55 protein-coding genes, 1 tRNA gene and 1 pseudogene (2 of these 57 only partly in view) are annotated in these 55,992 nt (G+C 61.5%); 28 read left to right on the top strand and 29 right to left on the bottom strand.

Annotated features, from left to right (window positions below; translation table 11 throughout):
• Positions 1-1,253, top strand: the 3' portion of a protein-coding gene (locus CO666_RS06695; protein WP_097611291.1) for an electron transfer flavoprotein-ubiquinone oxidoreductase. The gene continues 412 nt to the left of window position 1, outside the view; 1,253 of the gene's 1,665 nt are visible here — the last part of the coding sequence; the start codon falls outside the window, past its left edge; it ends in the stop codon at positions 1,251-1,253.
• A gap of 135 nt (positions 1,254-1,388) precedes the next feature.
• A complete protein-coding gene (locus CO666_RS06690; RefSeq protein ID WP_097611290.1) occupies positions 1,389-2,003 on the top strand; it encodes a L,D-transpeptidase in 615 nt (204 codons plus the stop codon).
• Positions 2,004-2,080: 77 nt separating this feature from the next.
• Here the strand turns inward: CO666_RS06690 and CO666_RS06685 are convergent, their stop codons facing one another.
• Complete coding sequence (locus tag CO666_RS06685) at positions 2,081-2,986, bottom strand: DMT family transporter (protein ID WP_097611289.1); 906 nt, start codon at positions 2,984-2,986, stop codon at positions 2,081-2,083.
• Between the two features lie 95 nt (positions 2,987-3,081).
• Here CO666_RS06685 and CO666_RS06680 point away from each other — a divergent pair, with 95 nt between their 5' ends.
• Positions 3,082-3,603: an Lrp/AsnC family transcriptional regulator gene (locus tag CO666_RS06680; protein WP_179869622.1), complete on the top strand. Its 522-nt coding sequence runs from the start codon at positions 3,082-3,084 to the stop codon at positions 3,601-3,603.
• Positions 3,604-3,836: 233 nt separating this feature from the next.
• On the opposite strand, the gene mgtE is transcribed toward CO666_RS06680, so the two are convergent.
• A complete protein-coding gene (gene mgtE / locus CO666_RS06675) occupies positions 3,837-5,210 on the bottom strand; it encodes a magnesium transporter (RefSeq protein ID WP_097611288.1) in 1,374 nt (457 codons plus the stop codon).
• A gap of 261 nt (positions 5,211-5,471) precedes the next feature.
• Positions 5,472-6,698, bottom strand: a complete 1,227-nt coding sequence (locus tag CO666_RS06670) for an MFS transporter (RefSeq protein WP_097611287.1) — start codon at positions 6,696-6,698, stop codon at positions 5,472-5,474.
• 303 nt (positions 6,699-7,001) lie between these two features.
• Between CO666_RS06670 and CO666_RS06665 the strand changes: the two genes are divergently transcribed.
• Positions 7,002-7,946, top strand: a complete 945-nt coding sequence (locus CO666_RS06665) for a diacylglycerol/lipid kinase family protein (RefSeq protein ID WP_097611286.1) — start codon at positions 7,002-7,004, stop codon at positions 7,944-7,946.
• A 19-nt stretch (positions 7,947-7,965) separates the two neighbouring features.
• Here the strand turns inward: CO666_RS06665 and CO666_RS06660 are convergent, their stop codons facing one another.
• Positions 7,966-9,318 (bottom strand): glutamine synthetase family protein, encoded by a 1,353-nt coding sequence (locus CO666_RS06660; protein ID WP_097611285.1) that lies wholly within the window; start codon positions 9,316-9,318, stop codon positions 7,966-7,968.
• An 83-nt stretch (positions 9,319-9,401) separates the two neighbouring features.
• On the opposite strand from CO666_RS06660, the gene CO666_RS06655 reads away from it, so the two are divergent.
• Positions 9,402-10,772, top strand: coding sequence for an aspartate aminotransferase family protein (locus CO666_RS06655; RefSeq protein WP_097611284.1), 1,371 nt, complete (start codon positions 9,402-9,404; stop codon positions 10,770-10,772).
• Between the two features lie 12 nt (positions 10,773-10,784).
• Here CO666_RS06655 and CO666_RS06650 read toward each other — a convergent pair whose 3' ends face one another.
• The 6 genes from CO666_RS06650 to CO666_RS06625 form a co-directional block, all read right to left on the bottom strand.
• Positions 10,785-11,066, bottom strand: a complete 282-nt coding sequence (locus CO666_RS06650; protein WP_280951782.1) for a type II toxin-antitoxin system RelE/ParE family toxin — start codon at positions 11,064-11,066, stop codon at positions 10,785-10,787.
• 25 nt (positions 11,067-11,091) lie between these two features.
• A complete protein-coding gene (locus CO666_RS06645; protein WP_097611282.1) occupies positions 11,092-11,343 on the bottom strand; it encodes a type II toxin-antitoxin system ParD family antitoxin in 252 nt (83 codons plus the stop codon).
• A gap of 91 nt (positions 11,344-11,434) precedes the next feature.
• Positions 11,435-12,922, bottom strand: a complete 1,488-nt coding sequence (locus CO666_RS06640) for an ArnT family glycosyltransferase (protein WP_097611281.1) — start codon at positions 12,920-12,922, stop codon at positions 11,435-11,437.
• The gene (locus CO666_RS06635; RefSeq protein ID WP_097611414.1) at positions 12,923-14,422 is read right to left on the bottom strand and encodes a glycosyltransferase family 39 protein; all 1,500 of its coding nucleotides are present in this window, start codon (positions 14,420-14,422) and stop codon (positions 12,923-12,925) included.
• Positions 14,423-14,434: 12 nt separating this feature from the next.
• The gene (locus tag CO666_RS06630; protein WP_097611280.1) at positions 14,435-15,451 is read right to left on the bottom strand and encodes a glycosyltransferase family 2 protein; all 1,017 of its coding nucleotides are present in this window, start codon (positions 15,449-15,451) and stop codon (positions 14,435-14,437) included.
• A 137-nt stretch (positions 15,452-15,588) separates the two neighbouring features.
• Complete coding sequence (locus CO666_RS06625) at positions 15,589-17,082, bottom strand: ArnT family glycosyltransferase (protein WP_097611279.1); 1,494 nt, start codon at positions 17,080-17,082, stop codon at positions 15,589-15,591.
• A 185-nt stretch (positions 17,083-17,267) separates the two neighbouring features.
• On the opposite strand from CO666_RS06625, the gene CO666_RS06620 reads away from it, so the two are divergent.
• Positions 17,268-18,230, top strand: coding sequence for a lysylphosphatidylglycerol synthase domain-containing protein (locus tag CO666_RS06620; RefSeq protein WP_097611278.1), 963 nt, complete (start codon positions 17,268-17,270; stop codon positions 18,228-18,230).
• Here CO666_RS06620 and CO666_RS06615 read toward each other — a convergent pair.
• Genes CO666_RS06615 through CO666_RS06600 form a run of 4 tightly spaced genes read right to left on the bottom strand, consistent with a single transcriptional unit; the run spans position 18,198 to position 20,552 of the window.
• On the bottom strand, positions 18,198-19,439 hold the full coding sequence (locus CO666_RS06615; RefSeq protein ID WP_097611277.1) for an RNA polymerase sigma factor: 1,242 nt from the start codon (positions 19,437-19,439) through the stop codon (positions 18,198-18,200). The genes CO666_RS06620 and CO666_RS06615 overlap by 33 nt on opposite strands.
• Positions 19,440-19,448: 9 nt before the next feature.
• Positions 19,449-19,808: a YciI family protein gene (locus tag CO666_RS06610; RefSeq protein ID WP_097611276.1), complete on the bottom strand. Its 360-nt coding sequence runs from the start codon at positions 19,806-19,808 to the stop codon at positions 19,449-19,451.
• Positions 19,809-19,810: 2 nt separating this feature from the next.
• A complete protein-coding gene (locus tag CO666_RS06605; protein ID WP_097611275.1) occupies positions 19,811-20,170 on the bottom strand; it encodes a YciI family protein in 360 nt (119 codons plus the stop codon).
• A 25-nt stretch (positions 20,171-20,195) separates the two neighbouring features.
• Positions 20,196-20,552 carry a YciI family protein gene (locus CO666_RS06600; protein WP_097611274.1) on the bottom strand — a complete coding sequence of 119 codons (357 nt, stop codon included), beginning with the start codon at positions 20,550-20,552 and terminating at the stop codon, positions 20,196-20,198.
• Positions 20,553-20,720: 168 nt separating this feature from the next.
• Between CO666_RS06600 and CO666_RS06595 the strand changes: the two genes are divergently transcribed.
• Positions 20,721-20,936, top strand: a complete 216-nt coding sequence (locus CO666_RS06595) for a hypothetical protein (RefSeq protein ID WP_245436747.1) — start codon at positions 20,721-20,723, stop codon at positions 20,934-20,936.
• Positions 20,937-20,945: 9 nt separating this feature from the next.
• Here CO666_RS06595 and CO666_RS06590 read toward each other — a convergent pair whose 3' ends face one another.
• The 3 genes from CO666_RS06590 to CO666_RS06580 all read right to left on the bottom strand — a co-directional run bounded on the left by CO666_RS06590 (position 20,946) and on the right by CO666_RS06580 (position 23,323).
• The gene (locus tag CO666_RS06590) at positions 20,946-22,448 is read right to left on the bottom strand and encodes an AMP nucleosidase (RefSeq protein WP_097611272.1); all 1,503 of its coding nucleotides are present in this window, start codon (positions 22,446-22,448) and stop codon (positions 20,946-20,948) included.
• A gap of 85 nt (positions 22,449-22,533) precedes the next feature.
• Positions 22,534-22,713: a hypothetical protein gene (locus CO666_RS06585; protein ID WP_097611271.1), complete on the bottom strand. Its 180-nt coding sequence runs from the start codon at positions 22,711-22,713 to the stop codon at positions 22,534-22,536.
• A 271-nt stretch (positions 22,714-22,984) separates the two neighbouring features.
• Positions 22,985-23,323, bottom strand: a complete 339-nt coding sequence (locus tag CO666_RS06580) for a DUF2147 domain-containing protein (protein ID WP_097611413.1) — start codon at positions 23,321-23,323, stop codon at positions 22,985-22,987.
• A gap of 441 nt (positions 23,324-23,764) precedes the next feature.
• On the opposite strand from CO666_RS06580, the gene CO666_RS06575 reads away from it, so the two are divergent.
• Entirely contained in the window at positions 23,765-24,031 is a 267-nt protein-coding gene (locus tag CO666_RS06575) for a sel1 repeat family protein (protein ID WP_085736700.1), read from the top strand.
• 190 nt (positions 24,032-24,221) lie between these two features.
• On the opposite strand, the gene CO666_RS06570 is transcribed toward CO666_RS06575, so the two are convergent.
• From CO666_RS06570 to CO666_RS35005, 3 genes and pseudogenes are all read right to left on the bottom strand, one after another.
• Positions 24,222-25,334 (bottom strand): pyridoxal phosphate-dependent aminotransferase, encoded by a 1,113-nt coding sequence (locus CO666_RS06570; RefSeq protein ID WP_097611270.1) that lies wholly within the window; start codon positions 25,332-25,334, stop codon positions 24,222-24,224.
• 163 nt (positions 25,335-25,497) lie between these two features.
• Positions 25,498-25,899, bottom strand: a complete 402-nt coding sequence (locus tag CO666_RS06565; RefSeq protein ID WP_097611269.1) for a pilus assembly protein PilZ — start codon at positions 25,897-25,899, stop codon at positions 25,498-25,500.
• 231 nt (positions 25,900-26,130) lie between these two features.
• Positions 26,131-26,378 (bottom strand): annotated as a pseudogene (locus CO666_RS35005) (DUF2177 family protein); the annotation flags it as partial.
• A 114-nt stretch (positions 26,379-26,492) separates the two neighbouring features.
• On the opposite strand from CO666_RS35005, the gene CO666_RS06550 reads away from it, so the two are divergent.
• Positions 26,493-26,939 (top strand): baeRF12 domain-containing protein, encoded by a 447-nt coding sequence (locus tag CO666_RS06550; RefSeq protein WP_097611267.1) that lies wholly within the window; start codon positions 26,493-26,495, stop codon positions 26,937-26,939.
• Between the two features lie 93 nt (positions 26,940-27,032).
• On the opposite strand, the gene CO666_RS06545 is transcribed toward CO666_RS06550, so the two are convergent.
• Positions 27,033-27,365: a hypothetical protein gene (locus CO666_RS06545; protein ID WP_097611266.1), complete on the bottom strand. Its 333-nt coding sequence runs from the start codon at positions 27,363-27,365 to the stop codon at positions 27,033-27,035.
• A 356-nt stretch (positions 27,366-27,721) separates the two neighbouring features.
• On the opposite strand from CO666_RS06545, the gene CO666_RS06540 reads away from it, so the two are divergent.
• The gene (locus CO666_RS06540; RefSeq protein ID WP_097611265.1) at positions 27,722-28,162 is read left to right on the top strand and encodes a glyoxalase superfamily protein; all 441 of its coding nucleotides are present in this window, start codon (positions 27,722-27,724) and stop codon (positions 28,160-28,162) included.
• 82 nt (positions 28,163-28,244) lie between these two features.
• On the top strand, positions 28,245-29,612 hold the full coding sequence (locus tag CO666_RS06535) for an MATE family efflux transporter (protein WP_097611264.1): 1,368 nt from the start codon (positions 28,245-28,247) through the stop codon (positions 29,610-29,612).
• Positions 29,613-29,818: 206 nt separating this feature from the next.
• Here the strand turns inward: CO666_RS06535 and iolB are convergent, their stop codons facing one another.
• The 5 genes from iolB to CO666_RS06510 form a co-directional block, all read right to left on the bottom strand.
• On the bottom strand, positions 29,819-30,616 hold the full coding sequence (gene iolB, locus CO666_RS06530; RefSeq protein WP_097611263.1) for a 5-deoxy-glucuronate isomerase: 798 nt from the start codon (positions 30,614-30,616) through the stop codon (positions 29,819-29,821).
• 209 nt (positions 30,617-30,825) lie between these two features.
• A complete protein-coding gene (gene iolE, locus CO666_RS06525; RefSeq protein ID WP_085736712.1) occupies positions 30,826-31,743 on the bottom strand; it encodes a myo-inosose-2 dehydratase in 918 nt (305 codons plus the stop codon).
• A gap of 66 nt (positions 31,744-31,809) precedes the next feature.
• Positions 31,810-33,660, bottom strand: coding sequence for a 3D-(3,5/4)-trihydroxycyclohexane-1,2-dione acylhydrolase (decyclizing) (gene iolD, locus CO666_RS06520; protein ID WP_097611262.1), 1,851 nt, complete (start codon positions 33,658-33,660; stop codon positions 31,810-31,812).
• 201 nt (positions 33,661-33,861) lie between these two features.
• A complete protein-coding gene (locus CO666_RS06515; RefSeq protein ID WP_097611261.1) occupies positions 33,862-35,796 on the bottom strand; it encodes a bifunctional 5-dehydro-2-deoxygluconokinase/5-dehydro-2-deoxyphosphogluconate aldolase in 1,935 nt (644 codons plus the stop codon).
• Positions 35,797-35,888: 92 nt separating this feature from the next.
• Positions 35,889-36,764, bottom strand: coding sequence for a MurR/RpiR family transcriptional regulator (locus tag CO666_RS06510; protein ID WP_097611260.1), 876 nt, complete (start codon positions 36,762-36,764; stop codon positions 35,889-35,891).
• Between the two features lie 207 nt (positions 36,765-36,971).
• On the opposite strand from CO666_RS06510, the gene CO666_RS06505 reads away from it, so the two are divergent.
• The 4 genes from CO666_RS06505 (at position 36,972) to CO666_RS06490 (ending at position 41,341) form a co-directional block, all read left to right on the top strand.
• Positions 36,972-38,087, top strand: a complete 1,116-nt coding sequence (locus tag CO666_RS06505; protein WP_097611259.1) for a Gfo/Idh/MocA family protein — start codon at positions 36,972-36,974, stop codon at positions 38,085-38,087.
• Positions 38,088-38,173: 86 nt separating this feature from the next.
• Positions 38,174-39,391 carry an NAD(P)/FAD-dependent oxidoreductase gene (locus CO666_RS06500; protein WP_097611258.1) on the top strand — a complete coding sequence of 406 codons (1,218 nt, stop codon included), beginning with the start codon at positions 38,174-38,176 and terminating at the stop codon, positions 39,389-39,391.
• Between the two features lie 257 nt (positions 39,392-39,648).
• Positions 39,649-39,739: transfer RNA gene (locus tag CO666_RS06495), tRNA-Ser, on the top strand.
• Between the two features lie 594 nt (positions 39,740-40,333).
• Positions 40,334-41,341: a porin gene (locus tag CO666_RS06490; protein WP_097611257.1), complete on the top strand. Its 1,008-nt coding sequence runs from the start codon at positions 40,334-40,336 to the stop codon at positions 41,339-41,341.
• A 120-nt stretch (positions 41,342-41,461) separates the two neighbouring features.
• On the opposite strand, the gene CO666_RS06485 is transcribed toward CO666_RS06490, so the two are convergent.
• Together CO666_RS06485 and CO666_RS06480 are read right to left on the bottom strand one after the other, a co-directional pair.
• Positions 41,462-42,358, bottom strand: a complete 897-nt coding sequence (locus CO666_RS06485; RefSeq protein ID WP_097611256.1) for an alpha/beta fold hydrolase — start codon at positions 42,356-42,358, stop codon at positions 41,462-41,464.
• 65 nt (positions 42,359-42,423) lie between these two features.
• Positions 42,424-44,499 carry a lytic transglycosylase domain-containing protein gene (locus CO666_RS06480; protein ID WP_097611255.1) on the bottom strand — a complete coding sequence of 692 codons (2,076 nt, stop codon included), beginning with the start codon at positions 44,497-44,499 and terminating at the stop codon, positions 42,424-42,426.
• A 212-nt stretch (positions 44,500-44,711) separates the two neighbouring features.
• Between CO666_RS06480 and dapA the strand changes: the two genes are divergently transcribed.
• Together dapA and smpB are read left to right on the top strand one after the other, a co-directional pair.
• Complete coding sequence (gene dapA / locus CO666_RS06475; protein WP_097611254.1) at positions 44,712-45,596, top strand: 4-hydroxy-tetrahydrodipicolinate synthase; 885 nt, start codon at positions 44,712-44,714, stop codon at positions 45,594-45,596.
• A 98-nt stretch (positions 45,597-45,694) separates the two neighbouring features.
• Positions 45,695-46,174: an SsrA-binding protein SmpB gene (gene smpB, locus CO666_RS06470; protein ID WP_085736719.1), complete on the top strand. Its 480-nt coding sequence runs from the start codon at positions 45,695-45,697 to the stop codon at positions 46,172-46,174.
• Between the two features lie 80 nt (positions 46,175-46,254).
• Here smpB and CO666_RS06465 read toward each other — a convergent pair whose 3' ends face one another.
• Positions 46,255-46,836: a LabA-like NYN domain-containing protein gene (locus CO666_RS06465; protein WP_010065637.1), complete on the bottom strand. Its 582-nt coding sequence runs from the start codon at positions 46,834-46,836 to the stop codon at positions 46,255-46,257.
• A gap of 296 nt (positions 46,837-47,132) precedes the next feature.
• Here CO666_RS06465 and rpoZ point away from each other — a divergent pair, with 296 nt between their 5' ends.
• The 11 genes from rpoZ to recO form a co-directional block, all read left to right on the top strand.
• Positions 47,133-47,537: a DNA-directed RNA polymerase subunit omega gene (gene rpoZ / locus CO666_RS06460; RefSeq protein WP_003574261.1), complete on the top strand. Its 405-nt coding sequence runs from the start codon at positions 47,133-47,135 to the stop codon at positions 47,535-47,537.
• A 193-nt stretch (positions 47,538-47,730) separates the two neighbouring features.
• Positions 47,731-49,965 carry a RelA/SpoT family protein gene (locus CO666_RS06455; RefSeq protein ID WP_097611253.1) on the top strand — a complete coding sequence of 745 codons (2,235 nt, stop codon included), beginning with the start codon at positions 47,731-47,733 and terminating at the stop codon, positions 49,963-49,965.
• 194 nt (positions 49,966-50,159) lie between these two features.
• Positions 50,160-50,309 (top strand): DUF3563 family protein, encoded by a 150-nt coding sequence (locus CO666_RS06450; RefSeq protein WP_003578264.1) that lies wholly within the window; start codon positions 50,160-50,162, stop codon positions 50,307-50,309.
• A 162-nt stretch (positions 50,310-50,471) separates the two neighbouring features.
• Complete coding sequence (locus tag CO666_RS06445; protein ID WP_097611252.1) at positions 50,472-51,062, top strand: DUF2062 domain-containing protein; 591 nt, start codon at positions 50,472-50,474, stop codon at positions 51,060-51,062.
• Between the two features lie 38 nt (positions 51,063-51,100).
• Positions 51,101-51,505, top strand: a complete 405-nt coding sequence (gene acpS / locus CO666_RS06440) for a holo-ACP synthase (RefSeq protein ID WP_003574253.1) — start codon at positions 51,101-51,103, stop codon at positions 51,503-51,505.
• A gap of 155 nt (positions 51,506-51,660) precedes the next feature.
• The gene (lepB, locus tag CO666_RS06435; RefSeq protein WP_085736722.1) at positions 51,661-52,404 is read left to right on the top strand and encodes a signal peptidase I; all 744 of its coding nucleotides are present in this window, start codon (positions 51,661-51,663) and stop codon (positions 52,402-52,404) included.
• Complete coding sequence (gene rnc / locus CO666_RS06430; RefSeq protein ID WP_003578269.1) at positions 52,401-53,120, top strand: ribonuclease III; 720 nt, start codon at positions 52,401-52,403, stop codon at positions 53,118-53,120. The genes lepB and rnc overlap by 4 nt, the downstream gene beginning before the upstream one ends.
• A gap of 7 nt (positions 53,121-53,127) precedes the next feature.
• Entirely contained in the window at positions 53,128-54,069 is a 942-nt protein-coding gene (gene era, locus CO666_RS06425; RefSeq protein ID WP_097611251.1) for a GTPase Era, read from the top strand.
• 149 nt (positions 54,070-54,218) lie between these two features.
• Positions 54,219-54,971, top strand: a complete 753-nt coding sequence (locus tag CO666_RS06420) for a Crp/Fnr family transcriptional regulator (RefSeq protein WP_097611250.1) — start codon at positions 54,219-54,221, stop codon at positions 54,969-54,971.
• A gap of 197 nt (positions 54,972-55,168) precedes the next feature.
• Positions 55,169-55,654 (top strand): response regulator, encoded by a 486-nt coding sequence (locus CO666_RS06415; RefSeq protein WP_097611249.1) that lies wholly within the window; start codon positions 55,169-55,171, stop codon positions 55,652-55,654.
• 130 nt (positions 55,655-55,784) lie between these two features.
• Positions 55,785-55,992: the beginning of a DNA repair protein RecO gene (recO, locus tag CO666_RS06410; RefSeq protein ID WP_097611248.1), read on the top strand. Its footprint extends 563 nt past the window's final position; the window shows 208 of its 771 coding nt (coding positions 1-208); its start codon is at positions 55,785-55,787; the stop codon falls past the right edge of the window.

Below are 55,992 nucleotides of genomic sequence, written 5' to 3'. Positions count from 1 at the left end.
TCTATCCGGGCTTTGCCGCAGCGGAAGTGCTCTACAATGATGCGGGCGCCGTCATCGGGGTGGCCACCGGCGACATGGGCATCGAAAAGAACGGCGAGCCCGGCCCGAACTATACCCGCGGCATGGAACTGCTCGGCAAATATGTGCTGATCGGCGAAGGGGTGCGCGGTTCGCTCGCCAAACAGCTGATCGCCAAGTTCGATCTCTCGAAGGATCGTGAACCGCAGAAATTCGGCATCGGCATCAAGGAACTCTGGCAGGTCAAGCCCGAGAATCACAAGCCGGGCCTGGTGCAGCACTCCTTCGGCTGGCCGCTCGGGATGAAAACCGGCGGCGGCTCCTTCCTCTATCACCTCGAAGACAATCTGGTGGCGGTCGGCTTCGTCGTTCACCTCAATTACAAAAACCCCTATCTCTACCCCTTCGAGGAATTCCAGCGCTTCAAGACCCATCCGGCGATCCGCGGAACCTTTGAAGGCGGCAAGCGGCTCTCTTATGGCGCGCGTGCGATCACCGAGGGCGGCTACCAGTCGGTGCCGAAGCTCTCCTTCCCCGGTGGCGCGCTGATCGGCTGTTCGGCCGGTCTCGTCAACGTGCCGCGGATCAAGGGCAGCCACAATGCGGTTCTGTCGGGCATGCTGGCGGCCGAGAAGGTGGCGGCGGCGGTTGCAGCAGGCCGCAGCCATGACGAGGTGGTCGAGATCGAAAACGAATGGCGCAAGGGCGACATCGGCAAGGATCTGAAGCGGGTGCGCAACGTCAAGCCGCTGTGGTCGAAGTTCGGCACGGCGCTCGGTGTGGCGCTCGGCGGTCTCGATATGTGGACCAACACGCTGTTCGGCTTCTCCTTCTTCGGCACGCTTGGTCACGGCAAGACGGATGCCCAGTCGCTCGAACCGGCCGCCCAGCACAAGCCGATCGCCTATCCGAAGCCGGATGGTGTGCTGACCTTCGACCGCTTGTCCTCGGTGTTCCTGTCGAACACCAACCACGAGGAAGACCAGCCGGTGCATCTCAAGGTCAAGGATATGGGCCTGCAGAAGCGCTCCGAACATGACATCTACGCCGGCCCGTCGACACGCTACTGTCCGGCCGGCGTTTATGAATGGGTGGAGAAGGATGGGCAGGACGTCTTCGTCATCAACGCCCAGAACTGCGTGCACTGCAAGACCTGCGACATCAAGGATCCCAACCAGAACATCAACTGGGTGCCGCCGCAGGGTGGCGAGGGGCCGGTCTATCCGAATATGTGAGGCGGATTAGCTCCGCCTCGACAATTTTCACGTGCTGACGCCTTCGTGATCGCTTCTCACGGGCGGCCGTTAGCCGTTCATTAACCATAATCTCCTTAGCTTGCGACATCTTCTTGACGCACTAAGGACACATTGATGACGATCTCGCGCCGGGGCTTCCTGATCGCTCTGCCCCTTTTTGTCGCCGGCTGCTCTTCGACCGGCCTGAACAGCCAGACGAATTACGCCGCACTTCCGGATGAGAAATTCCCTTTGAAGCAGGTGCCGATCGACAAGATCAAGCCGGAGCTCCGCCGCCAGGAAGTGGCCTATGAAACCACGCATGCTGCCGGCACCGTGGTGGTCGATACCCCGGCGCGCCGCGCCTACTATGTTCTCGGTGACGGCAGGGCGATGCGCTACGGCGTCGGTGTCGGCCGCGAGGGGCTGGCATTTGCCGGCGATGCCTATATCGGCCGCAAGGCCGAATGGCCGAGCTGGACGCCCACCGAAAACATGCAGCGCCGCGAGGAACGCTATCGCAAGCTTGCCGGCGGCATGCCGGGTGGCCCGAACAACCCGCTCGGCGCGCGGGCGATGTATCTTTATCGCGGCGGCGGCGACACGCATTTCCGCATTCATGGCACCAACCAGCCGCAATCGATCGGTCTTGCCATGTCGAGCGGCTGTATCCGCATGATGAACCACGACGTGATCGACCTCTATAGCCGTGTCGAGGTTGGCGCCAGGGTCGTCGTCATCCAGGCTTGAGCAACCAGATTCATTGAAAAAGCCGCGGCAGCGAATGCTGCCGGCGGCTTTCGACTTTTGTTGGTCCCGGCTGTCGGTCAGCGGCGCGTCGCGGCGATACCCGTGGACAGCGCGACGCCGATGCCGGTGATCACGGCGGCGCTGATTTCGGTGAGGCCGATCGGTTCGCCAAGCAGCAAGCCGCCGCCAAGCGTTGCCAGCACCGGCGTCAGCGCCGTGAAGGCGGCGGCCTGCGTTCCGCCGAGCCTTCTGACGGCAGTGCCGTAGGCCAGCATGGCGACGAGGCCGGAAAGAACACCCTGGCTCAGCGCCTGCAGACCGATTTCCTGGAGAGGAGCCTGCGGCAGCGAGATGCCGAAGGTGAGAGCAAGCGCAGCCATGATCAGGAAGGACCAGACGGCGATCAGCGCGCTGGCCTGCACGGCCGTCAGGCCGGAGCGGCGGAAGGCATGCGTATAGCTCGCCCACAAAACGGCGCCTGCCGGCAACAGCACGAAGCTCGTCCACGGCAGCGAGGCGTCCGTCAGGCTCTGTGTGAGCAGGATCAACACGCCGGCGATGATTGCCGCAAGGCCGGCGATGCGCGTGCCGTCAGGTCTTTCACCAAACAGCGCAATGCCGATCAGCGCTGCGGCGAGCGGCATCGAGCCGCCGAGCAGAATGCCCGAAGAGGCAGCCGGCGTCGAATGAATGGCCAGCGTTGTCAGCAGGAAGAAGACGGCGCCCGAGCCGCATACCATGATCGCCAGCAGATGCAGCGGCAGGGCCTTCGGCAGCAATCCGGTCTTCAGCCAGACGGGTGCAAGCACCAGCGCCGGAATTCCGAAGCGGATCAGCCCAATGTCGATCGAACCGAGCGGCGTTGCGGCGCTGTGTCGGGTGACGAGAAACCACGTCGCCCAGATCAGCACGGTCAGAGTGCCGCCGGCATAGCCCAGTGCCTGCGACGGCGACTTGTCGTTGGAAAATGCAATGGTGGTCATCGTCCTGTCCTTTCGCTGGTCCGGAGCCTCTCCGGTTGAGAAAAGACTAGCGCCAGAGGGCAGGGCATGTCCTTGCTATCTCTGGCTCAAAAATCATGCTAGACGCAATCTTCTGCCAATTGATGCCGGCCGGAATCGCGAAAATGCCAAATCTCGATAAATTCGATATCGCCATCCTGAAGTGCCTGCAGGAGGATGCGCGGGCCACCAATGTCGAGATCGCCGAGAAGGTGAACCTGTCGCCGTCGCCTTGCCTGCGTCGCATCCGCAATCTTGAACGCGCCGGCGTCATCCGCGGCTACACAGCCGATATCGACCGTAAGGAGGTCGGGCTCGGCCTCACCGTCTTCGTCGAATTGAAGGTCGCCCATCACAGCCGCGAGAATTCCGAGGCGCAGCATAAAGCGCTGCTCGCCATCCCCGAGATCGTCTCCTGCTTCCTGATTTCGGGCACGGCCGATTTCCTCGCCGAAGTGGTGGTGGAAGATCTCGCCGCCTACGATCGGCTTCTGACGGAGACGCTGCTGACCCTGCCGAATGTCAGCGACATCCGTTCCAACTTCGCCATTCGCAGCATCAAGACGCATGGTCCATTGAAGCTGCCCGAGGGGAAATAGTTTCGTTGGGCTTGGCGGCGGTTATTCGGGGTCATCTTCGGCCCGGGAGATTGCTGATGCCGGCCCCTCATCCGGCTGCCGCCACCTTCTCCCCGTAAACGGGGCGAAGGGGATATGACGCAACCTCTCCGTTCCCACCGACCTCTCGCAAGGCACGTCCCCTCTCCCCGTTTTTACGGGGAGAGGGTTAGGGTGAGGGGCATCTGCCCCCTCGGTCTTGCCGTCTGCGAGCCCTACAGCAGCGTGCCGCTGAGGATGAGCAGCGCCACCGAGAAGTAGATGACGAGCCCGGTGACGTCGACCAGGGTGGCGACGAAGGGGGCCGAGGCGCTGGCCGGATCGAGCCGCAGTTTCTGCAGCAGGAAGGGCAGCATCGAGCCGCAGATCGAGCCGAAGGTGACGATCCCGATCAGGGCGGCGAACACTGTGATGGCGACCATCTGCCAATGCGGGCCGTAATCATAGAGGCCGGCCGACTGCCAGAAGACGATGCGGACGAAGCCGACGAGGCCGAGGATGGCGCCGAGCACGATGCCGGTCGGCAACTCGCGCAACAGCACCTTCCACCAGTCCGAAAGCTTCAGCTCACCGAGCGCCAGCGCCCGGATGATCAGCGAGGTCGCCTGCGAACCGGAATTGCCGCCCGAGCTCATGATCAGCGGGATGAACAGCGTCAGCACCACAGCCTTCTCCAGCTCGCCTTCGAAATGCTGCATGGCGCTTGCCGTCAGCATCTCGCCGAGGAAGAGGGCGGCGAGCCAGCCGGCGCGCTTGCGGATCATGCCGCCAAAGCCGATCTTCATATAGGGCTGGCCGAGCGCTTCCATGCCGCCGAACCGCTGCGCCGCTTCCGTCGTGTCAGATATCATTGTATCGATCACGTCGTCGACGGTGACGATGCCGAGCACCTGCCCATGTTCGTCGGTAACAGGCAAAGCGAGCAGGTCGTGTTTGCGGATCAGCCGGGCGACATCCTCCTGCTTCATCAGCGGGTCGGCCGAGACCGGCGTGCCCTTCTGGGCCACCGAGAGGATGGAAGCATCAGGCTCGCCGGTGATCAGGCGGCGCAGCGTCACAACATGCATCAGCGCATGGCTCACCTCGTCGAGCACATAGATCGCATAGACGGTCTCGCGCGAGCGTTCGACCTGGCGCACATGGTCGAGCGTCTTGGCGACGGTCCAGCTGTCGGGCACGCTGACGAACTCCGTCGTCATGATGCCGCCGGCGGTACGCGGCGGATAACCCATCAGATGCTGGATGGCGATGCGCACCGGCTCGTCGAGGCTGGAGAACAGCCGGGCGCGGGTCTCGCCGTCGAGTTCGAGCAGCACGTCGGCGACACGGTCGTTGGACATGCCGTGCAGCAGCCGCGCGGCATCCTCGGCGCTGACAAGCGCCAGGATCTGTGCGGCGTTGCGAAGCTCCGGCCGGTCGAGAATATTGACGGCATAGTCGAGCGGCATGCCTGATAGCACGCGGCCGGCGTCCTGGATGGTCAGCGCGTTCAACGCGTCGACGCGTTCGGCGATCGTTGCGCCGCGGCTGTTGTTGATGAAGGCACGGGCGGCATGGCCTGCCCGGAGTGGGAAGCGATTGATATTCATATGAGGCTCGCCTTTCCGTCGATCCGCCGTAGCGTCCCGAACGGGCGAGCCGACAGGAGTCGGTCAGCGCACGAGGGCCGCGTACGGCAAAGGCAATCGACTGCTACTGTCGCTTGGCATCGTGAAGATGGCTCCGTTGAAATCCGCGGAAGACAAGTGCCGTCCGCGTAAGATGCTAGGTGGTCCCGAACGCGAAAAAAGTCAAGCGGGGTAAATGCTTAACGCCAGAATGTCGCACCCCCGCATTGCCGATGGAGAGGCTCAGGCGGCCTGCGCGCTCCGGCTGCGGCGCTCGAGGTGGAACGAGGCGGCAAAGACGAAGAGGCCGAGGAAGGAGAGTGCTGCGCCGACATAACCGGTTGCCGCAAAACCATAGCCCCAGGCGATGACGAGGCCGCCGAGCCAGGCGCCGATCGCATTGGCGATGTTGAAGGCGGAATGGTTGGAGGCGGCGGCCAGCGTCTGGGCGTCGGCGGCGACATCCATCAGCCGCGTCTGCAGCGCCGGGCCGGCGGCAAACCCGCAGCCGACGAGGAAGACCGAGAGGCCGAGCATATAGGGGTTGGCGGCGGTCAGCGAGAAGGTTGTGAGCACGACGATGTTGTAGACGAGCGAGCCGCCGATCGTGCCGAGCAGCGATTTGTCGGCGAGCCACGAGCCGATGAAATTGCCGGCATTCATGCCGACGCCGAAGAGCACCAGCATGATCGGAACGGCTGTTTCCGGCAGCATCGCCACTTGTGTCGTGGTCGAGGCGATATAGCTGAACATCGCAAACATGCCGCCGTAACCGACGGCGGCGATGCCGAGCGTCAGCCATACCTGCGGCCGGCGGAAGGCGCCGAGTTCGCGTGAGAAGCTCGCCTCTTCGGAAACCTTGTCCTTCGGAACGTAGAACCAGATCAGCGCCACCGTCAGCAGGCCGAGCACGCCGACCGAGAAAAACGCCACCTGCCAGTCGAGCGACTGGCCGAAGAATGTCGTCAGCGGTGTGCCGAGAAGGGTGGCGACCGTCAGGCCGAGCATGACGCGGCCGACCGCTCGCGCCCGGCGATGAACCGGCACCATCGAAGCGGCGACAAGGGCCGCCACGCCGAAATAGGCGCCATGCGGCAGGCCGCTGATGAAACGCAGCAGCGTGAAACTTTCGAAGCTCGGCGCCATAGCGCTTAATATATTGCCGGCGGCAAAGATCAGCATCAGTGTCAGCAGCAGCGTTCGACGCGCCATTTTCGCCGCGAGCACGGCGATGACGGGCGCGCCGATGACGACGCCGAGCGCATAGGCGCTGATGACGTAGCCGGCCTGCGGCGTCGTGACCGAGAAGGTGGCGGCGACATTGGGCAAGAGTCCCATGATCGCGAATTCACCCGTGCCGATGCCGAAGCCGCCGCAGGCGAGCGCCAGCTGCACCAGCGCCACGGTCGTTGCCGACGGCAGAGCTTCATCCTGGCTGTCGATGGAATCATTGACGGCGATTTCACTCACGAGAGTTCCTCGATGCGGTTTTCCGATGGCGATGACCGCTGGCGCGAGCGCGGCTGCGAGCCGATCATTCGAATGGCGGGAGGCGGAGGTACGTATCTCCGATATTCCTTATCTATCCCGGATGCATTGGCTGGCGTCGAGTGCGTTTTCTGCAGTGCAGCGTCCTGTTATGTGCATATGTCAGTTGCAATATTTGCATTTCAGCGACTGCTTACCAAAAACGGCCGCGCTTGAAATCGCCGATACCGCAACCATCTCAGGAGCAAAGGCAGGATTGTTTCCGCGCCGGAGACGGGAGCCCTTATGAAGCTTGTAGGCTTTTTCAATCGCGACGGTGGCACCTTCCGGACCACCGACATGCTGGCCTACGAAAAGAGGGCGGAGGAAGCCTTCCGCGACGCAGGACATGATTTCGACGCCATCGTCTTTTCGGGAAAAGAGATCATTCCCGCCATGGAGCGAGCGGCCAAGCGCGACGATATCGACGGCATCGTTGCCGGCGGCGGCGACGGAACGATTTCGGCGGCGGCCTCGATCGCCTGGAAAAATGGCATTGCGCTCGGCGTCGTGCCCGCCGGCACGATGAACCTTTTTGCCCGCTCGCTGCGCGTGCCGCTCGATATCTGGCAGGCGCTCGATGTGCTTGCATCAGGCGAGATCGACAATGTCGATATTGCCAGCGCCAACGGTCGGCCCTTCATTCACCAGTTTTCCGCCGGCCTGCATGCCCGCATGGTGCGTTACCGCAACGCCTACAGCTATCGTTCGCGGCTGGGCAAAATACGGGCGAGCACGAAAGCGGCCTTGGGCGTCATCTTCAATCCGCCGGAATTCGAGGTCGAGTTCGAGGCGGCCGGCATGCGCGAGCGCCGCCGGGTGTCGGCGATCTCGGTCTCCAACAATCCCTTCGGCGAAAACGCGCTGCTCTATGCCGACAATCTGAGAAGCGGCGAACTCGGCTTCTACACGGCAAATCCTCTGAAACCCCTCGGTGTCGCCCGCCTCGCCGTCGACATGCTGCGTGGCAAGGTCCGCGAGAATGCCGATGTCATGGTGATGCACCCGGCCGAGGTGCAGCTGCATTTCCCGAAGCTGCGCTCCAAGGCCAATTGCGTCATGGACGGCGAGTTGCTGCCGCTCGCCCGCGACGTCTCGATCCGGCTGCATCCGGGCGAATTGAAGGTCCTCGTCAAGCAGGGTCTTGCGGCGCAAGTGGATGCGGCCGAACGCCGCGAGCCTGCGGCGTAAGTCGGCCGCGGAAATAATTTCAGAGCCGCGGCAGATAGGTGCGATAGTCGAAATCCGAGACGGTGCGCAGATGCGCCAGCGCTTCCTTGCGCTTGGTATCGCCATAGAGCGCCTGATAGCGCGCGCCGAAAATATCGGCGATGAAGGGCGAGGTGCGGAAGGCTTCGACGGCGCTGAGGAAATCATGCGTCAGCCGCGCCGTATTCGCCGGTATGTGCGAGGGCGTTGTTTCCTCGCCGGGATCGAGTTCGCCGTCGAGGCCGATCAGCATGCCGCCGAGGATTGCCGCCAGCAGCAGATAGGGATTGGCGTCGGCGCCGGCCACACGATGCTCGATGCGGGCGGCCGGCCCGTCCTTGTCGGGTATGCGGATCGCCGTGCCGCGATGGCCGCTGCCCCAGGTGAGATCAACAGGTGCGAACGAACCCGGCTGGAACCGCCGGTAGGAATTGGCGAAGGGGGCGAAGATCAGCTGTGCCTCGCGCATGGTATTGAGCAGGCCGGCTGTCGCCGATTTGAGCCGCTTCGGCTCGCCGCCCTTGGCATCGAGGATGTTGCGGCCTTGCCGGTCGATGATGCTCGCATGCACATGCAGGCCGGAGCCGGCATGGTCGGAATAGGGCTTGGCCATGCAGGTCGATTTCAGCCCGTGCCGCCGCGCTGCCTGTTCGGCGATACGCTTGAGACAGAGGCAATCGTCGGCGGCCGCCAGCGCATCGGGACGGTGCATGAGGTTGACCTCGAACTGGCCGGGGCCGAACTCCGCCGTCGTCGCTTCCGCCGGCAGCCCCTGTGCCTTGGCATAGGCCCTCAGCGTCCCGAGATAATCGTCGAGCGCGTCGACGGCGCTCATGTCGTAAAGCTGGAAACCGTTCGGTTCGCCGCGATAGGTGAGGCTTTCGGGCGGGGAGGGGCGTCCGGTCTCGCGCCAATTGCCCGCCATCACATAGAATTCCAGCTCGGTCGCCACCACAGGCGTCAATCCCCGCGCCGCATAGCGCTCCAATACTGAAGCGAGAATGGCGCGCGGGTCCATGAAACTCGGGCTGCCGTCGAATTCATGCATCGTGGCGAGCACCTGCATCGAGCCCTCGGGCGCCCAGGGCATCGGCGCCAGGCTGCGCCGGTCGGGGATTACCTTGCCATCGGGATCGCCGATCGTTAGCGACAGGCCGGTGATATCGTCATTGTCGTCGCCCCAGATGTCGAGTGATTGCGTCGAGGTCGGCAGGCGGATATCTCCGGCCCAGACCTTGTCTTCTGCGCCCGCCGGCAGCTGCTTACCGCGTAGATCGCCGTTCATGCCGACGATCAGGATTTCGAAACGCGGGTCGCCGCTCTCGGCTTTGCCGTCCATCCTGTCGCTCGCCATGACCTTGAAAATCCTCCGGGACAAGGCCAAGCTCCTATCTCATCGACAGCAGCCTTTCAATCCGCGAAGGTCTTTCACCAGCTATGCCCGATAATTACCCACCCTCGAACCTTGCGGCGATCGACGCCGCGCATCACCTGCATCCCTTCACGGATATGAAGAAGCTGAATGCCGAAGGCACGCGCATCATCCAGCGCGGCGAGGGCTGCCACATCTTCGACGATCGCGGCAGGAAATATCTCGATGGTTTCGCCGGCCTCTGGTGCGTCAATATCGGTTATGGCCGCCGGGAGATCGCGGACGCCGTCGCCAGGCAGATGAACGAGCTGCCCTATTACAACACTTTCTTCGGCACGAGCTCGACGCCCGCGACGCTGCTGGCTGAGAAGGTGACCTCGCATGCCGGGGAACGTTTCAATCATGTCTTCTTCACCGGTTCCGGCTCGGAGGCGAACGACACCTGGTTCCGCATGGCCCGTGTCTACTGGAGCGCCGTCGGCCAGCCGTCGAAGAAGATCGTGATATCGAGGAAGAACGGCTATCACGGTTCGACCGTTGCCGGCGCCAGCCTTGGCGGCATGAAATATATGCATGAGCAGGGTGACCTGCCGATACCAGGCATCGTCCATATCGGCCAGCCCTACTGGTATGGCGAGGGCGGCGGCGATCTCTCGCCCGATGAATTCGGTCTGAAGGTCGCCCGCGAACTCGAAGCGAAGATCGATGAGCTGGGCGAGGAGAATGTCGCCGCCTTCGTCGCCGAGCCGGTGCAGGGTGCGGCCGGCGTCATCATCCCGCCCGAGACCTACTGGCCGGAGATCGACCGCATCTGCAAGGCGCGCAATATCCTGCTGGTGACCGACGAAGTGATCTGCGGTTTCGGCCGGCTGGGCGCCTGGTTCGGCCATCAGCATTTCGGCGTCGAGCCCGATCTTGCGCCGATCGCCAAGGGGCTGTCCTCCGGCTACCTGCCGATCGGTGGCGTGCTCGTCAGCGACCGCATCGCCGATGTGCTGATCAACGAGGTCGGCGACTTCAATCATGGCTTCACCTATTCCGGCCATCCGGTCTGCGCCGCCGCAGCCCTTGAAAACCTGCGCATCATCGAGGAGGAAAGGCTGGTCGAACGTGTGCGCGACGACATCGGCCCCTATTTCGGCAAGGCCTGGGCAGCGCTCGCCGACCATGATCTGGTCGGCGAGGCTGTCAGCATCGGCCTGATGGGCGGCCTGCAGCTTGCTGCCGACAAGGGCACGCGGACCCGTTTCGATAAGCCCGATCGGATCGGCGCGCTGGTGCGCAATCATGCGCTGGCAAACGGTCTCGTGCTGCGCGCCACCGGCGACCGCATGCTGGCTTCACCGCCGCTTGTTATCAGCCACACGGAGGTGGACGAGATGGCTAGGATCACCAAGCTGGCACTAGATGCGGCCTGGAAGGAGCTGAAATCCTGACTTCGTTAGGACCTAAAGCTCGAAATCCTGCGGCTTGGTATCCTCGGCGCCGTGTTTCACGCGTAGAACTACGATGCGGTCGTGATAGGAACGGTAATAGATGCAGCGGTTCCGGTAGGGCAAGCCGCGCAGACCTTCCGAAATGTAGTCGCGGGGCGATCCGGTAAAGTCCACTTCGGCGATCCAGGCGATCTTCGCGGTTAAGTCGGCCAGGAACTCTTGCGCATAATGGGGACTGCTCTCGGCGATATAGCGCCGAATGTTCCGCAGATCCTCGATGGCGGATGGAGCGATAATCAGGCGTTTCGGTTTGATGGCGCTAGCTTTCGTTCATGACGTCTTTGAGGAGATCCGCGCCGGTGGCGTACTCCTTGCCGAGGCCGGTTTCGATCTCGGCATCCGCCACCTGAATGTCCTTGCGTAGCGCCTGCATTTTCAGCTCATGGTCGGCGAGCATCCGTATGCCTGCCCGCACGGCCTCGGTTTCAGTGCCGAACCGGCCATTGCGGACGAGGTCCGACAGGATCCCGTCATAGGTATCGCCTAGGGAAAAGGTCTTTGCCCGCGCCATGTCAAATTACTCCGTGCTCTTACTATATGGCAAAATACAATACTTTTACAATATGTGAGGCGCAGTCGGGAGATGTAAGTGCTGATGGTGCTCAGCTCGGCGGATGAACCCAGGCATAGCCGAAACGGTAGCTATCGTCGCCGCGCCCGTAGACATAGGGCACGCCGATCACCAAGGCTTCGGGGGCGGAGACGCCGAGATTGGCGCGGAGCCACTGAGCCATGGCCGGAGGAAGCGCTTCGTTTTCCCCCTTATGCGGTATGAGCCACACGAGGAGAAGCGGCCGGCGGCCTGAGATATCCGGTTTGAAGCCGGGATAATCCATGGAAAGGACGTGGATGTCGGGAATATCCTGTCTGAGATTGCCGGCGAGCAGGCTGTCGCCGGCAAGGATCGCAGCCGGTTCGGCCTGTTTGCGCAAGATTTCGAGCATCCCGGCATATGGCCTGTTCAGCCGCTCGTAGTGACCGGAGAAGCGCGCGGTCGCCACACTGCCGTAAAGGGCTGCCGGCACGCCGATCATGATGACGGTGACGATGGGCATGAAGCGCCGGAAAGCCTTGTCAGTTTCCTCGCCCGCCGCCTCGATCTTCAGGCAGAAATAAAGCGGCACGATGAAGAGCATCGGCACCAGCCAGCGGTCCTTGATGCCGGCCGCCCCCCCGAAGACGATCAAAAGCAGAATGCCGGTGAGGAAGACGAGCATCATCCGCTCGAGAAGCCGGGTCCATTCCGACTGGGCGGCCAACGCCGAGCGAAGCTTCTTGCCGAAGACGGTCGCGAACACCGCTACGGTCAATCCGGCAAAGCTGATGACAGCGAGAGCGAGAGAGCTGACGCCCATGGCGACCTGCATTGGATAGCTCGCATTGTCGCTTGCGGTCATCTTTTCCAGGGTGCGGGCAGTTGCGAAATCGAGATTGTCCTTCAGCCAGAAGAGATGCGGCAAGGTGATGATGAGCGCCACGGCAGCTGTCAGCGCCAGCCGCCGCTCAAAGATCCGCGGCCGCAGGCGCGCATCCGCCAGCGCGGCAATCAGGGCCGCCGCCGGCAGGATGGCGAAATTATATTTCGCAAGCAGGCCGAAACCGATGCCAATGCCGGCGATGAGATAGGAGGCAAGGCTTGGCTGCTTCAGGCTGCGGATGAAGCCGTAGAAAAAGATGCTGGCTGAAAAGAAGACCGCGACCGTGTGCGTCAGGTCCCGCTGCATCTCAAAAACCATCTGCGGGATCGTCAGCAGCCCGAGCGTCGATATCGCCACCAGCGCCTTGTCGCGCAGGACGAGCCGCGCGGTGAGGCCGTACAGCAGATAGGAGATGAAGAGCAGAAGGTTCTTGACGACAGAGAGGGCGGCAAGCGAGACGCCTGTAATTTGGAAGACGGTATATTGCAGCCAGTTGTAGAAAGGCGGCTGCGGGCCGTAACCGGCTGCGAGCCACTGAGAGCGGAAGACCTGTTCGGCCTCGTCGAGATCGAGCGAATGCGAGGTCGCAAGCCGCACGCCGACCTGAAGCGCGAAATAGGCGGCCAGCAGGATGAAGATCCACCTGATGTCGCGAAGCTTGCTCTCGGTCATCTATTTGGTCCCCGGCTGCACCCAGGCGTAACCGAGTGCGAAATTGTCGCCCTGGCGGCCGAAATAATAGGGAAGCGACAGTGAGCCGATCTCCTGCGCCGCAATGCCCGCCGCCGCCAGCGCCGATGAAAACCGATCCGGCATGACCGCGTCTGCAGCTGTCGCCGTCATCTTGCCGCGCCAGACGATCAGCACCGGCCCCTTGGCTTCGGCATAGGCCGGAATGCCCGGTGCCGGAAAATCCGGGATCACCACCGGCACATCGGGAAATTGCAGCCGCATGTTGCCGCCGATATAGGTGTCGGACGCGATCACCAGCGCCGGTCGCGCCTGTCGCGTCATCTCGCGTGAAAAACCCGCCATCGGCACATTCGGCCTGCTGTAGGTGCCGATCAGCCCGGCGCCGACGACGCGAAAGCCGAGTGCGATCAGCACGCAGGCCATCAGCACCGGCACCACCGGCCGGAACCGGCGAAGCCCGGCGGAAAGGTCGATGCCGGCAGCCTGCATTTTCGCCAGGAAATAGATCGGCAGCACCAGCAGGAACGGGTCGAGCCAGCGCTCGCGCACCGTGGTGGAGCCGGTGAAAAGCACGATGAGCGCGATGCCGGCAAGGCTTGTGAGCATCATCCGCTCCAGCATCCCGGTCCAGCGGTTTCCGGCCGAAAGCGCCCGGATGAAATCCCGGCGGAAGGCGGCGGCGAAGATGGCGACCGGCAGCGCCGCAAAGGCGATGATGGCGACGAGAAAGGCGAGAAGGCCCTTGCCGATCCGCACGATGCCGGCGGGTTCGTTGCCGGCGGCCATCTTGACCAGAGTATCGGAGGAGGCGAATGCGAGATTGTCCCGCAGCCAGATCGCATGCGGCAGGACGATGACGAGCGCGACGGCGACCGCAGCCAATAGGCGCCAGTCGAACGCCCTGCGCCGCCATTCGGTATCGGGCAGGATGGCGATCAGAGCGGCGACCGGCATCAGCGCGAAATTATACTTCGAGATCAGCCCGATGCCGGTCGCAAGCCCGAGAACGAGATAACTCGCCATATCGGGCCGGTCGAGTGTGCGGAAGAAGCCGTAGAGAAACAGCGCGCTGGCAAAGAGCAGCGCCGTCGTGTGGGTCAGGTCCTGCTGGGCCATGTAAGAGACCTGGGGCAGGGTGATCAGCGCCAGCATGGCGATGGCGGCCAGTGCCTGGTCCTTGAGCGCACGCCGCGCGGCGAGGCCATAGAAGAGATAGGACAGGAACAGCAGGATGTTCTTGGGCACGATCAGTGCGCCGATCGACATGCCCGTCAGCGAAACGACGGCATATTGCATCCAGTTGTAGAAGGGCGGCTGCGGGCCATAGCCCGCCAGCAGATATTGCGAGAAGAAGGATTGCTCGGCCTCGTCGAGTTCCAGCGAATGCGGAAGCGCGATGCGCAGCAGGATGTTGAGCACGAAATAAGCCGCAAGCAGCAGGCCCGCGGTTTTGATCGTCCTCGTCGCGCGCTCCAGCATCATGCTGCCGGCTTAGGCTTGGCTTTGATCGTCGAAGATCTGCCGCACGATATAATTCGGAGAGGCGTCGTCGCGGTAATAGGTGCGCGCGATCATCTCCGCCAGGATGCCGGTGGTGATCATCTGCACCGACGAAAGCAGCAGCACGACGCCGACCATCAGCATCGGGCGTGTGCCGATATCGTTGCCCATGATGAACTTGTCGAAGCCGAGATAGAGGAGGATCAGCATGGCGACAGCACCGAGGCCAAGACCAAGCGAGCCGAAGAAATGCCCGGGCCGCGCCTTGTAGCGCATGAAGAACATCACCGACAGCAGGTCGAGAATGACGCGGAAGGTGCGCGAAATACCGTATTTCGAAACGCCGTGCTCGCGAGCATGGTGGGTGACGGCCATCTCGCCGATGCGTGAGCTCGGGACGACGCCGGCGACCCAGGCCGGGATGAAGCGGTGCATTTCGCCCATCAGCTTCACCTGCTTGATGATCGAGGCACGGTAGATCTTCAGGCTGCAGCCGTAATCGTGCAGCTTGACGCCGGTGATGCGGCCGATCAGGTAGTTGGCGCACCAGGAAGGGATCTTGCGCAGGAACAGACCGTCCTTGCGGTTTTTGCGCCAGCCGACCAGGAGATCGAGTTCGCGCCGCTCCAGTTCGGCGACCATCGCAGGAATGTCCTTCGGGTCGTTCTGCAGGTCGCCGTCCATCGTCGCGATCAGCCGGCCCTGGGCGGTGTCGATGCCGGCCTGCATGGCGGCGGTCTGGCCGAAATTGCGCTGCAGCTCGACGATTCTGAGCACCAGCCCGTCGCGTCCGACGAATTTGCGGGCGTTGACGAGCGTCGCATCCGTGCTGCCGTCGTCGACGAGGATCAGTTCCCAGCGATGGGGATAGGCGGCCATCGCGGCCACGACACGCTCGACGAGCGGGCCGACGCTTTCCTCTTCGTTGAAAATGGGCACGACCAGCGACAGCTCGAGCGATTGTACCGGATCATTCGTACCGCGAATGGGCTCTACCGTTGTCTGCAACTTTCATCTCCAAAAGGCCGGGCGGCCGAGCAATCTTACTGCCGCCGCCGCGCTTGCGGAAGGCTAGTACATGAAGTGTCCGCCCGTTGCCAGCGGGCAATGCCGGTTTCCCCGCAATCGGTTGAGCTGCCGGAATGCTATTTTGCGCCTCCCTCCACCCAGGAATAACCGATGGAGAAGGTCTTTTTGCCGTTGCTGAAGAGATAGGGCAACGTCAGCGTGTTCAACTCTTGCAGATGGATGCCCGATCTTTCGAGATCACTCGCGAAGCTCGGGGAAATTGTCGGGTCGTCGGCGGTTTCACCGCGCCAGATCACGAGCACCGGCCCCTTGGCGGTCGCATATTCGGGAACCCCCGAACCGGGGAAGAACGGGATCACGACCGGAACGTCGGGGAATTCCAGCTTCATGTTGCCGGCCACGAACTTGGTTCCGGCCACGATGAGAACCGGCTTGCGGGTCGCGGTCAATTCGGCCGCGTAGCCGGAGAAGGGAACGTTCGTTCTCGTATAGGTGCCGATATATTGAATGGCAACGATCCGCAGCAGAAGGATCGCCAGGATGACGACCATGAAGACCGGCACCACGAGCCGGAAGCGCGCAAGGCCGGCGGAAAGATCGAAGCCTGCGGCCTCCAGCTTCAGGAACAAATAGATCAAAAGAACGAGCAGGCAGGGGTCCAGCCAGCGTTCGTGGATATCGCTCGCGCCGGCGAAGACAACGACACCGGCGAAGGCGATCAGGCTGACGATCATCATTCGCTCGATCACCCGGATCATCGGACTGGTCGAGGCAAGCGCACGGAAGAAATCCCGTCGGAAGGCTGCCGCGATAATAACGATCGGCAATGCGACGAAGCCGAGTACGGCGATGACGAGGGACAACAGTCCCTGTCCGATGCGGGGAAGTCCGGCGGCCGCCTCGTGCTCGGCGGTCATTCGCTCCAGTGTCGGGCCCGAAGCGCTGGCGAGATTGTCGGGCAGCCAGAGCGCATGCGGCAAAACGATCAGAATGGCGATCGCGATCGCCGGCAGCAGACGCCAGTCGAGCAGGCGGCTGCGCCACTTCCAGTCGGGAAGCACGGCGATGAAGGCGGCAAACGGCAGGATGGCGAAATTATATTTGGAGATCAGGCCGATGCCGGTGGCGATGCCGATGACGAGATAGCTCCCGAGCGTCGGCTGGCGAAGTGTGCGGAAATAACCGAAGAGGAAGAGCGAGGTTGCAAACAGCAGGGCAACGGTATGGGTCAGCTCGCGCTGCGCCATCAGCCCCACCTGCGGCAAGGTAATCAGGCTCAGCATGGCGATGGGGGCGAGCAGACGGTTCTTCAATACCTCGCGGGCAGCCAGCCCATAGAACAGATAGCAGCCGAAGAGAATGATGTTCTTGGGCACCGAGAGCGCCCACATCGTGATCCCGGTCACCGAGACGATGGCGTATTGGATCCAGTTGTAGAAGGGTGGCTGCGGGCCGTATCCGGCAAGCAGGTATTGCGAATAGAAGGATTGCTCCGCCTCATCGAGATCGAGCGTATGCGGCAGCGCGATGCGGAGCGCGATGTTCAGCAGGAAATAGACTGCCAGAAAAAGGCTCGCGCTCGTAATGCTTCTGGTAATGCGCTCCAACATCGATCTCCAAGTCAGGCCGGCGAGGCGCCGTCATCTATCGGTCCGCCGCGGGGTTCGATGGCCTTGAAGCGATCTCGCCGCCACCGCCGTCAAACTCCGCCGTTGTGCGCAACCCTCGTTTCTCCTAAAACGCCTGGCGACGGAACCGAGGCCTGTGCCGACGCCAAGCGAGGAATGCCTACTACATGAAGAGTTCGATCGTTGAAAGCCAGCAGTCCTGGTTTATGCGCAACCGCATGACGGCGCTGACGGTCGTAATTGTCGCAGCCTATGCGCTCTTCATCCAATGGTTCTGGGGTTGGCCCGTCATCGTCAGCCAATGGGCCGATGTCGGCGCGGGCCCGGTGATCGGCGCGCTCGTGGCTTTGACGAGCACCTATTTCCTGCGCACCTGGCGCATCTACGATTATTTTCCGCAGGAAACGGCGGGCCGGTTCGCCACCCTTTTCCGCGTCACGCAGATCCACAATCTCCTGAATATCATGCTGCCTTTCCGCACCGGCGAGACCAGCTTTCCTTTGCTGATGCGCACCGAATTCGGCATTCCGCTGACGCGCGGAACCTCGGCGCTGTTCGTCATGCGGCTGCTCGACCTGCACGCTCTGCTCGCCGCCGCCGGCATCGGCTTTGCGCTCGCCGCGGCCGACGGGCTCGTCGCGTGGTCGCTTTGGGCTGTCTTCCTGCTGCTGCCGGTCGCAGTTTTCGCCGCGCGCAAGCCACTGCTGCGCGCCGCCGCCAGGCTGTTGCCTGCGAAGGTGCAGAAATTCGTCACCGAGGTCGAAAACGGTTTGCCGCTTGATGCCGTTGCCTTTTCGCGTGCCTGGGCGATGACCATCGTCAACTGGCTGGTGAAGGTGATCGTGCTTGCATGGGCGCTCGGCCTGATGGGGGTGCTGCCGATGGCGGCAAGCTTCGGCGGCGCGCTCGGCGGCGAACTCTCCTCGGTGCTGCCGATGCATGCGCCGGGCGGCGTCGGCACCTATCCGGCCGGCATCACCGCCGGCGCCGTTGCGCTCGGAGCCTCGAGTGAGCGGGTAGCGCTTGCCGCACTGGCGCAGGCGAGCGTCAACGCGCATCTGCTGATCATCGTCTCGGCGCTGACCGGAACGGCAATCTCATTGCCGCTCGGGCGTCGCGGCAAGCTCTGAAATCCGCTTTCGCAGAAAAGCCTGCTCCGGCTCCTGCCGGCAGAGCGAGAGCGCTTTCTCATAGGCCGCAATCGCTTCCTCGCGCCGGCCGAGACGGCGCAGGAAATCGGCCCGCGCCGAATGGGCGAGGTGATAGGCCTGCAGTTCCCCGCGGCCGAAAATAGCATCGACCAGATCCAGCCCCTTCGCCGGCCCCTCCGCCATCGCGACCGCCACGGCGCGATTGAGCTCGACGATCGGCGAGGGCTGTGCCGCCAGAAGCAGGTCGTAGTAAAAGGCGATCCGCCGCCAATCGGTTTCTTCGGCCGTCGGCGCCCTTGCATGCTCGGCGGCGATCGCTGCCTGCAGCGTATAGGTGCCGATCTCTCCCGGGCGCATCGCCTCGGCAAGCAGGCTCAGGCCTTCCGCAATTTTCGCATGATCCCAGAGCGAGCGGTCCTGATCGGCAAGCAGCACCAGCAATCCCTGCTCACGGCTGCGGGCGGAACGACGGGAATCCTGCAGCAGCATCAGCGCCAGCAGGCCACAGACGTCGGGATGCGGCAGCAGCTTGAGAAGCAGCCGTGCCAGCCGGATCGCCTCCGCTGTCAGGTCAGCGCGGACCACATCTTCACCCGAAGAGGCGGAATAACCTTCGTTGAAGACGAGATAGATGACGTGCAGCACCTGGTCGAGCCGTTGCGGCAGTGCCTCGCGGGCAGGCACCTCGTAAGGGACCTTCGCCGCCCGGATCCTGCCCTTGGCGCGCACGATCCGCTGCGCCACCGTCGGTGCCGGAATGAGGAAGGCATGGGCGATCTCTTCGGTGGTCAAGCCGCAGATTTCCCGAAGCGCCATCGCCATCTGCGCATCGGCGGGAATGGCGGGATGGCAGCAGGTGAAGATCAGCCGCAGCATGTCGTCCTCGATCGGTTCCATATCACCGATCTCCTCGGTGTCGGGCGTGTAGAGGCTGTCCTCGATGTGATGCTGCGCGGCATCGAAGCGCGCTCGTCGTCTTATCGTGTCGATCGCCTTGAAGCGCCCGGTCGAAACAAGCCAGGCGGAGGGATTTCCGGGCAGGCCTTCCACCGGCCATGTCCGTGCGGCCGCAGCAAAGGCATCGTGAAGCGCTTCTTCGGCCCGGTCGAAATCGCCGAGCAGCCGGATCAAGGTCGCCAGCACCCGGCGCGACTGCGTTCGGTAGATGTCTTCGATGACGCGTTCCAATGGTACACCTCAATCCGGCAAGGTCAGCATTTTGACCGGCCTGAGTTCGACCGCGCCGAAACGTACCGAAGGGATCCGCGCGGTGATCTCCTTCGCCTTGGTCATGTCAGGCGCCTCGATGACGTAGAAGCCGGCCAGATGCTCCTTCGTCTCGACATAGGGACCATCGGTGGCGGAGAGCGTGCTGTTGCGAACGCGCAGCACCGTCGCCTGGTCGGGCATCTCCAACGCGTCGGCATGGATCATGATGCCTTCGCGGCGCAGTTCCTCATCGAAAGCGAAATGCGCTTTGACAAGTTCGTCGGTTTCATCAGGCGTCAGCGTCCCGTCCGTGTCGGCGCTGTTATAAATCAGGCAGATATAGCGCATGGCTATTTCCCATCCTGGATGGCGTAAGTCGGACGCACTTCGATCGAGGAATATTTGAGGATCGGAAAACTCGACACGATCGTCTTCGCCTCCTCGATAGTCTCGGCTTCTACAAGCACGAAACCGCCGAGGTGCTCTTTGATTTCGGCAAAGGGGCCGTCGGTCGCAGAGGCTTGGCCGCTGCGCAGGCGGACCGTGATCGCCGTCGACGGGTCATGCAAGGCGAGCGCCACCAGCAGGTGACCGCTCTCGCGCCAGCGATTGTCGCTGATAATGCACTCCTGTGTGAGCGCATCCCATTCGCTCTGAGGGACCTGCTTGCTTTTTTCCGTGTCGAACCAGATCTGGCATAGAAATTTCATTGGTCTCTCCTCATTCAGTTCCGAATTATTTAGCTCCGAATTCGTGGATCGGCCGCACTTCGATCGCGCCGAGCTTGGCGAGCGGGATGCCGGCCGCAACGCGGATCGCCTCATTGAGGTCCTTGGCCTCGATCAGGATGAAGCCGCCGAGCGCCTCTTTCGTCTCGGCGAAAGGACCGTCCGTCACCGACGTCTCACCGCCCCGCACCCGGACTGTTACCGCCGATGTCGGCGGCTGCAGCGCATGGGCGACGATCAGATGCCCGCTTTCGGCAAGCGCCTTGTCATAGTTCAGTGAGTTCGTGCCGAGTTCGGCCTTCTCTTCTTTCGTCCTGGCGCCGAGCACTGCGCCATCGAACCAGACCTGACAGAGATATTTCATTGCAGACAGCCTCCCTGTGAGTGTTGAATGTGAGTGTTCAATAACCCTGGACGACCGAGCTCCACGCATTTCGACAGCGGCGGAAAAAATCTTTTGTGCCGGTCCTCTGTCGAAATCGCAAGCCAGCACTCGACAAGGCTTCGTCGAAACCTGTCGAGGAGAATGGCAATGAGTATTCTTGAAATTGCGCTGGCAAGCCAGATCTGGGCGCGTCGCCATGAAAAGCGTGAGGCAGAGTTCCTCGAAAGCGATGGGCCGAAGATCCTCCAGCGCGTCGCTTTCGCCTTCCTGGCCTTTACCCTGTTGATCGCAGGGCTGAATATGGCCGCCGGCAGGCCGCAGATGCTTGCGCAGCAGTCGGTGCCTCTCGTGACGGACCGATGAGGAAACGGCCTATTGGAAGGCCGTTTCGAAGAAGCTGCGCAGCTTGCGCGAATGCAGTGCTTCCTTCGGCATGGCGGCCAGCTTCTGAACGGCGCGGATGCCGATCTGCAAATGCTGGTTGACCTGCGTGCGATAGAAGGCTGTCGCCATGCCCGGCAGCTTCAACTCGCCGTGCAGCGGCTTGTCGGAGACGCAGAGCAGGGTGCCGTAGGGCACGCGGAAGCGGAAGCCGTTGGCGGCGATCGTTGCCGATTCCATGTCGAGCGCGATCGCGCGCGCCTGGGAAAGCCGCTTCACCGGCCCGCGCTGGTCGCGCAGTTCCCAATTGCGATTGTCGATCGTGCCGACGGTGCCAGTGCGCATGATGCGCTTCAGCTCGAAACCCTCGTAACCGGTGATTTCGGCGACGGCCGCTTCCAGCGCCACCTGCACTTCGGCGAGCGCGGGAATCGGCACCCAGACCGGCAGGTCGTCGTCGAGCACATGGTCTTCGCGCATATAGGCATGGGCGAGGACGTAATCGCCGAGCCGTTGGCTGTTGCGAAGGCCGGCGCAATGGCCGAGCATCAGCCAGGCATGCGGGCGCAACACGGCGACGTGGTCGGTGATTGTCTTGGCGTTGGAGGGGCCGACACCGATATTGATCATGGTGATCCCGGCATGGCCCTTCTTCTTCAGGTGATAGGCCGGCATCTGCGGCAGGCGGGCAAGTGTCGCATCCGTTTCCGGCGCGCTCGAGCCGGGCAGGGTGACGATATTGCCGGGCTCGACGAAGGCGGTGTAACCGTCGCCACCCTCCGCCATCAGTTTGCGCGCCCAGCTGCAGAACTCATCGATATAGAACTGGTAGTTGGTGAACAGCACGAAATTCTGGAAATGCTCGGCATGCGTCGCCGTATAATGCGACAGGCGGGCGAGCGAATAATCGATGCGCTGCGCGGTGAACGGCGCCAGCGGCGAGGGCTCTCCCGGCGGCGGGATATATTCGCCGTTGGCGATCTCGTCGTCCGTGGTGTTGAGGTCGGGCGTATCGAAGATATCGCGCATCGGAATATCGATGAAGGCGTTGGTCGACGCTTCCACATGTGCACCCTCGCCGAAGGCGAAGTGCAAGGGGATCGGTGTCGTCGATTCCGAGACGATGACCGGAACATTGTGGCTCTTCACCAGCAGCGCCAACTGCTCTTTCAAGTAATGCTTGAAGAGCTTCGGGCGGGTGACCGTCGTCGTGTAGATGCCCGGTGCCGTGACGTGGCCGTAGGAAAGGCGCGAATCGACATGGCCGAAGCTTGTCGTCTCGATGCTGACCTGCGGATAGAAAGCACGGTAGCGCGAGGAGATCGGAGCGCCCTGCGCAAGCTCGCTGAAGCTCTTGATCAGGAAAGCCGTATTGCGCTCATAAAGCGCCGTCAGCGCTTCCACGGCCTTGGCCGGATCATCAAAGCTCTGCGGCTGAAAAGGGGGTGGTGAGGATATGTCGAGGGGCGGTAAAGGGGAGATTCGTTTGTTCATGACGCATTATAGAGAGTTGTTTTTGACAAGCAAACGACGTGCGCCGGCAGAATCCGATTATTTTCCTTTTCGGTGTCGGATGCAGTCACTGCACCGATGGCGTGCAGAATGTGCCGGTTCTCTCCAGGCAGGTATAGCTCGCCCCGAAATGCGACTGCGCGCCACCGCCGCCATTGTGCACCACGACCGCCGAAAACGTGAAGGCGAAGATCGCCGCAAACAGCGTGATGATGCTGAAGCGTCTTGCCAGAATATACATGTCCATTGCCTTGCCCCCGATACGCAACTCTATCGTGAGAAGAGTTTTGCCATGGGCCGGCTGAATGGGTGCTGAGATACCGGTTCATCCACCGTTCATGGAAGTCAGCCGGCTAAGGGCTCGGGAACGGATCGCGTCTGTGTTTCGGCGGGCAATTCCAGCCCGTTCGCGACCGTTTGGTTTGTTTTGACGAGCAGGCTCGCAAAGAACTTCGAGACATGCCGGCGTCGGCATGCCTTTGCGCTGCTCCGGTAATTGCGGAGGCGTATTTTCGGCCTCAGAGCCGCGTCCAGGTCTGCGACTTGCAGAGGATCTTCATCACGCAGCCCTGCATCCGCAGCGAATTGCCGGAAATCTTGCCGGAGCCGCTATAGGTCTTCTCGGCGGCCGGATCGGTGATCTCGCCGGCATAACTGCCGCCGGTTCCGGCAAGCGTGCCGATCTTCCGGCCGGCATATTTGCCGGTCTTCAGCGTCACGCAATAACTGCCGCCGCAGGATGCGATCACCGCCGTATCGCCGGCAGCCGTCTTCCAGTTGCCGACAATCGGCTCCTCGGCATGCGCGATGCCGGCGATCACCGTTATGGCTGCGGCGAGAACGAAGCTGCGGATCATCTTTTCCTCCATGATGCCCTTGATGGCGGCGAAAATAGCTGACGCGAACGTAAAGGTAAATATGTGCGGCGGCTTCTCCGGATCCGGGAAAAAAGGCAGGAAAAAGCCGTCTGGCGAGCGTGCCGCTACATCACCTGCTGATTTCATGATGAACAATCCCTTTATTTTCAAAACTGAATCTTTCGTAAAATTCGCGCGAAAGTCCTTAATTCGCAAGGCATCTGATGTTTAACAAAAATCCAAATTTACCAAGCATTTGCACTTTGTTTGTCTCAAATTAATCATGCATTTTAGGCGTTTTTTGAAAGCCGGTTGGCATAGTGAACCCATCAAACGAGCGGGGCAAACCCGCCGGACCGCAAGGGCCGCAAGCCGCGATAGACGGCAAGGCCCGGAGGTAAAACAGGGTAAGTCATAAACATGCTAACAGGGATAAAACCGATGGCACGCTTTGAAATGCACAATGCTGAAACGGCCACCATGGGTGGCGACAACAGCGCCGATGTCTTCTGTGAAATGGGTCTGATGTATGCAACCGGCCGTGGCTGCGACGTCGATCTGGTCGCAGCTCACAAATGGCTGAACATCGCCGCAATCAAGGGTAACGACCGCGCCGCCGAGCTTCGCGCCGACGTGGCCGCCGCCATGGACAAGATGCAGATCGTCGCGGCGCTGCGCGCCGCCCGCGAATGGATGACGGTTCACTGAGACCGTTTCCAACTCAAAATATCGAATAACAACCTCGGAAAAGAGGGGGCTGGCGGGGCGCTTTGGACGCGGCCGACGCCGGGAGAAGAGAACCGCGACCGGATCCTCCGCCGGCCGCGGCTCTTGCTGTTTTACTTTAAAGAGTGAGAGCCGCCCGAAAACCGCTGACACTTTTCGGCATCATGCTCCATCAGCCGATCTGTTTTAGCACCTGCGGCAGCGCGTCTTCGAGAAGCGCCATATCCGCCTCCGGCCCGACACTGACGCGGATGCAGCGATTGAGCGGCGCCACGCCAGGCATGCGGATGAAGACGCCGCGTTCCATCAGCCCGTCGACAATCGCGCGTGCGTAAACGCCGTCGCGGCCGGCATCGATTGCCACGAAATTCGTCGCCGAGGGCAGGGGCTCAAGACCGTTCGCCCGGGCGATGCCGCCGATCCGCTCCCGCGCCGCATGGATCTTCCCGACCACCTCGGCGAGATAGGTCTGGTCCTTGAGGGCGGCGAGCGCTGCCGCCGTCGCCAGCCGGTTCATGCCGAAATGATTGCGGATCTTGTCGAAGGCCTGCGCCGTGCCCGGCGTCGAGATCACGTAGCCGATGCGTGCGCCGGCAAGTCCATAGGCCTTGGAGAAGGTGCGGGTGCGAACGACGTTCGGCAGCTCGATCAGCGAGGCGATTGACGGCAGCGATCCCGCCGGCCCGGTCTCGCTATAGGCCTCGTCGAGCACCAGCAGCGTCGTCTCGGGCAGCGCCCGGGCGAAAGCCACTATCCTCTCGGCATCCCACCAGCTTCCCATCGGATTGTCGGGATTGGCGAAATAGACGAGCGGCGCCTTCTCTCGCTTGACGGCGTCGAGCAGGCCGTCGAGATCCTCGCGGTCGTTGGCGTAGGGAACGCTCACCAGCCGGCCGCCGAAACCGGCGACATGAAAGTTGAAGGTCGGATAGGCGCCGAGCGAGGTGACGACGGGCGCGCCGGGCTCGATCACCAGCCGGACGATCTGGCCGAGCAACTCGTCGATACCACTGCCGATGGCGATATTGGCGGCGGCGACGCCGAGATGAGCGCCAAGTGCTTGCCTCAGAGCGAAATTCTCCGGGTCATTGTATTTCCAGATATTGCCGGCCTCTTCGCGCATCGCCGCAAACACCGAAGGGGCGGGACCGAAGCCGTTTTCATTGGCGCCGATGCGGGCCAAAACGGCAAGTCCGCGCTGGCGCTCGATGGCCTCGGGACCGACGAAGGGAACTGTGGAGGGCAGGGTGCTGGCAAGCGGGGTGAAGCGCGAAAAGGCAGACATGCGACGGCGATTTCCCGGATATCGTGACAATTGGCGAAACAATAGGCCCGGGCACGACCAACGCAAGCAAGATTATTTCCGCAGCGACGGCGCCGCGCATCCTTTCAGACGCAAAGACGCCGGCTCCGATTTAAGGAACGGTGCGGCGGCCTGTCGCCGCTGTTCACGCGCGGAAGATCGGCGCGCGCCGGGCAGCGATCGCTTCCGTGTTGCCGACGAGGAAGTCGGTGCGGACGACGCGGCGCAGAACCTCGGGGTCCAAGATGTTGATGAATCGCACGCCGATGCGTTCCTTGTGGCGGTAGACCTCGGCGCAGCCGATCCGATAGGCGAGGCCGAGAATGTTGAGATAATAATGTTTCGGCAGACCGGCGGTGGTGGACACGACGAACGTGGCGCCGCCCTGCGAGATATCGATGATCTCGGCGCTTCGCATCGAGACGCCGGTGAGGCACGGGCGCACGGCGACGATGCGGGCTGGGCGTTTGACGCTGAATTCTTCCCAGCGCATGTCGTAGACAGCGGACTTGACCGTGGCAAGGTGTGTGGCGCGGAGCATAGACATTCACATTCTCCGTCAGTCATTTGGGGTTTTAATCACAAGCAAGCAGGTCCTGATGATGAGCGGCGGTCTCGATCACGATCAAGCGGATATTAATCCCAACCAAGGTCACATGAATGTTTTGCACATTCGTCAAGGATAAAATTACAATTTTAACGAGTTCAAACTTTGTTCCCAAGCGGGACGCCCGGATGTTCACTATCGGGACGCGGTCCTTCATCCCGAAGTCTCGTTTCAGCCGAAGATTCTGGCGGCGAGATATCCGCCGCCGGCGGTCGGCGCCGTCAGCAAGGTGCCGCAGACCATGTCGACAAGGCTCCTGACGAGCGGTCAGCCGCCAGGTGCGGCCATGTTGGTGATGCCGTACGTGCCATAGGCCGCCAGTCCCAGAATGGCACCATGGAGAAAGGCGGTGGCGATAGGGCCTGCAGCACGGCAAGCACAACTATCTCGGCGGCAAAAAACAGAGAGAAGGTGCCGGCCGGCTCGCGGGCCGATCGATTTTGCCGCAATTTTCCCGAACTCTTTCAATGGCCGGGCGTTCTGCCTTCATCGATGAAGCAGCGCGCTTCGAATGACGACAGCGAGGAGTTGATATGACCGACGTCAAGATCCCTTGGAAATCATGGGTGGTGGTCTGCAATGGAGCCAAGGCTCTGATCATGCGGAATGCCGGCGATGCCACGCTGATGAACCTTAAGGTGCTGGAAACCCTGACGCAGCCGAATGAGCCCGCTCGCGAACTCGGCGCCGACAAACCCGGTCGCAGCCATACCGCCGACGGCTTCAGCCGCAGCGCCGTCGAAGAGACTGATTGGCACGATCAGGCCGAAGCCCAATTTCTGAAACATGTGGCGGAAAAGCTGGACGAACTGGCGCAGGAAAAGGACGCCCCCGGTATCATCCTTGTTGCGCCGCCGAAGGCGCTAGGCGCAATACGCCCGGCACTCAACGCCGACACGCAGGCGGCGATATCAGCGGAATTGGCGAAGGACTACACCAATATGCCGGTCGATGAGATCGAGCGGCATCTGGCTGCCTGAGACGGTCTTCGCAACCGAGGAACGCGGATCGAACGGCCCGCGTTTTTCGTGTCGGATGCGCTGCACACCGACAGCTCACGGAGGGAAAGAGCCTCAGGTTTCGAAGCTCAGTCGCAGCACGTGGTGCAGGAATTCCGGATTGAGCAGCATGTTGAAGCTGATCGTCACCAATTCGCCTTCGCGCTTGACCATGGTTGCGCCGATCTCGTCATGGATGCCGAGGATTTCCAGGAAGAAATGGCTCGGCATTTCCAGGTTCGGGCTGACTTCAAGCAGTGCGCCGGCGAGTGTGATCGTGCGGATCAGGCAGCGCACCTGCGTTCCGGTGCTGAGATGATGGCCGACGAAGATGATGTTGCCCGGCCTGTCGAGATTGAATTCCCTGTAAGCACGTTCCGGCTTGGGGTGTTCTGTGTCGAGGTGCATCTGAAAGGCCCTTTTAGCCTCCGCTTATTCCACGACAGGATATTAGCTGAAGAATGCTGATGGCAGCTTAACAACATCGATAAGATTGACCGTTTCTGTCGGACTTGCGGGAAAATCGCACCGATTTCGTGCAGATTTGCCCCAAATTTGTTCAATCCCCCGCGCACTCGCGCCATTCTTGACATGACGGCGACGTTCGCGCATACAAAGGCCGGTTCGAGGCACCGGCCGCTCGCGGATGAAAATCCATGGTGAAGCCCTCGCGATCATGGTCACGGCCTTTTGTGCATGCTGACTGGCGGCAATGCGAGCTCCCATCCACAGTCGAAGAGCATGCCTTGCGAAGGCTTTACTCCATGACGACGACCTATCCTGCCATTGACGAATTGAAAGCCCAGGCCAAGCGCCTGCGCCAGGCGATGAACGATCGCGGCACCGCGCTGACCCACAGTGCGGCCCTAGAACTGATTGCCCGCCAGCACGGCGCGCGCGACTGGAATACGCTCGCCGCCCTTGCGGCAAAGCCGAATACCGGTCCGAAGACGCAACTCTTCGTCGGGGCCCATATTCGCGGCCGTTATCTCAATCAGCCGTTCACCGGCGAAATTCTCTCGCTTTCGGCCCTGCCGGGCGGCGATCTCCACCGGATCACCATCCATTTCGACGAGCCGGTGGATGTCGTCACCTTCGCGAGCTTTTCGGCCTTTCGCCGGCGTGTGAGCGCCCAGATCGATGCCGATGGCGTGTCGCCGAGGAGGACCTCGAACGGCGTGCCGCATCTGGTGCTCGATCTCTAATTTCCTCTATTTCTCTGAGGCGATCCGTATCCGCATGATTTCAAGTCGGATCGGATCTCGCTCGATATCGAACGGATTCTCCATGACCGATCGTTCCAAAGGCAATGTCTTTCTTACCGGCTGGCTGCCGGGCGTCTTCATAAGAACCGCGGCGCCGATCATCGCGATCACCACCGTCAACGGCCTCTTCACCGTCGTCGACGCCTATTTCCTCGGTGCCTATGTCGGCCCCGATGCGCTTTCGGCCGTCAGCCTGATTTTCCCCGGGCTGATGCTGTTGATCGCCCTGCAGTCGCTCGTTTCGAACGGCATGGCGAGCATCCTTGCCCGCCGGCTCGGGGCCGGCGATCGCCAGGGCGCGGCCAGGCTATTTGCCGGCGCCCATACGCTGGCGCTGGCCGTCACCCTGATCCTCAACATGCTCTACTGGACCGCTGGCCGGCAGATTATCGATATCGGCGCAGCCGGCAACGCCGCGGTAGCCGATGGCGCGACGGTGTTCATGGGCGCGATGATCGCCTTTGCACCGGTCAGCTTCTTCCTGTCGCTGCATCTCGACGGGTTGCGCTGCGAAGGCAAGATCGGATTCATGACGCTGGTGACGCTGTCGGCCTCGCTGCTGAACATCCTCGCCAACTGGCTGTTCATGGCGGTGATGCATTGGGGTGTGCTCGGCTCGGCGGCCGGTTCCATCGCATCGCAATTCGTCTGCCTGACAGCGGTGCTGGTCTACCGCCGGCGCCGGCCGGCAGCACTCAGGCTCTCCCGGGGAGCCGCCCTTGCCGAATGGCGCGGCATCGTCGTTTTCGGCGCGCCGATGAGCCTCGGCTTTATCGGCATATCGCTGGCATCGGCCGCCATTCTGATCAACGTCTCGCTCTGGAGCACGCATGATCATACCGCGACGGTGGCCGCCTACGGCATCATCACCCGGATCATGACCTTCACCTATCTGCCGCTGCTCGGCCTCAGCATCGCCCTGCAGACGATCGCCGGCAACAATCACGGCGCCGGCTTCAAGCTTCGCGTCGGCCGCAGCCTGCAGATCGCCATGCTTGCAGCGCTTGTCTATTGCACGCTGGTGGAGATCGCCGTCGAGCTCACGGCCGGCCGCCTCGGCGCCGTCTTCGTCGCCGACCCCGCCATAACGGCCGAGGTCAGGCGAATTCTGCCCTGGACGATCGGCGCCTATTTCCTCTTCGGGCAGATGCTGATTCTGTCGTCCTATTTCCAGTCGATCGGCGATGCGTCGCGCGCGGCGATCTTCGGCCTGTCACGGCCTTATCTGCTTACCCTGCCGCTCACCTTCCTGCTGCCCTTCATTTTCGGTGAGCAGGGCATCTGGATGGTGCCGGTCTTTGCCGAGGCCGGCATGGTCGTGCTTGCCTTGCTGGTGCTGTCGCAGAACGCCAGACGCCGCGGCTGGCGCTACGGGCTTTTGCCCGTCTGAATGGCAAAGCCGCGCTTCCCGGCGGCTTTGCCTGATGGCTCTATTCCCTGCAGGCCGGACCTGGTATCGCGCGAAGAGCGAAGATCGGCGGCCGGTACTGTGAAATTCGAGCTATGCATGACGATCCTCCATCCGTGTTTGGATGGAGGCAGTGAACCATCAGCGGCGGCTTGGCGCTGTCAGATTATTTAGCGATCGAACGCGGCTTACGCCTTCACCAGCCACTCATGCTCAGCGGCATTGTGGAATTTCCAAATCCGCGTCGGTCCGGCCATGACGTTGAGGTAATATAGATCGTAGCCATGGCAGGCTGCACAGGGGTGGTAGCCCTTCGGCACCAGCGTCACGTCGCCGTCCTCGATCGCCATCGCCTCGTCGAGCGAGCGATCGTCGGTGTAGACGCGCTGGAAACCGAAGCCCTGCGGCGGGTTGAGGCGATGGTAATAGGTCTCTTCCAGGAAGCTCTCGTTCGGCAGGTCGTCCTGGTCGTGTTTGTGCGGCGGGTAGGAAGATGTGTGACCGCCCGGCGTAATCACCTCGACGACCAGCAGCGAATGCGCCGACCTGTCATCCTCAGGCATGATGTTGTTGACGTAGCGCACATTCGTGCCCTTGCCGCGCGTCACCTGCGGATGTGTGCCCGGGGGAATCGCCTTCGCCTCATAGGTGCCGCCGCCGGGTGCCGAGCAGACGGCGAGCTCCAGATCGGTCTCCGCCGTCACCGACCAAGTCGATCCCATCGGGATGTAGAGCGCATGCGGCGCACCGTCGAACGGGCTCATGCGGCCGCCGAGCGTGCCGAAATCCCGGGATCCGGCCGATGCCTTGCCCTTGCCGGTCACCCAGACCAGGCAGACTTCCCGGTCGCCGGTCTCTCCCGAAACCGTCTCGCCCGGTTTGACCCGATGCAGATCGAAGCCGACATAGGTCCAGCCGGCATTTTCCGGCGTGACATGGGTGACGCGGCCATGTGTGCCGGATGGTTTCACCTTGAGGTTTGGCATTGGTGTTTCTCCTCGTAAATTAGCGGGGCGGCCCCCTCATCCGGCTGCCGCCACCTTCTCCCCGAGGGGAGAAGGGACATGTCGCACCGTCTCTTTTCTCCCTTCTCCCCAGCGGGAGAAGCTGCCCGAAGGGCGGATGAGGGGGCTCCTTGCTCCGGCCGTGCCCCAAGTTAAGTCTCTCCCCTTATGGGGAGGGGTCTTTCGTCCCGTTATCCCTTCGGAAAGCCTTCCGTTTCCACCGTATAACCTGCCGCCGTCATGACTCGCATCAGTTCGGCATGGCCGATCTCCGCCATCTTCTGTGGCGGCGCCTTGCGCGGGTCCTGTTCGGCCTCGACGACGAACCAGCCTTCGTAGCCGTAATCGGCCAGCCGCTGGACGATGGCGCCGAAATCGAGCGAGCCATCGCCCGGTACCGTGAAGGCGCCGAGCGCCACCGCGTCGAGGAAGGACTGACGGCTGCGGTCGAGCCCGTCGACCACGGACTTGCGGATGTCCTTGACGTGGACGTGATTGATGCGGGCGTGGTGGTTCCCGATGGCGCGCAGCACATCGCCGCCGGCAAAGGCGAGATGTCCGGCATCGAGCAGCAGGGGAATGCCTGCGCCCGAGGAGCGCATGAAGGCGTCGAGTTCCGGCTCGGTTTCGACGACGGCCGCCATGTGATGGTGATAGGAGAGCGGCATGCCCTGCTCGGCGCACCATTCGCCGAACTCGGTGACGCGGCGCCCATAGGCCTTCATCTCGTCGTCGGAAAGGCGCGGCTTGGTGGCGAGCGGCTTGGAGCGGTCGCCCTGGATGGAGCGGCCGACTTCGCCATAGACGATGCAGGGCGCGTTGACCGCCTTGAACAGCTCGATCATCGGCGCGATGCGGTCCTTGTTGGCCGCAAGCTCCTCATTGACAAGCGTGCCGGAGAACCAGCCGCCGCACAGCGTCACGTCGGCGGCGCGCAGGATGGGCAGCATCTCTTCCGGATTGCTGGGGAAGCGGCGGCCTTGCTCCATGCCGGTGAAACCGGCGCTGCGCGATTGCCGCAGGCATTCCTCGAGGGATACATCGTCGCTGAGTTCCGGAAGGTCGTCGTTCCACCAGGCGATGGGCGACATGCCGAGTTTGGCCTTCATCAACATTCTCCTTAAAGCAGTACGGAAGAGCGGCCCCGCTCTTCCGAAAAAATGACAGTAACCGAATCAGCCGATGCGCTGAGCAGCGCGTGCTTTGATATAGCCTTCGCGCGCCTTGTTGACCTGTTCGCGGGTGCTGACCTCAGGCACCGCGACATCCCACCAGTGGCCGCCGGCTTCCGTGGTAATGAGCGGATCGGTGTCGATGACGAAGACCGAGGTCCGGTCGTTCTTCTTCGAATCAATGATCGCTTGCTCCAGCTCGGCGATCGAGCCGACCTTGACGGCGATCGCGCCCATGCTCTCGGCATGCGCGCGGAAATCGATCTCCGGCATCACTTCGTGATAGGAGTCCTTGAGCAGATTGTTGAAGTTGGCGCCGCCGGTTCCCATCTGCAATCGGTTGATGCAGCCATAGCCGCGATTGTCGAGCAGGACGATGTTGAGCTTGAGGCCAAGCATCACCGAGGTAGCGATCTCGGAATTCATCATCATGTACGAGCCGTCGCCGACCATGACGACGACATCCCGCTCGGGACGCGCCATCTTGACGCCGAGCCCGCCGGCGATCTCGTAGCCCATGCAGGAAAAGCCGTACTCCATGTGATAGCTGCCCGGCGCCGTCGCCGGCCAGAGCTTGTGCAACTCGCCGGGCAGGCCGCCCGCGGCACAAAGCAGCGTCGTGTTCTCGCCGCCGATCGTACGCACGACGGCACCGATCACCTGCGCATCGGAGGGCAGGGCGGCATTGGTGGTCGCCAGCGCCTTGGCCGCAGCCTCCATCCAGACTTTCTTCTCAGCCGCGGCCTTCTCGGCGAGTGCGGCCGGCGCCGTCCAGCCGGATAGGCCCGATGAAAGCGCCTTCAGACCCTCGCGCGCATCGGATACCAGCGGGTGGCTGTCGTGCTTCACCGCGTCATAGGCGGCGATATTGAGGCCGACCATTTTCAGATTGTCGTTCTTGAAGAGCGCCCAGGAGCCGGTGGTGAAATCCTGGCAGCGCGTGCCGACAGCGATCACCAGATCCGTCTCTTCCGCAATCGCATTCGCCGCCGACGTGCCGGTGACGCCGACCGAGCCGAGCGCCAGCGGATGGGTCTCGTTGATCGACGACTTGCCGGCCTGGGTGACGACAACGGGGATGGTATGGGCTTCGGCGAAGGCGGCAAGCTCCTTGGTCGCCTGCGAATAAAGCACGCCGCCGCCGGCGACGATCACCGGCTTCTCAGACGCCTTGATCAGCGCGATGGCATTCGCCAGCTCGTCCGCATCCGGCTGCGGCCGGCGGGTCGTCCAGACCTTTTCTTCGAACAGGCTTTCCGGATAATCGAAGGCTTCCGCCTGAACGTCCTGGCAGAGCGACAATGTCACCGGTCCGCAATCGAGCGGATCGGTCAGGACCTGCATGGCGCGCTTCAGCGCCGAAATGATCTGTTCGGGTCGGGTGATTCGGTCGAAATAGCGCGAAACCGGACGGAAGGCATCATTGGCCGAAACCGTGCCGTCGCCGAAATCCTCGATCTGCTGCAGCACCGGATCCGGCGCGCGGTTGGCGAAGACATCGCCCGGCAGGAAGAGAACGGGAATGCGATTGACGTGCGCCACGCCCGCCGCCGTCACCATGTTCAGCGCGCCCGGGCCGATCGAGGTCGTGCAGGCCATGAAACGTGTGCGGAAATTTGCCTTGGCATAGGCGATGGCGGCATGCGCCATGCCCTGCTCATTGTGGGCGCGATAGGTCGTCAGCTCGCCGCGCACCTGATAGAGCGCCTCGCCGATACCGGCGACGTTGCCGTGACCGAAGATCGCCCAGACGCCACCGAAGATCGGCACCTTCTTGCCGTCGACAACAGTCATCTGCTTCTTGAGGAAATGCGCCACGGCCTGCGCCATCGTCAACCGTATCGTCTTGCCCATCGGGTCCTCCCGCAATCTTTCTTTCGCGTTTTCCTCCCCCCAACCCCTTCCCACAAGGGGGGAGGGGCTAACCCGCCGTGCCGCCGCATTTCACCGCAACCTCGCGTCCGCAAGGAGCTCGTTTGTGGCGTGAAGCGATGCCTCAACTTAAGTCCCTCCCCCTTGTGGGGAGGGGTTGGGGAGGGGTCTTAACTCTATATCCTACTGAAGCCCGCGCGTCTTAAGCCAGGCTTCCGTCAATTGCCGGAAGCGGCCGGCCATGTCGGCGATCGCCTCCTCGTCGTTCATTGTCCCCGAAAGCCAGGCCCGCGCCGGGTCGGCAAAGATCGTCCGGCCGACGGCAAAGCCCTTGACGGAGGGCGCCGCCAGCGTCGCCTCGAAACAGGAGATCAGCTCGTCGGCAGGCGCCTCGAGGCCCAAGAGCACGATACCACGGCACCATGGATCATTCTTGGCGATCACCGCATCGATCTTCTTCCAGGCCTCGGTCGATGCCTGCGGCTCCAGCTTCCACCAGTCCGGCTTGATGCCAAGCGCATAGAGTTCCTCCAGCGCGGTCGCGATCGTATCGTCGGTGAGCGGCCCGTTCTTGCCGGCAATGATCTCCACCAGCAACTCGCGGCCGACCTTGCGGGACGCCTCGAACAGCGTGCGCAGCTTCTCCTGCTGCTCGCTCTTCAAGTCGGCGGGATCGTCGGGATGATAGAAGCACAGGCACTTGATGCAATGGCTGAGTGGCCATTCCACAAGCTGCGAGCCGATATCCTGGCTGAATTCGAAGCGCAGCGGCTTCGAGCCCGGCAGTTCCACAGGCCGGCCGATCCAGGAGAAATTCTTCGTCGCCGCATCGAAGAAGGCGTCGCGGCCGAAGCGTTCGTCGATCAGCATGCCGTAGCCGTCGCGGCCGTTCGAAACCCGCGCCGCCGCCTCGACTGCCAGTCGCTTGAAGGCGACGATCTTGTCGTGGCCGACGCCGAGCTCGTCGGCGACGCTGACGAGCTGCGAGCGGTGGTCGATCGCCAGCGCCATCAGAAGCGGGATTTCGCCGCGCCGGGTCGATGCCCAGTGAATATGGTTGATCGCCTCGTCCTTGCGCAGCGCCCGATGTTGGCTGCCGGTCGTCAGGAAGAAGTCGAGTTCGGCCCAGGTCGGATATTCCGGCGAGCAGAGCAGGCGGGAGACGGCGAAGGCGCCGCAGGCATTGGCCCAGGTGGCGCAGGTCTTCAGTGGCTCGTCGCGCAGGAAGCCGCGCAGAAAGCCGGACATGAAGGCATCGCCGGCGCCGAGCACATTGAAGACTTCGATCGGGAAGCCCTGGCCGATGATGCCGGCTTCGAGGTCGTCGGCGATCGGGCCGTCATAGACGATGCAGCCCATGGCGCCGCGCTTGAGCACGATCGTCGCCGGCGAGAGGCGGCGAATCTCCTTCAGTGCGCCGAGCACGTCGTCGGCGCCGGAGGCGATGAGAATCTCTTCCTCGGTACCGATGATGAGATCGCAATCCGGCAGCGTCTCCTTCATCTTCGAGGAAACCCGGTCGGACTTCACGTAGCGCTCGAAACCTTCCGCATGGCCGGCAAGGCCCCAGAGATTCGGCCGGTAGTCGATGTCGAAGATCACCTTGCGGCCGTTCGCCTTGGCGATGCGGATCGCCTTGCGCTGCGCGGCCTCGGTGTTCGGCCGCGAGAAATGCGTGCCGGAAACGAGAACGGCGCGCGACGACTTGATGAAGTTTTCGTCGATATCGCCTTCATCGAGCGCCATATCGGCGCAATCCGACCGGTAGAAGATCATCGGCGACACGCCCTCGGCTTCGACCGCCAGCAGCACCAGGGCCGTCAGCCGCTCCTTGTCGGTGACGATGCCCTGTGTCGCCACACCTTCGCGCGCCGATTGCTCGCGGATGAAGCGTCCCATCTGCTCGTCGCCGACGCGGGTGATGAGACCGGATTTGAGGCCGAGCCGCGCCGTGCCGATGGCGATATTGGCCGGGCAGCCGCCGACGGATTTGGCGAAGGAGCCGATATCCTCCAGCCGCGAACCGATCTGCTGACCGTAAAGATCGACCGATGAGCGGCCGATGGTGATTACATCAAGCGCCGGCTCCGGCTGTGAGCCCGGATTCGATTGTACCATGATGTCCTCCCGCTAGATTTTGCGCGGCTTCCAGTGCCTGCGAATTTTCAATAATGAAACATCGGTTCCGATATTTTGTCAATTCGGAATGTTTATTCCATTTTCGCTTTCCCAGCTTTTGAGTGCTGATGCTTGCGGCGCCGTTCGGCGATGGCCACCGGCAGCGCCATGGTCAGCGCCATCGAGGCCGACAGCGAGCGGAAGCCGGCAAAATCCGCCTCCGCCACTTCGAACCAGTGCGTCGCGCAAGCAGCAAGCGGCGAGAAGGCCGAATCGGTGATGGCGATGACGGGCACGCCGCGGTCGGCAAGCTCCTGGCTCTGGCTGAGGCTGTCGGCCGCATAGGGCGAAAAGCTCGCGGCGATCGCCGCATCCCTGGGTGTTGCGAACTGCACCATCTCAGGATCGACGCCGTTCGGCGAGGCGACGATCTGGTGGCGGATGTTGAGCTTGGAAAAAGCGTAGGTCATGTGTGCCGTCAGCGGGTAGGAGCGCCGTTTGGCGATCAAATAAATCGTCTCGGCGTCGGCAAGGATATTCACCGCTTTCGTGAACGTATCGCTCTGCACCGTCGCCGCCAGCCGGTTGACCGACTGGCTGGCCGCGGCAATGAAGCCGGAGAGCAGATTGGCGTCCTCGTCGTCGCCGCTTGCCTGCTCCAGCGTGACGAGCCGCTCTTCATAGCTCAACGTCCGGTCGCGCAATCTTTCGCGGAAAATGCTCTGCAGGTCGGAGAAACCTTCATAACCCAGATGATGTGCCAAGCGCACCAGCGTCGAGGGCTGGACGTCGGAGGCAGCCGCAATGCTTGCCGTCGTGCCGAAGGCGATCTCGTCGGGATTGCCGAGCGCGAAAGCGGCGACCTGCGCCAGCCGCTTCGGCATGTTCGCCTTGCGCTCGATGATGGTGCTGCGCAGGCTTTCGAAATCGCGCGGCACACGCGCCTGCCTCTGGGGATCATTATCCATGCTTGCGGCTCACGAGATGAAACAAATATTCCATATTGCCGAACATAGACGATTTCAAACGGCGCGCCTAATTGTTTTTAATCGCCTGTAATTCCAAGCTTTTAAACAATTTACCAGGGGAGGCGCAGGAATGCTTGCGTATGGGTCTCTTGTCAAAATGATCCAAATATTCCAAAAATCCGGCCGCAGTTCCTGGAGGAGACGAAAATGAAGCCACTCGGCATCGGTTTGATCGGCACCGGCTATATGGGCAAATGCCATGCGCTGGCGTGGAATGCGGTGAAGACGGTGTTCGGCGATGTCGAGCGTCCGCGTCTGGTGCATCTCGCCGAAGCCAATGCCGGGCTGGCTGAAGCGCGTGCCGGTGAATTCGGCTTCGAGAAGGCGACGGCCGACTGGCGGGCGCTGATCGCCGACCCGGAGGTCGACGTTGTCTCCGTCACCACGCCCAATCAGTTCCACCCCGAAATGGCGATCGCAGCGCTTCAAGCCGGCAAACATGTCTGGTGCGAAAAGCCGATGGCGCCGGCCTATGCCGATGCCGAGCGCATGCTGGAGACGGCGAGGGGGTCCGGCAAGGTGGCCGCTCTCGGTTATAATTACATTCAGAATCCCGTGATGCGGCACATCAAGACGCTTGTTGGCGAGGGCGCCATCGGCACGGTCAATCATATCCGCGTCGAGATGGACGAGGATTTCATGGCCGATCCCGATGTCTTCTTTTACTGGAAGAGCGAGCTTGCCGCCGGTTATGGCGCGCTCGACGATTTCGCCGTGCATCCGCTGTCGCTGCTCTGGTATTTGTTCGGTCACGTCGAGGCTGTTATTACAGACATGGTCAGGCCCTATGCCGACCGCCCGCTCAGCGAAGGTGGCCGCCGCGCCGTCGAAAACCACGATGGCGCCAACGTGCTGATGCGGCTTGGCGGCGGCATCTCCGCCGTGTTGATGGCGAATCGCGCCGCCTGGGGCCGCAAGGGCCGCATCGCCCTGCAGATTTATGGCTCGAAGGGCTCGATCGTCTACGACCAGGAGCGCATGAACGAATTCGAGCTCTATCAGGCCGAGGGGCGCGGTTCCGAACAGGGCTTCCGCAAGATACTGGCGGCACCGGCCCATCGGCCTTATGATCGCTTCATCCCGGCGCCCGGCCACGGCCTCGGCTTCAACGATCTGAAAATCATCGAATGCCGCGAGTTGATCCGGGCAATTTCCGGCGAGCCGTCGTCGATCGTCACATTTGAAGACGGTCTCAGGATAGAGAAGTCGGTGCATGCCATGGCACAGTCCTTCCATGAGCGTCGCTGGATCGAGATTGGCTGAATGGAAAAGTCGCTTTCCGTTGACGGCGTGTGAGGCAGGGGATAGGCCTGGACGGAGTTGTCGGGCGCAGTTTCGGGAGTGAGATCGTGACGGATAGACTGGTGATCATCGGCGCGGGCCAGGCCGGTTTTGCATTGGCGGCCAAGCTGCGTGCGTTGAAGGATACGCGCCCGATCACCCTTATCGGTGCAGAGGACGTGGCTCCTTATCAGCGCCCGCCGCTTTCGAAAAAATACCTGCTTGGCGAAATGGCCTTCGATCGCCTGCTGTTTCGCGCCGAGCAATGGTATGTCGACAATGACGTCGATCTCCGCCTTTCGACCTGGGCCGAGCAGATCAAACCGGACAGCAGGCAGGTTCTGCTGCAGGACGGCTCCGTTCTCGATTACGGCACGCTGGCGCTGGCCACCGGCTCGACCCCGCGCCGGCTGCCGGCGGCCATCGGCGGCGATCTCGAGGGCGTCTATGTCGCCCGCGACAAGCGCGATGCCGATCTGCTCGCCGACGAGATGCGCCCCGGTCGCCGCGTGCTCATCATCGGCGGCGGTTATATCGGTCTCGAGGCGGCGGCCGTTGCCCGCCATCGCGGCCTTGAGGTCACCGTCATCGAGATGGCCGACCGCATCCTGCAGCGCGTCGCAGCGAAGGAAACCGCCGATATCATGCGCGGCATCCATGAGACCCACGACGTTGTGATTCGGGAAAAGACAGGGCTCAAGCATCTGGTCGGCAAGGATGGCCGCGTCACCGGCGCCGCACTTTCCGACGGATCGGTGATCGACATCGACTTTGCCGTCGTCGGCATCGGCGTCGTGCCGAACGATCTGCTTGCCAAGGAAGCCGGCCTCGAAGTCGCCAACGGGATTGTCGTCGACGAATTCGCCCGTACCTCCGATCCGGCGATCTTTGCTGCCGGCGATTGCGCAGCCCTTCCCTGGCAGGGTGGCCGCATCAGGCTCGAATCGGTGCAGAACGCCGTCGACCAGGCCGAAGCGGCGGCAGCCGTGATCGCCGGTGGCAACGAGCCATATGATCCGAAGCCGTGGTTCTGGTCCGACCAGTATGATGTCAAGCTGCAGATCGCCGGCTTCAATCTCGGTTATGACGAGACGCTGCTGCGCCCCGGCGCCCGCGAAGGCGCCCATTCAGTCTGGTATTTCAAGGAAGGCTCATTGATCGCCGTCGATGCGATCAATGACGCGAAAGCCTATGTAACGGGCAAGAAGCTGCTGGAATCGGGGATCAACCCCGACAGAGCGATTCTCGCCGACCCCTCTGCCGACCTCAAGAGCCTGCTCGGCTGAGTTCAAACCCGGTCCCCGCGGTCGATTGCTGCCGGCGGCAAGGCTGCACTGGGGTTTGCCAAGCTCGTGGCGCGTGCCGGGCGGAAAGCCCGGCATTCTCATCGAAGGGAACGAAGCGCGATCAAATTCCCGGATCGTGACGGGAAATGCGCTCTGTTTGCGCGGGCCTGCCGAAATGCCGCCCCGTTGCATTTCTTCTGGTGAAAACTGAAAAAACCCTTGCATTCACAGACCGCTCACCATAGTTAGGCCGCACCGGAGAGGTGGCCGAGTGGTCGAAGGCGCTCCCCTGCTAAGGGAGTATACGTCAAAAGCGTATCGTGGGTTCGAATCCCATCTTCTCCGCCATCCCGATTTTTCCAACCCACGCCGATCTTCGTTGCTGACAGCGAATCGTCTTCGTTGAACGGGCTGTGCCGCGTGAGCGCCATTCGGGCTATGCCTCATGGCCGCGCGATGAGAAAAATCTCTTCCGCGTCGAAGCAAGAGAATCGCCTGCGGGAATCACATCCTGCCGTCACGCCCCGGCAGCCGGCGAAAGCGGATCGGTGACCGCCCGGTTACGCTTCCGGCAGTGATGATATCCCCCGCAACAGCCCGACTTCGTCAAAAAAGTGTCTCGAATGTGTTGTGAGACGCTTGTCCAATTCTTTACTGGCCTCCGCTAAGCGGCGGCAAAATCAGCGTTTTCTTAACAAAGCATAAAGGAAATCGAGGCCGGCTGCCCGACTTGTGTCCTTTCAGCAACACGGTTTCGTGAAGGCTGTCTTAAACCCCCCATCCGAGTAAGTTGGTGATTGCGTGACGGCTTCGGTCTTGTATTTTCAGCGTCGGAAGCAAGGGCGGCTGATCGTCCACTTCTTGAAACACGGGGATGGGGCAGGGAACGCTGCTCAGCGAAAGATCCCAAACCCGATCGAAACTTTGAATTGGAGGTCATTTATGAACATCAAGAGCCTTCTTCTCGGCTCCGCTGCTGCTCTCGCAGTAGTTTCCGGTGCTCAGGCTGCTGACGCTATCGTTGCTGCCGAGCCGGAACCGGTTGAATACGTCCGCGTCTGCGACGCTTACGGCACCGGCTACTTCTACATCCCGGGCACCGAAACCTGCCTCAAGATCAACGGCTACATCCGTTTCCAGGTTAACGTTGGCGAAGACGTCGGCGGTGATTCTGACTGGGATGCAACGACCCGCGGTCAGGTTCAGTTCACGGCCAAGAGCGACACCGAGTACGGTCCGCTGACCGGCGTTATCGTCATGCAGTTCAATGCTGACAACGCCACGGATCAGACCTCCAAGCTCGACTCCGCTTACCTCGACATCGCCGGCTTCCGCGCTGGTCTGTTCTACAGCTGGTGGGACGATGGTCTCTCTGGCGAAACCGACGACATCGGCTCGCCGGTCACGCTGCATAACTCCATCCGTTATCAGTACGAAACTTCCGACTTCTACGCCGGCATCAGCGTTGACGAGCTGGAAGACGGCCCGTTCTATGATGGCGAAGAAGCCAACAACGTCGGCGTTGCCGTCGGTCTCGGCGGCAAGGCTGGTGCATTCAGCTACCAGATCACTGCCGGCTACGACACCGACAACGAAGAAGGCGCCGTTCGTGCAATGGGTACGGTTGACATCGGTCCGGGCACGCTCGGCCTCGCAGCTGTCTACTCCACCAACCCGAATGCCTACTACAATGCGGCTGAATGGGCTGTTGCTGCCGAATACGCTATCAAGGCAACCGACAAGCTCAAGATCACCCCTGGTGTTCAGTACTACAACAACTACGGCGTTAGCGGCAGCGACTTCGCTGACGGCGATGCTTGGAAGGTCGGTCTGACGGTTGATTACCAGATCGTCGACAACTTCTACGCCAAGGCTTCGGTTCAGTACCTCGATCCGGAAGATGCTGACGACTCCACGACGGGCTACTTCCGCCTGCAGCGTTCGTTCTAATCTGATCTGACTTCGGTCAATCAGGAAAGCCCGGCTCTCGAGCCGGGCTTTTTTTGTATTTTCGACGCATGGCAAATGCGCCGGCGGCCTTTTGATGCGACGTGCTTAGCTTCCATAAGGTTACCGGCAAGCGGCGAGAAAGGCCCGAATCGCTGCGGGGATATTGCCGAGATGCAGCAGGGGTGCGTGTCCCTGTCCCTCGGCAGCGTGAAAGATCAACGTCGAATGCCGCCGTGCCATCTCGCTTGCGGTTTCCTGTGCAAGCAGCGACGTATTTTCGCCGCGGATCAGCATCAGCGGCAGATGGCTCAGCTTCTCGAACGGCTCCCAGAGATCGGGCAGCGGCTGGCTGAAATCGATCGATTCCAGCGCTTCGGCAATCGCCGGGTCGAAATCGGCCACCGGTCTTCCGCCGACGTCTCGATAGAGGGCAAGCGCCATCTCACGCCAGTCTTGCTCTGCAAGCGCGTTAAACGACGCGCCATGATTTTGCTGCAGTATATCGACCGCCTCGCGCCAGTCCGCCGGCTTTCTGCCGCTGTTCAGGTAGTCGCGGATCAGCACCAGTCCCGTGGCCTCGATCACAGGCCCGATATCATTGAGGATGACGGCTTCGAGAAGATCCGGCCGCATCACCGCGATCAGATGCAGGATCAGCCCGCCCCGGGACGTGCCGATGAAGACCGCCCGCTCGATGCCGAGCGCCTGGCAGGCGGCAACGACGTCGCCGGCCTCGATGGCGAGATTGTAGTTCGCCTTGTTCTCATCCCGTGCCGAGTTTCCCCGCCCGCGCGAATCGAGCGCGACCACCCTGCGCGGTGCTGTTATGTCCTGGGAGAGAAGCAGCGCCAGCGAATGAAAATCCCGCGTATTGCGGGTCAGGCCGGGCAGGCAAACGACCGGCAGCCGCCCCGCAGTTGCCGTCTCACTCGGGCTATAGTCGCGGGCATAAAGCTCCAGTCCATCGGAAGACGTATAAAATCGCTCCTGGAAACCGCTTGCGTAAGTATCCGGCATCGTATCCCTCGAGATCTGTTCGATCCCGAAGATGTAGCCTGCTTTTCCACCCGCGCCAAACGGCTTCAGGAAGCGCTGCGTCCGCCGATGAGGTCGCGCTCGATGTCGGTCGGCTGGCCGAGGCGAGCCTTGTACACTTCGTAATTCTCCATCACCCGCTGGACGTAATTCCGCGTTTCGGGGAAGGGGATGCGCTCGATCCAGTCGACGATCTCGTCGATCGGTTTGCCGCGCGGATCGCCGTAGCGGCCGATCCATTCCGGCACCCGCTTCGGCCCCGCATTGTAGGCAATGAAGGTGAGGATATAGGAGCCGCCGAAGGCTTCGATCTGCTCGCCGAGATAATGAGCGCCGAGCGTGGCGTTATAACCGGCATCGGCCGTCAGCTTGTCTTTCGAATAGGCGATGTTGTGGCGCTTGGCCACCGCCTGGGCCGTTCCCGGCAGAAGCTGCAGCAATCCCCGTGCATTCGCCGCCGAAACGGCGGCTGGGTTGAAGGCGCTTTCCTGGCGGGCGATGGCATAGGCGAGTGCCTTGCCGGAACCGGAGATATTGGCATTCGCCGGGATGACGCCGACCGGAAAGGCGAGCGCTGCGACATCGATGCCGCGGCCATAGGCGATCTTGCCGATCTGCAGCGACAGATGATGGTCGCCGGATTGTTCGGCCTTTGCCGCAAGCACGGCCAGTTCGCCGGGGCTCTGCAGTTGGTCGGCGAGCGCAAGATAGAGAATGTCGGCCCGCCATCCATGGCCTGCGGCCTCCAGCCGGGCGATCGCCTGCACCGCTTCGCGCGCCTGGAAGCGCTCTCGGTCGGCCGTGCTCGGCGCGGGATAGGTAACGTTCAGCGTCTTTCGGCCCAGCCGTTCGGCCGCGAGCTGGCCATAGAAGGTGCCGGGGAAGGTCGCAGCCTTCGCATAGAATTCGCTGGATTTGCCGGGACCTCCGGCTTCTGCCGCTCGTCCCAGCCAATACCAGGCGCGGGAAACCGAGATCGGCCCGTTTGATGTCTGGAGGATCTTGCGGAAGTGTTTTTCCGCGATTGTCGGATCCTGCAGGCCGCGAAGCGCGTACCATCCGGCATGGAACTCGGCTTCGACGATATCCGTCGGGCTCGTTGCGGCGTAATTGGCGACGATGCGATAGGCAGGCTTGAACTGTCCCTGGTCGACCAGGCCGCGGCTGACGATACGCTGCTCGTTCCACCATTCGCCGGAGTTGACGAGTTCGCTGCGCTCGGGCGGCATCTGCTCCAGAAGCGCTGCCGCCTCGGCATATTTGTCCTGCTTGCGCAGATATTCGATCCGCGCAAATAGCAACCCGGGATCGCCGCGCCATTTTGCATCGACCGCGTTGAGCAGTGCGCCGGCATTGCCGGCCTTGGCGTCGACGGCGGACCAGGCCTTGTAGAGCGATTGCGCCTCACCCATGTCGCCGAAGCGCTTGGCCTGCGCCACGCGGCCGCGATACATCAGATAGTCCATCCGCGCCTTGTGGTCGGCCGGCGTCAACAAGGCTGAGAATTCGATGAGGATCTTGTCTTCGGTTGCCTTGTCGAGAGCTTCTCCGCGCCAGACCTTGCGGATATATTTTGCCGCCTGCGCTTGCCTGCCTGAGGCAACCAGCGCCCGGCCGAGGATGACGGCGCCCTGCATCGTCTCCGGCGCGGTGTCGCCGAAGGCGGCGAGCACGGCTGATGGGGCGGGGTTTTCGTCATAGAGCGCGCGTTCGGAATAGGCGCGCAGCCGCGAAAGGCCCGGCCAGCTTTTCAGCTCCTGCCCGGCGCTGGCGATTTCATAGGAGGGAACGCCTTTCAATCCGGAAACGGCGATCGCCCAGGTCAGGATATGGCGGTCGAGCGCACCGTCGGGCATGCTGTCGCGGATCGACAACGCCAGCTGCGGGTTCTTGTCGGAAAGCGCGTCGAGGCCGGCTTTCAGGTCGCTGTTGACAGGCGCGACGGCCGGATTGCGCGGAATGGCGCCCGTCGTGATCGATTCCGGCATGGCTGTTTCGGGAATGAAACCGAGCGGCTTGACGCCGGGCACGGGCGTGCTCTCGCCCGGAAGCGGCGACGCTACGCTGCCCCACGCGGCGGCAACAAAGCCGAAGGCGGACAGAATCAGGACAGCTTTCTTCATCCGGGATCTCGCAACGAAAACACGCCCTGCCATTTGGCTAGAGGCATCTTAACGAAACCTTACCGTACCAGGTAAAATTCATTCACATCTGCTATCGGAATTTGCCCTAAACCGAACTCTACGCGCTTGTCGCCATGATTTCGGCGCTCTATGGTGCGCAAAATATTCATGGAATGCGGCCGAAGCAAGGATTTGGTCGTGAGGAGCTTTGCATGTTTAATGGGTCCATTCCCGCCCTCGTCACCCCTTTCACCGATGCAGGACTGATCGACGAAGACAGCTTCGCTGCGCATGTCGACTGGCAGATCAAGGAAGGCAGCGGCGGTCTCGTTCCGGTCGGCACTACAGGCGAATCCCCGACGCTGTCGCACGCCGAACACAAGCGGGTCGTGGAACTCTGCATCGCGGTTGCTGCAAAACGCGTTCCGGTCATGGCCGGCGCCGGTTCGAACAATACGCGTGAGGCGATCGAACTGGCCCAGCACGCCGAAAAGGTCGGCGCGGACGCCGTTCTGGTCGTCACCCCCTATTACAACAAGCCGACGCAGAAGGGCTTGATCGCGCATTTTTCGGCGATTGCCGAGGCCGTCGATCTGCCGATCTATATCTACAATATCCCCGGCCGCTCGGTGGTCGACATGACGCCGGAAACCATGGGTGCGCTCGCCAAGGCGCATCGGAATATCGTCGGGGTCAAGGATGCGACGGGAAAGATCGAACGGGTCTCCGAACAGCGCATCACCTGCGGTAGGGATTTCCGGCAACTGTCCGGTGAGGATGCCACCGCGCTCGGCTTCAATGCCCATGGCGGTGTCGGCTGTATTTCGGTCACGGCCAATGTCGCCCCGCGCCTCTGCGCCGATTTCCAGGCGGCAACATTGGAAGGCGACTATGCCCGCGCGCTGGAATATCAGGACCGGCTGATGCCGCTGCACAAGGCGATCTTCCTCGAGCCGGGTCTTTGCGGCGCCAAATACGGCCTTTCCAGGCTTGGTCGCATGAGCCGCAACGTCCGTTCGCCGTTGCTGTCGACGCTGGAGCCGGCAACGGAAGCGGCGATCGACGCCGCCCTGCGCCATGCGGGCCTGCTGAACTGAGGAGACCGGCCGTCTTCACAAGGCCGGGTCGTTCCCTTACATAAAGGGTAAGAAAAAGGGGGCGCGGCTTCTCGCGCCCTAAGCAATGGAATATCGTCATGGCCCCCAAAGGCAGCCAGCGCGTGGTGAACAAGGTCGTGGCCGAAAACCGCAAGGCCCGCTTCAACTACGAGATCATCGATACCTATGAGGCGGGCCTGGTGCTGATGGGCACCGAGGTCAAGTCGTTGCGCGAAGGCAAAGCCAATATCGCCGAATCCTATGCGTCGGATGAGGATGGCGAAATCTGGCTGATCAATTCCTACCTGCCGGAATATCTGCAGGCCAACCGCTTCAATCACGAACCGCGCCGCCGGCGCAAGCTGCTGCTGTCGGGCCGTGAGATCCATCGCTTGCGCTCTGCCGTCAACCGCGAAGGCATGACGCTGATCCCGCTGAAGATCTATTTCAACGACCGCGGTCGGGCGAAGATGGAGCTGGCGCTCGCCAAGGGCAAGAAATTGCACGACAAGCGCGAATCGGAGAAGGAACGCGATTGGAACCGGCAGAAGAGTCGCCTGCTGAAGGATAATGGCTGACCACATCGGCTGACTGACGATCGCCGCTTCGCACGGCAATCATGGCGTTGCTGTCGCTCGATTCGAGATAAGCGGAGAGATCAGTCCTCGAAGTCGCTCGCGGGGGCGACTTCGGCCTGGCGTGGGGCGCGCTCCGCGGGATCGCGACCGATTTCAGCCTTCAACGACAAGAGATCGATGAAATGATCGGCCTGGCGGCGCAGGTCGTCGGCGATCATCGGCGGCTGGGTCGCCATGGTCGAGATCACCGAGACCTTGCGGCCCCTGCGCTGCAATGCCTCGACGAGGTTGGTGAAGTCGCCGTCGCCGGAGAAGATCACGAGATGATCGACCGTTTCCGATTGTTCCATGGCGTCGATTGCAAGCTCGATGTCCATGTTGCCCTTGATCTTTCGGCGGCCCATGGAATCTGTGAATTCCTTGGCGGGCTTGGTGACGACCTTGTAGCCGTTGTAGTCGAGCCAATCGATCAAAGGCCGGATCGACGAATATTCCTGATCTTCGATCAGAGCCGTATAATAATAGGCGCGCAGGAGATAGCCGCGTTTCTGGAATGCTTTCAAGAGCTTGCGGTAATCGATGTCGAAGCCGAGGCTCTTGGATGCAGCGTAGAGGTTGGCGCCGTCAATGAAGAGTGCAATTTTTTCGCGTGGGTCAAACATGGCTTACCAATCCAATGAGAGCAATCGAAATCAGCAGGAGGTAAATTCAATAAAAACAATTGCTTATGTTTCTATTTCGACCTGATCCATACTTTATCAATTATTCATATATGAGAGATTTAGGGCACGATTCGGCATATTCCAAGCAACCATAGGTAGAATTGTGACGTTCTCCATGGAAATTTAGCTCAGCCGCGGATAAAGACGAGGGGAGCCGGAATGAAAAACTTGTATTTGCCCGGTTTTAATTGTATCGGGCGTGCTAATCCCGAAATGACGACCGTAAAGGACAGGCAATGGCCCGTGTCACAGTTGAAGATTGCATCGACAAGGTGGAGAACCGCTTCGAGCTGGTTCTGCTCGCCAGCCACCGCGCCCGGCTGATTTCTCAGGGCGCCTCGATCACCATCGATCGCGACAACGACAAGAACCCGGTCGTGGCGCTGCGCGAAATCGCCGACGAGACGCTTTCGCCCGATGACCTCAAGGAAGATCTGATCCATTCGCTGCAGAAGCATGTCGAAGTCGACGAGCCCGAGCCCGATCCGGCAAGCATGATTGCCGCCGGCGGTGTTGCCGCAGCCGACAGCGAAGAGCAGGACGACCTGCCGGAAACGATCACTTTCGACCAGATGTCGGAAGAAGAACTGCTCGCCGGTATCGAAGGCCTGGTGCCGCCGGAAAAGAGCGACGACTACTAAGCGCGCAGGCTGATCTCGGGATCGCGTTGATGCGATCCCCCGGTCCGTAAGGGATCGGAAAAAGTTCATGCGATGCAAAAGAGCGATGATTACCAATCGTCAATCTTGCGCCTTTATTGCTTAGGCATATTATTGCCCATGTGTGCGCCAATCGTTGATTGGCGCGCTTTTATTTTTATGGAGTGGCTTTGGAATGATGCGGCAGTACGAGCTCGTGGAGCGGGTTCAGCAATACAAGCCCGATGCCAATGAAGCACTGCTGAACAAAGCCTATGTCTACGCCATGCAGAAACATGGCCAGCAGAAGCGCGCCAGCGGCGATCCCTACATTTCCCATCCGCTCGAGGTCGCCGCAATCCTCACCGACATGCATCTCGATGAATCGACGATCGCGGTCGCGCTGCTGCACGATACGATCGAGGATACGACGGCGACGCGCGCCGAGATCGACGAACTCTTCGGCGAGGATATCGGCCGCCTGGTCGAGGGCCTGACGAAGATCAAGAAGCTCGATCTCGTCACCAAGAAGGCCAAGCAGGCGGAGAATCTGCGCAAGCTGCTGCTCGCCATATCGGATGATGTGCGTGTCCTGCTCGTCAAGCTTGCCGATCGCCTGCACAATATGCGCACCCTCGACCATATGTCGGCCGACAAGCGTGCCCGCATCTCCGAAGAGACGATGGAAATCTATGCGCCGCTGGCTGGTCGCATGGGCATGCAGGATATGCGCGAGGAGCTGGAAGAGCTCTCCTTCCGCCATATGAACCCGGAAGCCTACGAGACCGTCACCAAAAGGCTGGAAGAGCTTTCCAAGCGCAATGAGGGTATCGTCAAGAAGATCGAGGCTGAACTGCGCGACCTGCTTGTCGCAAGCGGCTTGACGAGCGCCTATGTCAAGGGCCGGCAGAAGAAGCCCTATTCGGTCTTCCGCAAGATGCAGTCGAAGTCGCTTTCCTTCGAGCAGCTTTCCGATGTCTACGGCTTCCGCCTGATCGTCGAGGACATCCCCTCCTGTTATCGGGCGCTCGGCATCGTCCACACCCGCTGGCGCGTCGTGCCCGGCCGTTTCAAGGATTATATCTCGACGCCGAAGCAGAACGATTACCGCTCGCTGCACACCACGATCGTCGGCCCCTCCAGCCAGCGCATCGAACTGCAGATCCGCACAAAGCGCATGCACGAGATCGCCGAATTCGGCATCGCCGCCCACACGCTTTATAAGGACGGCGCCACCAATGCCGACGGCGACATCCTGTCGCGCGAATCCAATGCCTATTCCTGGTTGCGCCACACGATCGAGGCTCTGGCCGAGGGCGACAGCCCGGAGGAATTCCTCGAGCACACCAAGCTCGAACTCTTCCAGGACCAGGTCTTCTGCTTCACGCCGAAGGGCAAGCTGATTGCCCTGCCGCGCGGCGCCACCCCAATCGATTTCGCCTATGCGGTGCACACCAATATCGGCGACACCACGGTCGGCGCCAAGATCAACGGCCGCATCATGCCGCTGGTGACGCGGCTTGCCAATGGCGACGAGGTGGAGATCATCCGCTCCGGCGTACAGGTCCCGCCGGCTGCCTGGGAGGAGATCGTCGTCACCGGCAAGGCGCGCGCCGCCATCCGCCGCGCCACCCGCATGGCGATCCGCAAGCAATATGCCGGCCTCGGCCACCGCATTCTCGAACGCACCTTCGACAGGGCCGGCAAGATCTTCTCGCGCGAGGCGATGAAGCCGGCGCTGCACCGGCTCGGCCAGAAGGATGTCGAGGATGCGATCGCCGCCGTCGGCCGCGGCGAGATGTCCTCGCTTGATGTGCTGCGCGCCGTCTATCCCGACCATCAGGACGAGCGCGTCACCGTCAAGCCCTCCGGCGACGACGGCTGGTTCAACGTCCGAAGTGCGGCCGGCATGATCTTCAAGATCCCGGGCAAGGCCAAGCCCGGTGCCGACGGCGGCCATCCGGAAGTCGACAGCGACGTCGATATCGGGCCGATCCGCGGCCTGTCCGGCAATGTCGACGTCAAGTTCGCGTCGACAGGTGCGGTGCCTGGCGATCGCATCGTCGGCATCATGGACCAGGGCAAGGGCATCACCATCTATCCGATCCAGTCGCCGAGCCTGCAGCGTTTCGACGATCAGCCCGATCGTTGGATCGACGTCCGCTGGGATCTCGATGAGGCCAACAAGTCGCGTTTCATGGCGCGCATCATGGTCAACGGGTTGAATGAGCCCGGCACGCTTGCCAAGGTCGCCCAGACGGTGGCAGGCCTCGACGTCAATATCCGCTTGTTGAACACGGTGCGCGTCGCTGCCGATTTCACCGAAATGATGCTCGAGGTCGAGGTTTGGGACCTGCGTCAGCTCAATCAACTGCTCGCCCAGATGAAGGATCTGGATTGCATCGCCACGGTGCGGCGGCTCTACGAGTAGGCCTTTGTTAAGCCTGTCACCGGCTTGACCGGAAAATTGCACATTTTGTGATCGTTTTATGATCGCGATAGCGCATCCGAAAGGCAAGCAATGCACTCAATGCATGGCTGTCTCCATGTTGCGGCGGTAGTAATTAACCTTTGGCGGGACTATCTTCTGGTCATCGAAACGCAAACAGAAGATGAGACAAGATGATGTTTGACCCTATCAGAAAAATTGCTCGCGCCCTTCGCGCTCCGACTGCCCAGGAACGTGAAATGGCCTATTTGAACGGCTCGTTCGATCGTATAGATCTCGAGTTTCGTCAGCGCCAGGTCGACCGCGGTCTGTTCCGCAATCGTTGATACTGGACTTTTATACTTGAGATGAGTGAGGGACGTTATGCATAGCGGACGCCCCTCGGCGTGAAGAGGCTCCTCGCTGCTGAGGGGGAACTGAGTTGTTTTTTCGGCGGTAGCATTTTGCCGCTCTTGTCATGCTCATGTGCGCTGCACTAAATACCGGCCATGTTGTTTCGCCGTCGCAAACCCGCCGGATTCAAGGAAAAGATGCGAGAGCTTCTATGGCCTCGCAAAGGTTTCCTTCGCCCGATCCGTTATCTCTCCATGCGCATCCTGCGCCTGAGCGCTTCGCCGCATGCGGTTGCGGCCGGCGTCGCTGCTGGCGTCTTCGTCTCGTGGACGCCTTTCATCGGCGTGCATTTCGTCATGGCGTTTGTCATCACCTATTTCCTCTCCGGAAGCATGGTTGCTGCCGCCCTCGGCTGTGCCGCCTTCGGCAATCCGCTGACCTATCCCTTCATCTGGGGCATCACCTGGGAGATTGGTCATCTGCTGCTCAGCCGTGAGGATCATCTGGCCGGTCAGACGGTTGATCTGGCCGCCCTCTTTCACAAGCTGAATTTCATGGAGTTGTGGAAGCCGGTGCTGGAACCGATGCTGGTCGGCGCCATTCCGCCGGCGATCGTCACCTCCGTTGCGCTCTATGCGCTGACATTCTACACCGTGAAGGGTTTTCAGACGCGTCGCCACACCCGGCTGTTGGAGCGGGCGCGTCTGCGTCTGGCAAGTGCTGCCGGCGACATGCCGAGCGTATGAGCCTGATCAAGAATTCTTAAGCGACGGAAGGTTCCCGAATGATCATCGGCATTGGCAGCGATCTGATCGACATTCGCCGCGTCGAGAAATCCATCGAGCGCTTCGGCGACCGCTTCACCCATCGCTGCTTCACCGAGGTCGAGCGCGCGCGGTCCGACCGCCGGGCCAATCGCGGCGCTTCCTATGCCAAACGTTTCGCCGCCAAGGAGGCCTGTTCCAAGGCGCTCGGCACCGGTATCGCCCAGGGCGTCTTCTGGAAGGACATGGGCGTCGTCAACCTGCCGAGCGGCAAGCCGACCATGGTTTTGTCGGGTGCTGCCGCCCTGATCCTCGAATCGATGCTGCCCGCGGGCCACAGGCCCGCCATTCATTTGACAATAACGGATGATTATCCCTTGGCGCAGGCCTTCGTGATCATCGAGGCGTTGCCCGAGAACCTCTGATCGCGCCCCCGGAGGCGATGTCGCGCCCTCGGAAGCGTTTCAACGCGACCTCTCGTCGCTTTTGGCGTTGTCGCCATTGCCGCAACCGGTCGAAGCCGCTAGAGAGAACGACAGAAAAATTGCGCCGTCGCGGCGTCTTGAAGGAATAAGACTGCGTGTCCGAAAAAGTCCAAGCCAAGCCGAATGCCCTCTGGGAAAATATCAAAGTCATCATCCAGGCGCTGATTTTGGCGATGGTGATCCGAACGGTGCTGTTCCAGCCCTTTACGATTCCGTCCGGTTCGATGATGCCGACGCTGCTCGTCGGCGACTACATCTTCGTCAACAAGTTCGCTTACGGCTATTCGAAATATTCGCTGCCCTTCTCGCCCGACATCTTCAGCGGCCGCCTGTTCGGCGCCGACCCGAAGCGTGGCGACATCGTCGTCTTCCGCTTCCCGCCAAACCCCGAGGTCGACTACATCAAGCGCTGCATCGGTCTGCCGGGTGACCATGTCCAGGTGACCGACGGCGTGCTCTACGTCAACGGAAAGCCGGTGCCGAAGGTGGCGGATGGTACGTTTACCTCGGATTACAAGCTCGATCCGGGCGCCGATGTGCCGGTCTTCCGCGAAACGCTCGACAACGGCAAGACCTACGACACACTCGACCAGTCTCCCGTGTCGCGTGGTGACAACACCCGTGAATTCATCGTGCCTGAAGGCCATTATTTCATGATGGGCGACAACCGCGACAACTCGCTCGACAGCCGCTTCGACGTCGGCTTCGTGCCGGCCGAAAATCTTGTCGGCCGCGCCAGCGTGATCTTCTTCTCGCTCGGCAACGACACCTCCTTCCGCGAAATCTGGAAGTGGCCGACGAATATGCGTTGGGACCGTCTCTTCAAGGTTGTTGAATGAGTAAGGCGCAGACGCTTTCTGCGGCGGACCGCGCAAAGCTCGAAGGCCTGATCGGTCACGACTTCGCCGAAAAGGAACGCCTCGACCGGGCGCTGACCCATGCCAGCGCCCGCACGGAAAAGGGCGGCAATTACGAACGGCTGGAATTCCTCGGCGACAGGGTCCTCGGGCTCTGCATCGCCGAACTGTTGTTTCGTACCTTCGGCACGGCGGGAGAAGGCGAGCTCTCGGTGCGCCTCAACCAGCTCGTCAGCGCTGAAACCTGCGCTGCGGTCGCCGACGAACTCAATCTTCACCTCTATATCCGCACCGGCGCCGACGTGAAGAAATTGACCGGCAAGCGCATGATGAACGTGCGCGCCGACGTCGTCGAAAGCCTGATCGCCGCAATCTACCTCGACGGCGGCCTTGAAGTTGCCCGCCGCTTCATCCTGCGCTACTGGCAGGGCAGGGCGGTCAGGGCCGATGGCGCCAAGCGCGACGCCAAGACCGAGCTGCAGGAATGGTCGCATGCAAAATTCGGCGTCACGCCCAACTACCGGGTTGATGAACGCAGCGGACCGGATCATGATCCGCGCTTCAAGGTGACGGTGGAAGTTGCTGGCATAAAGCCGGAAACCGGCGTAGAGCGGTCCAAGCGTGCCGCCGAACAGGTTGCGGCGACCAAGATGCTCGAGCGCGAAGGCATTTGGCAGCAATCGCCTGCCGGAAACTGACGGGACAATGACACAAGAAGAAGATATCGCGGCCGACGCTGCCGTAGAAACCAGTGGTCCGACGCATTCGGGCTTTGTCGCGCTGATCGGACCGACCAACGCCGGCAAGTCGACGCTGGTCAACCGCCTTGTCGGCGCCAAGGTGTCGATCGTCAGCCATAAGGTGCAGACGACGCGCGCCATCGTCCGCGGCATCGCTATCCACGACAACGCCCAGATCGTTTTCATGGATACGCCGGGTATCTTCAAGCCGCGCCGCCGGCTCGACCGCGCCATGGTGACCTCGGCCTGGGGCGGCGCCAAGGATGCCGATCTGATCGTGCTCTTGATCGACAGTGAGCGCGGCCTGCGCGGCGATGCCGAAGCCATCCTCGAAGGCCTCAAGGAGGTCAAGCAGCCGAAGATCCTGCTGCTCAACAAGATCGACCGCGTCAACCGCGAGGATCTGCTGGCGCTGGCCGCGAGCGCCAACGAGAAGATCGCCTTCGAACGCACCTTCATGATCTCGGCCGAAAACGGCTCCGGCTGCGACGATGTCATGGACTATCTGGCGAAGACGCTGCCGGAGGGGCCGTGGTACTATCCGGAAGATCAGATCTCCGATCTGCCGATGCGCCAGCTCGCTGCCGAAATCACCCGCGAGAAGCTGTTTCTGCGCCTGCATCAGGAGCTTCCTTACGCCTCGCATGTCGAAACGGAGAAGTGGGAAGAACGCAAGGACGGCTCGGTGCGTATCGAGCAGGTGATCTATCTCGAGCGCGACAGCCAGAAGAAGATCGCCCTCGGCAAGGGCGGTGAAACCATCAAGGCGATCTCGACGGCGTCGCGCAAGGAATTGTCGGAAATCCTCGAACAGCCTGTGCATCTCTTCCTGTTCGTCAAGGTTCGCGAGAATTGGGGCGATGATCCCGAGCGGTTCCGCGAAATGGGCCTCGATTTCCCGAAATAGCCGCGGCAAGGATTTCACCGGGCGGGTGCCAGCCCCTTGTTTCCTTGGAAAAAATCCACCTCGTTGCGGAACGAATCCATGGCTGGAGCATTCCTTGCTCGACGGTGCGCCGAGGGCGGTCGCCGGTTTGCGCGGCCGTGGGGGCAGGTATGGCAACGTCGAGACGCATCCACTCTTTCAAGACCCCTTGCGAGCAATGTCCGTTGCGGCCGCTGCCGCATTTCAGGGAATTCAGTCGCGACGAGCTGGAATTCGTCTCCCGTTTCAAGCGGGGCGAGCTTGCCGTCGATGCCGGCTCCACCATCCTCGTCGAGGGCGCACACAGCGCTCATCTCTTCACCGTGCTCGCCGGCTGGGGCTTCCGCTACAAGATGCTGGAGGATGGCCGCCGCCAGATTCTGAATTACATCATGCCGGGCGACCTGATCGGCCTGCAGGGAACGATCGCCGGCGAGATGCAGCATTCGGTCGAAGCGCTGTCGCCGGTTTCCCTCTGTGTCTTCGAGCGCGACAGGCTGATGACGCTCTACAACAAACACCCCTCGCTCGCCTTCGACATCACCTGGATTGCGGCGCGCGAGGAGCGCATTCTGGATGAGCATCTGCTCTCCATCGGCCGCCGCACGGCGCTGGAAAGAGCGGCCTACCTGATCGCTTTCCTGTTCGAGCGTGGCCGGAAGCTTAATCTCTTCAACGGCCGGACATTCATCCCGATCACCCAGCAGCACATTGCCGATACGCTTGGCCTTTCCATCGTTCACACCAACAAGACCTTGAAAAAGCTTGGTGAACGTGGGCTGATCCGCTGGCAGGAGCGCGGCTGCGAGGTGCTGAACGGCGAGGAATTGATGGCTATATCAGGCTGGGAAGGGCTCGGAGAGAGCAAACGTCCCTTCATCTGACGGCCCGTCGCCCGGAAGTGTGCCGCGGTCGCGGGGCAGCGACATCACGCAAGAATTTCGCAGCATTCCCGGTTCCGCGCGTCATGCAGGAGCCAACCCGCTTGCGTATGTCTTTTTTAAATGCGCATTAGCAGCAGGGAAAATAAGGTTGGCCGTCATCTTTCCTCCGATGTGATTCTTATCGACCGGGCAGAAAAATGTTTTATTCGACAATGGTGGCGGAATTCACCGATAGCGTGCCATGCGGGGCACCGGAGGGCAATGATGTTGGGGAAACGGCCGGGGCGCTGCGACAGGCGCCCGACGAAGGGCAGGGAATCATGAGCGCAATCCGTGTTCTGGTTCTCGAAGACAGTCTGATCATCGCGATGGAGGCGGAGGATATGCTGCGCCTGACCGGCGTCGAGAGCATCGATATCGTCGGCAGTGTGGAACAGGCAAGGGCCGCCATCGCTGCCGAGACATATGATTTCGCCCTTCTCGACGTCAATCTCGGCGAGGGCATGAGCTTCGGATTTGCTCGTCATCTTCTCGATATCGGCATTCCCTTCGGCTTCGTCAGCGGTTATTCCGATACGGGCGATTTCCCGCTCGACTTGCAGCATATTCCGCTTCTGGTGAAGCCTTTCGACGAAACGGCGATGCGCGACTTCCTGCTGCGGCTTTTCCCGGCTGTCGCCTGACATGGCGAAAGCGGGGCGATGACAGCAGCCGGACCTTGGATTGCCGCGCGTCTTATCAGACGTGCAAGGACGCTGTAACGCGTCGCATTATGCGGTAGGATGGATTCGTCAGCCGTGAGGACTTCTTTCGATGCAATGGCAGGACCATGCGATCATCCTGGGCGTCAAGCGCCACGGCGAGACGAGTGTCATCGCCGAGGTGATGACGCGTGATCGCGGCCGCCATCTCGGCCTGGTGCGTTCCGGCCGTTCGCGCGCCATGCAGCCGGTCCTGCAGGCGGGCAATGCCGTCGAGGTTCTCTGGCGTGCCAGATTGGACGAGCATCTCGGTGAATTCC

The sequence above is a fragment of the Rhizobium chutanense genome (genome assembly GCF_002531935.1).
Taxonomy (GTDB): Bacteria; Pseudomonadota; Alphaproteobacteria; order Rhizobiales; family Rhizobiaceae; genus Rhizobium; species Rhizobium chutanense.
This window is presented reverse-complemented; position numbering and strand designations above follow the sequence as displayed.

Coding starts and splice junctions, on each gene's coding strand:
- CO666_RS06690 (WP_097611290.1), top strand. CDS start 1,389: ATGACGATCTCGCGCCGGGGCTTCCTGATCGCTCTGCCCCTTTTTGTC.
- CO666_RS06685 (WP_097611289.1), bottom strand. CDS start 2,986: ATGACCACCATTGCATTTTCCAACGACAAGTCGCCGTCGCAGGCACTG.
- CO666_RS06680 (WP_179869622.1), top strand. CDS start 3,082: ATGCTAGACGCAATCTTCTGCCAATTGATGCCGGCCGGAATCGCGAAA.
- mgtE (WP_097611288.1), bottom strand. CDS start 5,210: ATGAATATCAATCGCTTCCCACTCCGGGCAGGCCATGCCGCCCGTGCC.
- CO666_RS06665 (WP_097611286.1), top strand. CDS start 7,002: ATGAAGCTTGTAGGCTTTTTCAATCGCGACGGTGGCACCTTCCGGACC.
- CO666_RS06660 (WP_097611285.1), bottom strand. CDS start 9,318: ATGGCGAGCGACAGGATGGACGGCAAAGCCGAGAGCGGCGACCCGCGT.
- CO666_RS06655 (WP_097611284.1), top strand. CDS start 9,402: ATGCCCGATAATTACCCACCCTCGAACCTTGCGGCGATCGACGCCGCG.
- CO666_RS06645 (WP_097611282.1), bottom strand. CDS start 11,343: ATGGCGCGGGCAAAGACCTTTTCCCTAGGCGATACCTATGACGGGATC.
- CO666_RS06640 (WP_097611281.1), bottom strand. CDS start 12,922: ATGACCGAGAGCAAGCTTCGCGACATCAGGTGGATCTTCATCCTGCTG.
- CO666_RS06635 (WP_097611414.1), bottom strand. CDS start 14,422: ATGCTGGAGCGCGCGACGAGGACGATCAAAACCGCGGGCCTGCTGCTT.
- CO666_RS06625 (WP_097611279.1), bottom strand. CDS start 17,082: ATGTTGGAGCGCATTACCAGAAGCATTACGAGCGCGAGCCTTTTTCTG.
- CO666_RS06620 (WP_097611278.1), top strand. CDS start 17,268: ATGAAGAGTTCGATCGTTGAAAGCCAGCAGTCCTGGTTTATGCGCAAC.
- CO666_RS06610 (WP_097611276.1), bottom strand. CDS start 19,808: ATGCGCTATATCTGCCTGATTTATAACAGCGCCGACACGGACGGGACG.
- CO666_RS06605 (WP_097611275.1), bottom strand. CDS start 20,170: ATGAAATTTCTATGCCAGATCTGGTTCGACACGGAAAAAAGCAAGCAG.
- CO666_RS06600 (WP_097611274.1), bottom strand. CDS start 20,552: ATGAAATATCTCTGTCAGGTCTGGTTCGATGGCGCAGTGCTCGGCGCC.
- CO666_RS06595 (WP_245436747.1), top strand. CDS start 20,721: ATGAGTATTCTTGAAATTGCGCTGGCAAGCCAGATCTGGGCGCGTCGC.
- CO666_RS06590 (WP_097611272.1), bottom strand. CDS start 22,448: ATGAACAAACGAATCTCCCCTTTACCGCCCCTCGACATATCCTCACCA.
- CO666_RS06585 (WP_097611271.1), bottom strand. CDS start 22,713: ATGGACATGTATATTCTGGCAAGACGCTTCAGCATCATCACGCTGTTT.
- CO666_RS06580 (WP_097611413.1), bottom strand. CDS start 23,323: ATGATCCGCAGCTTCGTTCTCGCCGCAGCCATAACGGTGATCGCCGGC.
- CO666_RS06575 (WP_085736700.1), top strand. CDS start 23,765: ATGGCACGCTTTGAAATGCACAATGCTGAAACGGCCACCATGGGTGGC.
- CO666_RS06570 (WP_097611270.1), bottom strand. CDS start 25,334: ATGTCTGCCTTTTCGCGCTTCACCCCGCTTGCCAGCACCCTGCCCTCC.
- CO666_RS06565 (WP_097611269.1), bottom strand. CDS start 25,899: ATGTCTATGCTCCGCGCCACACACCTTGCCACGGTCAAGTCCGCTGTC.
- CO666_RS06550 (WP_097611267.1), top strand. CDS start 26,493: ATGACCGACGTCAAGATCCCTTGGAAATCATGGGTGGTGGTCTGCAAT.
- CO666_RS06545 (WP_097611266.1), bottom strand. CDS start 27,365: ATGCACCTCGACACAGAACACCCCAAGCCGGAACGTGCTTACAGGGAA.
- CO666_RS06540 (WP_097611265.1), top strand. CDS start 27,722: ATGACGACGACCTATCCTGCCATTGACGAATTGAAAGCCCAGGCCAAG.
- CO666_RS06535 (WP_097611264.1), top strand. CDS start 28,245: ATGACCGATCGTTCCAAAGGCAATGTCTTTCTTACCGGCTGGCTGCCG.
- iolB (WP_097611263.1), bottom strand. CDS start 30,616: ATGCCAAACCTCAAGGTGAAACCATCCGGCACACATGGCCGCGTCACC.
- iolE (WP_085736712.1), bottom strand. CDS start 31,743: ATGAAGGCCAAACTCGGCATGTCGCCCATCGCCTGGTGGAACGACGAC.
- iolD (WP_097611262.1), bottom strand. CDS start 33,660: ATGGGCAAGACGATACGGTTGACGATGGCGCAGGCCGTGGCGCATTTC.
- CO666_RS06515 (WP_097611261.1), bottom strand. CDS start 35,796: ATGGTACAATCGAATCCGGGCTCACAGCCGGAGCCGGCGCTTGATGTA.
- CO666_RS06510 (WP_097611260.1), bottom strand. CDS start 36,764: ATGGATAATGATCCCCAGAGGCAGGCGCGTGTGCCGCGCGATTTCGAA.
- CO666_RS06505 (WP_097611259.1), top strand. CDS start 36,972: ATGAAGCCACTCGGCATCGGTTTGATCGGCACCGGCTATATGGGCAAA.
- CO666_RS06490 (WP_097611257.1), top strand. CDS start 40,334: ATGAACATCAAGAGCCTTCTTCTCGGCTCCGCTGCTGCTCTCGCAGTA.
- CO666_RS06485 (WP_097611256.1), bottom strand. CDS start 42,358: ATGCCGGATACTTACGCAAGCGGTTTCCAGGAGCGATTTTATACGTCT.
- CO666_RS06480 (WP_097611255.1), bottom strand. CDS start 44,499: ATGAAGAAAGCTGTCCTGATTCTGTCCGCCTTCGGCTTTGTTGCCGCC.
- dapA (WP_097611254.1), top strand. CDS start 44,712: ATGTTTAATGGGTCCATTCCCGCCCTCGTCACCCCTTTCACCGATGCA.
- smpB (WP_085736719.1), top strand. CDS start 45,695: ATGGCCCCCAAAGGCAGCCAGCGCGTGGTGAACAAGGTCGTGGCCGAA.
- CO666_RS06465 (WP_010065637.1), bottom strand. CDS start 46,836: ATGTTTGACCCACGCGAAAAAATTGCACTCTTCATTGACGGCGCCAAC.
- rpoZ (WP_003574261.1), top strand. CDS start 47,133: ATGGCCCGTGTCACAGTTGAAGATTGCATCGACAAGGTGGAGAACCGC.
- CO666_RS06455 (WP_097611253.1), top strand. CDS start 47,731: ATGATGCGGCAGTACGAGCTCGTGGAGCGGGTTCAGCAATACAAGCCC.
- CO666_RS06450 (WP_003578264.1), top strand. CDS start 50,160: ATGTTTGACCCTATCAGAAAAATTGCTCGCGCCCTTCGCGCTCCGACT.
- CO666_RS06445 (WP_097611252.1), top strand. CDS start 50,472: ATGTTGTTTCGCCGTCGCAAACCCGCCGGATTCAAGGAAAAGATGCGA.
- acpS (WP_003574253.1), top strand. CDS start 51,101: ATGATCATCGGCATTGGCAGCGATCTGATCGACATTCGCCGCGTCGAG.
- rnc (WP_003578269.1), top strand. CDS start 52,401: ATGAGTAAGGCGCAGACGCTTTCTGCGGCGGACCGCGCAAAGCTCGAA.
- era (WP_097611251.1), top strand. CDS start 53,128: ATGACACAAGAAGAAGATATCGCGGCCGACGCTGCCGTAGAAACCAGT.
- CO666_RS06420 (WP_097611250.1), top strand. CDS start 54,219: ATGGCAACGTCGAGACGCATCCACTCTTTCAAGACCCCTTGCGAGCAA.
- CO666_RS06415 (WP_097611249.1), top strand. CDS start 55,169: ATGTTTTATTCGACAATGGTGGCGGAATTCACCGATAGCGTGCCATGC.